At 71.6% G+C, this 57,671-nt stretch carries 48 protein-coding genes and 1 riboswitch (2 of these 49 running past the window's edge); of the genes, 25 read left to right on the top strand and 23 right to left on the bottom strand.

Features of this window, described 5'->3' with window-relative positions:
* On the top strand, nt 1-763 hold the 3' portion of the coding sequence (locus tag OKJ99_RS33330; protein ID WP_326021842.1) for a PHB depolymerase family esterase. 95 nt of this gene lie to the left of the window's left edge; only the last 763 of its 858 coding nucleotides appear in the window; its start codon lies beyond the left edge, outside the window; it ends in the stop codon at nt 761-763.
* A gap of 28 nt (nt 764-791) precedes the next feature.
* Here the strand turns inward: OKJ99_RS33330 and OKJ99_RS33325 are convergent, their stop codons facing one another.
* Nucleotides 792-1,682, bottom strand: coding sequence for an aminoglycoside phosphotransferase family protein (locus tag OKJ99_RS33325; protein WP_326021841.1), 891 nt, complete (start codon nt 1,680-1,682; stop codon nt 792-794).
* A 163-nt stretch (nt 1,683-1,845) separates the two neighbouring features.
* On the opposite strand from OKJ99_RS33325, the gene OKJ99_RS33320 reads away from it, so the two are divergent.
* The 4 genes from OKJ99_RS33320 to OKJ99_RS33305 are packed head-to-tail and all read left to right on the top strand — an operon-like array spanning nt 1,846 to nt 6,237.
* A complete protein-coding gene (locus OKJ99_RS33320; protein ID WP_326021840.1) occupies nt 1,846-3,048 on the top strand; it encodes an NAD(P)/FAD-dependent oxidoreductase in 1,203 nt (400 codons plus the stop codon).
* A 47-nt stretch (nt 3,049-3,095) separates the two neighbouring features.
* Complete coding sequence (locus OKJ99_RS33315) at nt 3,096-4,535, top strand: MBL fold metallo-hydrolase (protein WP_326021838.1); 1,440 nt, start codon at nt 3,096-3,098, stop codon at nt 4,533-4,535.
* Entirely contained in the window at nt 4,532-5,395 is an 864-nt protein-coding gene (locus OKJ99_RS33310; protein ID WP_326021836.1) for a sulfite exporter TauE/SafE family protein, read from the top strand. Before OKJ99_RS33315 ends, OKJ99_RS33310 begins: the two co-directional genes overlap by 4 nt.
* Before the next feature lie 41 nt (nt 5,396-5,436).
* Nucleotides 5,437-6,237: a GntR family transcriptional regulator gene (locus OKJ99_RS33305; RefSeq protein WP_407700816.1), complete on the top strand. Its 801-nt coding sequence runs from the start codon at nt 5,437-5,439 to the stop codon at nt 6,235-6,237.
* An 18-nt stretch (nt 6,238-6,255) separates the two neighbouring features.
* Here the strand turns inward: OKJ99_RS33305 and OKJ99_RS33300 are convergent, their stop codons facing one another.
* From OKJ99_RS33300 to OKJ99_RS33285, 4 genes are all read right to left on the bottom strand, one after another.
* Nucleotides 6,256-8,325, bottom strand: coding sequence for a restriction endonuclease (locus tag OKJ99_RS33300; RefSeq protein ID WP_326021832.1), 2,070 nt, complete (start codon nt 8,323-8,325; stop codon nt 6,256-6,258).
* Between the two features lie 94 nt (nt 8,326-8,419).
* The gene (locus tag OKJ99_RS33295) at nt 8,420-9,031 is read right to left on the bottom strand and encodes a TetR/AcrR family transcriptional regulator (RefSeq protein WP_326021830.1); all 612 of its coding nucleotides are present in this window, start codon (nt 9,029-9,031) and stop codon (nt 8,420-8,422) included.
* Nucleotides 9,032-9,262: 231 nt separating this feature from the next.
* Nucleotides 9,263-10,711, bottom strand: a complete 1,449-nt coding sequence (locus tag OKJ99_RS33290) for a flotillin family protein (RefSeq protein ID WP_326021829.1) — start codon at nt 10,709-10,711, stop codon at nt 9,263-9,265.
* A gap of 82 nt (nt 10,712-10,793) precedes the next feature.
* On the bottom strand, nt 10,794-11,279 hold the full coding sequence (locus tag OKJ99_RS33285) for a hypothetical protein (protein ID WP_326021826.1): 486 nt from the start codon (nt 11,277-11,279) through the stop codon (nt 10,794-10,796).
* Between the two features lie 169 nt (nt 11,280-11,448).
* On the opposite strand from OKJ99_RS33285, the gene OKJ99_RS33280 reads away from it, so the two are divergent.
* The 5 genes from OKJ99_RS33280 to OKJ99_RS33260 all read left to right on the top strand — a co-directional run bounded on the left by OKJ99_RS33280 (nt 11,449) and on the right by OKJ99_RS33260 (nt 15,873).
* A complete protein-coding gene (locus tag OKJ99_RS33280; RefSeq protein WP_326021824.1) occupies nt 11,449-12,513 on the top strand; it encodes a PucR family transcriptional regulator in 1,065 nt (354 codons plus the stop codon).
* A 110-nt stretch (nt 12,514-12,623) separates the two neighbouring features.
* Entirely contained in the window at nt 12,624-13,616 is a 993-nt protein-coding gene (gene dhaK, locus OKJ99_RS33275) for a dihydroxyacetone kinase subunit DhaK (protein ID WP_326021822.1), read from the top strand.
* A 55-nt stretch (nt 13,617-13,671) separates the two neighbouring features.
* Complete coding sequence (dhaL, locus tag OKJ99_RS33270; protein ID WP_326021820.1) at nt 13,672-14,280, top strand: dihydroxyacetone kinase subunit DhaL; 609 nt, start codon at nt 13,672-13,674, stop codon at nt 14,278-14,280.
* On the top strand, nt 14,277-14,690 hold the full coding sequence (dhaM, locus tag OKJ99_RS33265) for a dihydroxyacetone kinase phosphoryl donor subunit DhaM (protein ID WP_326021818.1): 414 nt from the start codon (nt 14,277-14,279) through the stop codon (nt 14,688-14,690). Before dhaL ends, dhaM begins: the two co-directional genes overlap by 4 nt.
* A gap of 172 nt (nt 14,691-14,862) precedes the next feature.
* Nucleotides 14,863-15,873, top strand: a complete 1,011-nt coding sequence (locus OKJ99_RS33260; protein WP_326021816.1) for a fibronectin type III domain-containing protein — start codon at nt 14,863-14,865, stop codon at nt 15,871-15,873.
* Between the two features lie 3 nt (nt 15,874-15,876).
* Here the strand turns inward: OKJ99_RS33260 and OKJ99_RS33255 are convergent, their stop codons facing one another.
* Both OKJ99_RS33255 and OKJ99_RS33250 read right to left on the bottom strand, forming a co-directional pair.
* Nucleotides 15,877-16,404 (bottom strand): PadR family transcriptional regulator, encoded by a 528-nt coding sequence (locus OKJ99_RS33255; RefSeq protein WP_326021814.1) that lies wholly within the window; start codon nt 16,402-16,404, stop codon nt 15,877-15,879.
* A 78-nt stretch (nt 16,405-16,482) separates the two neighbouring features.
* The gene (locus OKJ99_RS33250) at nt 16,483-18,498 is read right to left on the bottom strand and encodes an NADPH-dependent 2,4-dienoyl-CoA reductase (protein WP_326021812.1); all 2,016 of its coding nucleotides are present in this window, start codon (nt 18,496-18,498) and stop codon (nt 16,483-16,485) included.
* A gap of 151 nt (nt 18,499-18,649) precedes the next feature.
* Between OKJ99_RS33250 and OKJ99_RS33245 the strand changes: the two genes are divergently transcribed.
* Nucleotides 18,650-19,108: a MarR family winged helix-turn-helix transcriptional regulator gene (locus OKJ99_RS33245; protein WP_326021811.1), complete on the top strand. Its 459-nt coding sequence runs from the start codon at nt 18,650-18,652 to the stop codon at nt 19,106-19,108.
* Nucleotides 19,109-19,119: 11 nt separating this feature from the next.
* Here the strand turns inward: OKJ99_RS33245 and OKJ99_RS33240 are convergent, their stop codons facing one another.
* Nucleotides 19,120-19,863, bottom strand: coding sequence for a GNAT family N-acetyltransferase (locus tag OKJ99_RS33240; RefSeq protein ID WP_326021809.1), 744 nt, complete (start codon nt 19,861-19,863; stop codon nt 19,120-19,122).
* A gap of 142 nt (nt 19,864-20,005) precedes the next feature.
* Between OKJ99_RS33240 and def the strand changes: the two genes are divergently transcribed.
* Nucleotides 20,006-20,659 carry a peptide deformylase gene (gene def, locus OKJ99_RS33235; RefSeq protein ID WP_326021807.1) on the top strand — a complete coding sequence of 218 codons (654 nt, stop codon included), beginning with the start codon at nt 20,006-20,008 and terminating at the stop codon, nt 20,657-20,659.
* Nucleotides 20,660-20,662: 3 nt separating this feature from the next.
* Here def and OKJ99_RS33230 read toward each other — a convergent pair whose 3' ends face one another.
* Together OKJ99_RS33230 and OKJ99_RS33225 are read right to left on the bottom strand one after the other, a co-directional pair.
* Complete coding sequence (locus OKJ99_RS33230; protein WP_326021805.1) at nt 20,663-21,457, bottom strand: VOC family protein; 795 nt, start codon at nt 21,455-21,457, stop codon at nt 20,663-20,665.
* A 140-nt stretch (nt 21,458-21,597) separates the two neighbouring features.
* On the bottom strand, nt 21,598-22,308 hold the full coding sequence (locus tag OKJ99_RS33225) for a class I SAM-dependent methyltransferase (RefSeq protein WP_326021803.1): 711 nt from the start codon (nt 22,306-22,308) through the stop codon (nt 21,598-21,600).
* 357 nt (nt 22,309-22,665) lie between these two features.
* Here OKJ99_RS33225 and rho point away from each other — a divergent pair, with 357 nt between their 5' ends.
* From rho to OKJ99_RS33190, 7 genes are all read left to right on the top strand, one after another.
* Nucleotides 22,666-23,811 carry a transcription termination factor Rho gene (gene rho, locus OKJ99_RS33220; protein ID WP_326021802.1) on the top strand — a complete coding sequence of 382 codons (1,146 nt, stop codon included), beginning with the start codon at nt 22,666-22,668 and terminating at the stop codon, nt 23,809-23,811.
* Between the two features lie 30 nt (nt 23,812-23,841).
* Nucleotides 23,842-24,333: a GNAT family N-acetyltransferase gene (locus OKJ99_RS33215; protein ID WP_326021801.1), complete on the top strand. Its 492-nt coding sequence runs from the start codon at nt 23,842-23,844 to the stop codon at nt 24,331-24,333.
* A 65-nt stretch (nt 24,334-24,398) separates the two neighbouring features.
* Nucleotides 24,399-24,902, top strand: coding sequence for an inorganic diphosphatase (locus tag OKJ99_RS33210; RefSeq protein WP_326021800.1), 504 nt, complete (start codon nt 24,399-24,401; stop codon nt 24,900-24,902).
* Nucleotides 24,903-24,905: 3 nt separating this feature from the next.
* Nucleotides 24,906-25,121: riboswitch (cobalamin riboswitch) on the top strand.
* A 31-nt stretch (nt 25,122-25,152) separates the two neighbouring features.
* A complete protein-coding gene (gene nicT / locus OKJ99_RS33205) occupies nt 25,153-26,274 on the top strand; it encodes a Nickel transporter NicT (RefSeq protein WP_326021799.1) in 1,122 nt (373 codons plus the stop codon).
* A gap of 148 nt (nt 26,275-26,422) precedes the next feature.
* Nucleotides 26,423-28,429: a translation factor GTPase family protein gene (locus OKJ99_RS33200; RefSeq protein WP_326021797.1), complete on the top strand. Its 2,007-nt coding sequence runs from the start codon at nt 26,423-26,425 to the stop codon at nt 28,427-28,429.
* Between the two features lie 349 nt (nt 28,430-28,778).
* On the top strand, nt 28,779-30,083 hold the full coding sequence (locus OKJ99_RS33195; RefSeq protein WP_326021794.1) for a hypothetical protein: 1,305 nt from the start codon (nt 28,779-28,781) through the stop codon (nt 30,081-30,083).
* Nucleotides 30,084-30,140: 57 nt separating this feature from the next.
* Nucleotides 30,141-30,863 (top strand): dienelactone hydrolase family protein, encoded by a 723-nt coding sequence (locus OKJ99_RS33190; RefSeq protein ID WP_326021793.1) that lies wholly within the window; start codon nt 30,141-30,143, stop codon nt 30,861-30,863.
* A gap of 28 nt (nt 30,864-30,891) precedes the next feature.
* Here the strand turns inward: OKJ99_RS33190 and OKJ99_RS33185 are convergent, their stop codons facing one another.
* The 6 genes from OKJ99_RS33185 to OKJ99_RS33160 all read right to left on the bottom strand — a co-directional run bounded on the left by OKJ99_RS33185 (nt 30,892) and on the right by OKJ99_RS33160 (nt 42,121).
* Nucleotides 30,892-35,313, bottom strand: coding sequence for a CHAT domain-containing protein (locus OKJ99_RS33185; protein ID WP_326021792.1), 4,422 nt, complete (start codon nt 35,311-35,313; stop codon nt 30,892-30,894).
* A gap of 16 nt (nt 35,314-35,329) precedes the next feature.
* The gene (locus tag OKJ99_RS33180; RefSeq protein ID WP_326021790.1) at nt 35,330-35,665 is read right to left on the bottom strand and encodes a hypothetical protein; all 336 of its coding nucleotides are present in this window, start codon (nt 35,663-35,665) and stop codon (nt 35,330-35,332) included.
* Between the two features lie 98 nt (nt 35,666-35,763).
* Nucleotides 35,764-37,725 (bottom strand): M13 family metallopeptidase, encoded by a 1,962-nt coding sequence (locus OKJ99_RS33175; protein WP_326021788.1) that lies wholly within the window; start codon nt 37,723-37,725, stop codon nt 35,764-35,766.
* Nucleotides 37,726-37,903: 178 nt separating this feature from the next.
* Nucleotides 37,904-40,123, bottom strand: a complete 2,220-nt coding sequence (locus tag OKJ99_RS33170; RefSeq protein ID WP_326021786.1) for an NADP-dependent isocitrate dehydrogenase — start codon at nt 40,121-40,123, stop codon at nt 37,904-37,906.
* 192 nt (nt 40,124-40,315) lie between these two features.
* Nucleotides 40,316-41,017, bottom strand: a complete 702-nt coding sequence (locus OKJ99_RS33165) for a hypothetical protein (protein ID WP_326021784.1) — start codon at nt 41,015-41,017, stop codon at nt 40,316-40,318.
* Nucleotides 41,018-41,089: 72 nt separating this feature from the next.
* Entirely contained in the window at nt 41,090-42,121 is a 1,032-nt protein-coding gene (locus tag OKJ99_RS33160; RefSeq protein ID WP_326021782.1) for a PHP domain-containing protein, read from the bottom strand.
* Nucleotides 42,122-42,393: 272 nt separating this feature from the next.
* Between OKJ99_RS33160 and OKJ99_RS33155 the strand changes: the two genes are divergently transcribed.
* From OKJ99_RS33155 to OKJ99_RS33145, 3 genes are all read left to right on the top strand, one after another.
* Nucleotides 42,394-44,301: a glycosyltransferase gene (locus OKJ99_RS33155; protein WP_326022011.1), complete on the top strand. Its 1,908-nt coding sequence runs from the start codon at nt 42,394-42,396 to the stop codon at nt 44,299-44,301.
* Between the two features lie 90 nt (nt 44,302-44,391).
* Nucleotides 44,392-45,420, top strand: a complete 1,029-nt coding sequence (locus tag OKJ99_RS33150; RefSeq protein ID WP_326021781.1) for a UDP-glucuronic acid decarboxylase family protein — start codon at nt 44,392-44,394, stop codon at nt 45,418-45,420.
* 137 nt (nt 45,421-45,557) lie between these two features.
* On the top strand, nt 45,558-46,943 hold the full coding sequence (locus tag OKJ99_RS33145) for an MFS transporter (protein WP_326021779.1): 1,386 nt from the start codon (nt 45,558-45,560) through the stop codon (nt 46,941-46,943).
* A gap of 109 nt (nt 46,944-47,052) precedes the next feature.
* On the opposite strand, the gene OKJ99_RS33140 is transcribed toward OKJ99_RS33145, so the two are convergent.
* The 4 genes from OKJ99_RS33140 to lnt all read right to left on the bottom strand — a co-directional run bounded on the left by OKJ99_RS33140 (nt 47,053) and on the right by lnt (nt 52,136).
* The gene (locus OKJ99_RS33140) at nt 47,053-48,984 is read right to left on the bottom strand and encodes a helix-turn-helix domain-containing protein (protein ID WP_326021777.1); all 1,932 of its coding nucleotides are present in this window, start codon (nt 48,982-48,984) and stop codon (nt 47,053-47,055) included.
* Between the two features lie 139 nt (nt 48,985-49,123).
* Complete coding sequence (locus OKJ99_RS33135; RefSeq protein ID WP_326021775.1) at nt 49,124-49,912, bottom strand: 3-hydroxybutyrate dehydrogenase; 789 nt, start codon at nt 49,910-49,912, stop codon at nt 49,124-49,126.
* Between the two features lie 55 nt (nt 49,913-49,967).
* A complete protein-coding gene (locus OKJ99_RS33130; protein WP_326021774.1) occupies nt 49,968-50,447 on the bottom strand; it encodes an NUDIX hydrolase in 480 nt (159 codons plus the stop codon).
* Between the two features lie 51 nt (nt 50,448-50,498).
* Nucleotides 50,499-52,136, bottom strand: a complete 1,638-nt coding sequence (lnt, locus tag OKJ99_RS33125) for an apolipoprotein N-acyltransferase (RefSeq protein ID WP_326021772.1) — start codon at nt 52,134-52,136, stop codon at nt 50,499-50,501.
* Nucleotides 52,137-52,330: 194 nt separating this feature from the next.
* Here lnt and OKJ99_RS33120 point away from each other — a divergent pair, with 194 nt between their 5' ends.
* Nucleotides 52,331-53,413 carry an O-antigen ligase family protein gene (locus OKJ99_RS33120; protein WP_407700815.1) on the top strand — a complete coding sequence of 361 codons (1,083 nt, stop codon included), beginning with the start codon at nt 52,331-52,333 and terminating at the stop codon, nt 53,411-53,413.
* A 21-nt stretch (nt 53,414-53,434) separates the two neighbouring features.
* Here the strand turns inward: OKJ99_RS33120 and OKJ99_RS33115 are convergent, their stop codons facing one another.
* Both OKJ99_RS33115 and OKJ99_RS33110 read right to left on the bottom strand, forming a co-directional pair.
* Complete coding sequence (locus OKJ99_RS33115; RefSeq protein ID WP_326021771.1) at nt 53,435-53,998, bottom strand: hypothetical protein; 564 nt, start codon at nt 53,996-53,998, stop codon at nt 53,435-53,437.
* A 75-nt stretch (nt 53,999-54,073) separates the two neighbouring features.
* Entirely contained in the window at nt 54,074-54,859 is a 786-nt protein-coding gene (locus OKJ99_RS33110; RefSeq protein WP_326021769.1) for a glutamate racemase, read from the bottom strand.
* A 59-nt stretch (nt 54,860-54,918) separates the two neighbouring features.
* Here OKJ99_RS33110 and OKJ99_RS33105 point away from each other — a divergent pair, with 59 nt between their 5' ends.
* On the top strand, nt 54,919-56,082 hold the full coding sequence (locus OKJ99_RS33105; RefSeq protein ID WP_326021767.1) for a glycosyltransferase: 1,164 nt from the start codon (nt 54,919-54,921) through the stop codon (nt 56,080-56,082).
* 18 nt (nt 56,083-56,100) lie between these two features.
* Here OKJ99_RS33105 and OKJ99_RS33100 read toward each other — a convergent pair whose 3' ends face one another.
* Nucleotides 56,101-57,294, bottom strand: coding sequence for a TerD family protein (locus OKJ99_RS33100; protein ID WP_326021766.1), 1,194 nt, complete (start codon nt 57,292-57,294; stop codon nt 56,101-56,103).
* Nucleotides 57,295-57,560: 266 nt separating this feature from the next.
* On the opposite strand from OKJ99_RS33100, the gene OKJ99_RS33095 reads away from it, so the two are divergent.
* Nucleotides 57,561-57,671 carry the beginning of a DUF6643 family protein gene (locus OKJ99_RS33095; protein WP_326021764.1) on the top strand. The gene runs 333 nt beyond the window's last position, so the window shows 111 of its 444 coding nt (coding positions 1-111); its start codon is at nt 57,561-57,563; its stop codon lies off the right edge, out of view.

Raw genomic sequence — 57,671 nt, 5'->3', positions numbered from 1 at the left:
CCACGACCAACGCCTGTCGTACTGCCTGTACGTGCCGACCGCGCACCGCACGGCGGAGCAGCCCCTGCCGCTCCTGGTGATGCAGCACGGCACCGGCCGCACCGGCCCTCAGTACCGGGACGCGATGGCCGGGTTCGCGGAGGAGCACGGCATCGTGGTGCTCGCCCCGCTGTTCCCGGCGGGACTCGGCAGCGACCCGGACGACCTGCACAACTTCAAGTTCATGGAGTACGAGGGCATCCGCTTCGACCTGGCCCTCCTCGCGATCGTCGAGGAGGCGGCGCAGCGCGTGCGCGTCGACGCCGGACGCTTCGTGCTGCACGGGTTCTCCGGCGGCGGCCAATTCGCCCACCGCTTCCTGCTGCTGCACCCCGAACGGCTGGCCGGGGTGTCGATCGGCGCCCCCGGGCGGGTCACCCTGATCGACCCGGAGCGCGCATGGTGGCTCGGCACGGGCGGCTTCGAGGAGCGCTTCGGCAAGCCCGTGGATCTGGACCGCATCCGCGAGGTGCCGGTGCAGCTGGTGGTCGGCGAAGAGGACACCGAGACCTGGGAGATCAACAACCCCGGCGACTCCAACTGGATGGAGGGCGCGGACGCCGTGGGCCGCACCCGGGTCGAGCGGATCACGGCGCTGTACGAGAACTATCGCTCCCTGGGGATCGACGCGTCCCTCGACATCGTTCCCGGCGTGGCCCACAACGGGATGGGCGTCCTGGACGAGGTCCGCGCGTTCGCGGCGGGCGCGCTCGGGCGGCGCTGAGCCGGCGGCCGCGCCCACCCCCGCCCCCTCAGTAGTCTTCCGCCCGGTCCTCCAGCACCGCGTGGATCTGCCGGGTCGTCGCCGCCGCGATCCCCGGTGACTCGTGGGCGTACGCGGTGTACGCGAGGAGGGCGCCGGTCAGTCCCCAGCCGCGGCCGCGGGCCCAGGTGTCGGCGTCCGGCGCGAGGGCGGTGCGGAAGAGCGCCCGGCCGGGCGGTGCCATCAGCGAGTAGGCCATCATCAGGTCGGTGGCCGGGTCCCCGAACGCCAGGCCGCTGAAGTCGATCACCGCGCTGAGCCGGCCGCCGACGGTGAGCAGATTGCCGGTGTGGAAGTCGCCGTGGACCCACACGGGCGGCCGGTTCCAGGGTTCGGCCGCCAGGGCCGCGTCCCACACCGCGGTCATCGCCTCCGCGTCGAAGGTGTCCGCGGCCCGCGCGATCGCGGCGCGCGTGGCACGGTCGCGGTCGGCCAGGGGCTGCGGGGGCGGGACCGCGGCGGTTCCCGGCGCCGGCCGGTGGACGCGGCCGAAGTCCCACAACGCCAGGAGAAAGCCCGCCAGTTCACCCGCGGCGGCGGTGTCGTCGCCCAGCTTCTCGGTGGTCGCCGTCTCCCCGTCCAGCCAGCGGGAGACCGACCAGGGCCAGGGGTAGCCGAAGCCGGGTCGGCCCTGCGCCACCGGGACGGGCACCGCGAGCGGCAGCCGCGGGGCGAGCCGGGGCAGCCAGGCGAACTCCTTGCCGAGCGCGCCGAGCGGCCCGGGATGCCGGGGCATCCGCACCGCGAGCTCGCCGCCGAGCCGGTGGATGACATGGTCCGAGCCGCCCGGTTCGACGCGCTCCAGCGGCAGGCCGGCCCACTGCGGGAACTGCGCGTCGACGAGTCTGCGGGTCAGTTCGGTGTCGATGGACGGACGCATCCACACACCTTCACGCCTCACGCCGCCCGCCGCACCCCTTTTTCCGCGGCGCCGGAGCGGCCGTAAATGTACGTACAGCTTGCGTCACAACCCGGCAGTCACTTGTACGTCGACGGGTACACGCCCTAACTTAGATGTACGTACATTATCGGGAGGGGTTCCCTTGGTGACCAAGCAGCACCACCGGACGGTGATCGTGGGCGGCGGCTCGGCCGGTATCTCGGTCGCGGCGCGGCTCCGGCGTGCGGGCGAGCGTGACGTCGCGGTCCTCGACCCGAGCGAGCGGCACTACTACCAGCCGCTGTGGACGCTGGTCGGTGGCGGACGGGCGCCGCTGAAGGAGAGCGTGCGGCCGCAGCGGTCCGTGATGCCGAAGGGGGTCCGCTGGATCCGGCGCGCCGCGGTCGCCGTCGATCCGGAGGCCCAGGAGGTGACGCTGGACGACGGCGGTGTCGTGACGTACGACCATCTCGTGGTCTGCGCCGGTATCCAGCTGGACTGGGACGGCGTGCCCGGCCTTGAGGCCGGGCTCGGCCAGAACGGGCTCTCCAGCAACTACCTGCCGCACACCGCGCCCGTGACCTGGCGTTTCATCCGCGAGACCCGCTCGGGCAGCGCCGTGTTCAGCATGCCGTCCGGAGCCATCAAGTGCGGCGGCGCCCCGCAGAAGATCGCCTACCTCGCCGCCGACCACTGGCGCAGGGAAGGCGTCCTCGGCCGAATGGACATCCATCTGGTGCTCCCGGCGGACACCATCTTCGGTGTCCCGGAGTTCGCTCGGGTCCTGGAGGGCGTGGCCCGCCGGTACGGCATCCACGTCCACTACGGCAGCGAGGTCACCGAGGTCCGTCCGGAGGCGCGCGAGGTCGTCGTCACCGACATCGGCACGGGCCTCAAGACGACCCTCCCGTACGACATGGCCCATCTCGTCCCGCCGCAGAGCGCCCCGGACTGGCTCAAGCACGGCCCGCTCGCGGACGCGGCGAGCCCGGCCGGCTACGTCGAGATCGACAAGCACACGATGCGGCACGTCCGGTACCCCAACATCTGGGCCCTCGGCGACGCCGGCTCCTCGCCGAACTCCAAGACCGGCGCGGCCGTGCGCCGGCAGGCACCCGTGGTCGTCGAGAACCTGCTGGCGACCATGCACGGCCAGGAGCCGCTCGCCGTCTACAACGGCTACTCCTCGTGCCCGCTGACCACGGCCCGCGACAAGATGCTGCTCGCCGAGTTCGACTACAGCAGCCGGCCCGCCCCGTCGATCCCGCTCATCGACACCGTCCGCGAGCGCACCGACATGTGGTACCTCAAGCGGCACGGTCTGCCGTTCCTGTACTGGAACCTCATGCTCCGCGGTCTCGCGTGACCCGCACACCTCCCCCGAACAGCAGCTTCATGACCCAGGAGTCCGTCATGCCCCAGGAGCCCGTCACCCAGGACGGCACAGGACCGCTGATATTCGTGCAGTTCTACCTCGACTGCCTCTCGCACGCCTCGTACCTCATCGGCGACCGCACCACGGGCCGCGCCGTCGTGGTCGACCCCCAGCGCGATGTCAACGAATACCTCGCCACCGCCGCACACCACGGCCTCACCATCGAGCGCGTCGTCGAGACACACGTCCACGCCGACTTCCTCTCCGGCCACCTGGAACTGGCCGAGCGCACCGGCGCCCCCATCTCCTACGGCTCCGCCGCCGACGTCGACTTCGACACCGACCCCCTCGCCGACGGCCGACACCTCCGCCTCGGGGAGGTCGACCTGGAGATCCTGCACACACCTGGCCACACCCCGGAGTCGGTCTGCGTCGTCGTACGCGAGCACGCCGGCGACCCCGTCCCCTACGGCGTCCTCACCGGCGACACCCTGTTCATCGGCGACGTCGGCCGCCCGGATCTGGTCAACGCGCGCGGCCGGTCCGCCCAGGACATGGCCCGCGCCCTGTACCGCTCCACCCGCGAGCGCCTGCTCCCCCTCCCCGACGAGACCCGCGTCTTCCCGGCGCACGGGGCCGGCTCGGCCTGCGGCAAGAACCTGTCGACCGCGCTGAGTTGCACGCTCGGCACCCAGCGCCGCACCAACTACGCCCTGGCCGACATGTCCGAGGACGCCTTCGTCGAGGTCGTGACCTCCGGCCAGTCCGCGGCGCCCGCCTACTTCTCCTTCACGTCCGCGCGCAACCGCGAGGCCCGCCCGGTGCTCGACGAGGACTCCCCCGTCCCCACCCTCACCCCGGACGCCGCCTTGCAGGCCGTCGCCGACGGCGCGACCGTCCTCGACACACGGGCCCCGGGCCCCTTCGCCGCCGGCCACCTGCCCGGTTCGGTCGATGTCCCGCTCGGCGGCCGGTTCGCCGAACTCTGCGGCGAGGTGCTCCCGGCCGGGACGGACCTCGTCCTGTGCGGCGACCCCGCCTCCGCGCGCGAGGCCCGCAACCGTCTCGCCCGCATCGGCTACGACCGGGTCCTCGGCGCCCTGCCCGCCGACACCCTGCGGGCCGAGCACATGACGTCGACGCCACGCGTGGAAGCGACGGCCCTCGCGGCCCGCCTCGCCGACAGCACCCGGCCCTTCACCCTGCTGGACGTACGCGCCCCCGGCGAGATCCACGACACCGGCACCCTCCCCGGCGCCCGCACCATTCCGCTGCCCGAACTCGTCGCACGCATCAGCGAGTTGACGCCGCATCAGCACCAGCCGGTCATCGTGGTGTGCGCCAGTGGCAACCGCTCGTCCGTGGCCGCCTCCGTGCTCCGGGCCCACGGCTTCGACGCCGACGACCTGCGCGGTGGCTTCGCCGCATGGCACGGCCCCGTCGAGCGCCCGGCGGGCGCGGGCGGCGTCCCCGCGTGAACATCCTGATCCTCGCCGTGCTCTGCGGCGCCGTCGTCGGCCTGGCCCTCGGCGGGCTCGGCGGCGGCGGTGGCGTGCTCGCGGTCCCCGCCCTCGTCTACCTCCTGGGCGTCGCCCCCGCCGACGCGGGCACCGCCAGCCTGCTCATCGTCACGATCACCTCCGCCACCGCCCTCGCCCGCCACGTGGGCACCGGAACCGTCCGCTGGCGGACCGGCCTCCTGTTCGCCGCGGTCGGCGCAGTGCCGACCGTCGGGGCGTCGATGCTCGCGCACCGCCTCCCGCAGAACCTGCTGACCGGCGCGTTCGCCGTGCTGGCCGGGGTGGCCGCCGCGGTGATGCTGCGCGGCACCCGTGCCTGTGACGACGCGGCGCCCGCGAGCCCCGACCCACCGGCGCGGGCGGCAGCGGGGCCCGCCCCCGGCCCCGTACAAGTACGAGAGGCGACACAGACGGCACAGACGGCCACCTCTACCACCGAAGTCGGCCGGGGCGGCCCCCTGCGGACCGCCGGGGCCGGGGCCGGGCTCGGCGCGGTGACCGGGCTGCTCGGGGTGGGCGGCGGGTTCCTCGCCGTGCCCACCCTGGTGTCCGTGCTGCGGCTGCCGATGCGGACGGCCGTCGGCACCAGCCTCGTCGTCACCCTGCTCAACTCGCTGGTGTCCCTCACCACCCGTCTGACGACCGAGGGCGTCTCCATCGATCCCGCGGTGCTCGGCCCCTTCGTCGGCGCCGCGATCCTCGGGGCGTGGGACGCCAGGCGCCTGGCGGCCAAGCTGTCGGGACCGGCACTGCAGCGCACGTTCGCGGTCCTGCTGCTCGCGACGGCGGCTTTCATGCTGGTGGACGCCGTCGTGTGAGTGCGCCCGAAGGTTTGCACCGCCTCCGCAAATCGACGAGCATGCATCCCGTGCCCACCAGCAGCTCGCAGTCCGGCCCCCGTCCGCTCACCCGGTCCAAGGGCACGCCGCTGTGGTCCCAGCTCCGCGCCGACCTGCTGCGGCGCCTTGAGGACGGCGAGTTCCGGGACGTCTTCCCCGGCGAGCACGACCTCGTCGCCGAATACCAGGTCAGCCGGCACACCGTCCGCGAGGCGCTGCGCACCCTGCGCGCGGAGGGCCTGGTCACGGCGCAGCGGGGCAGGGTGTCCCGGTTCGCGGCGAGCCGGCCGCTGGAGCAGAAGGTCGGCGAGGCGTACAGCCTCTTCCGCTCCGTCGAGGAGGTGGGCGCGGTCCAGCGCAGCACCGTCCGCCGCCTCGACCAGCGTGCCGACGGTGTCATCGCCGCCCGTCTCGGCCTGGAGGAGTCCACTCCCCTGGTGCACCTGGAACGTCTGCGCCTCGCCGACGGTGAGCCGCTCGCCGTCGACCGCGTCTGGCTCCCCGCGGACATCGCCCGCCCGCTCCTGTCCGTCGACTTCACGCACACCTCGCTCTACGACGAGCTGGAGCGCCACTGCCGTACGCACATCAGCGGCGGCTGGGAGCGCATCCGGGCCGTCGTGCCCACCCGCGCGGAGCGCAAGCTGCTCGACTGCCCCGAGTCCACCGCCTTGTTCGCGATCGACCGGCTCGGCCACGACGCCGCGCATCGCCAGGTCGAGTGGCGCCAGACCCTGGTCCGCGCGGACCGCTTCGCCGTGGCCGCGGCGTTCTCCGCCGACGACGGCTACCGATTGGGCGGGCCCGTGCCCACGCCCTGACAGGCCGTTCCGGAGGGGCTACTCCACCTCGATGCCGAAGTCCTGGACCAGTTCCTCCAGGCCTCCGGTGTACCCCTTGCCGCCCAGGACGAAGTCCCAGTCCCCGCCCGGCCGGTGCCGGAAGGAGCCGAGGACGAGGGCCGTCTCGCCGGGGCGGCCCTCGGAGACCTCCAGGTGTCCCAGCTCCGCGAGGCCCGGGTCGAGCAGTCGGATGCGGGCCTGGGTGAATCCCGCAAGATCGGCGTCGGGGTCGACCTCCGGGTCGATGGCGGCCACGAGCACCAACCGGTCGGCCGCGCTGGGCAGTTGGTCGAAGGCCACGCAGATCGCCGCCTTGTCCGGGGCGTTGGCCGGCAGGGCTCGCACCGAACCGTCCGGTGTCCGGGGGTTGTTGTAGAAGACGAAGTGCGCGTCGCCGAGAACGCGGGAGCCTCGGCAGACGAGGGCGCACACGTCCAGGGCGACCTCGCCCGCCCACGACATGCCCAGGACGTTGTAGTCGTCGGGCAGGGCGGGTTCCCGCTCCGGCGTCGGCTGCCGCGCCGCGTCACCACGGCGACCGGTGGTACCACCGCCCAACTGGCCGCTCAGGCCGTGCCGGTGGAGCAGATCGACGAGTTCCGCACCCGCGATCAGCTCCAGCGGCTTGCCGTTGGCGAACGTGTGGGAGCCCGGGCCGAAGCGCGATGTGGTCACGAGGACACCCTTGTTGGCGCCCGCGTCCTGCACCGTCCCGTACAGGTCGCGTACGGCGGTGGGTGGCACCGTGTTGCGGTACCGCTTCACCTGGACGACGATGTCGCCGCCCCGGATCGGCGTCGGGTCCAGGGCCCTGACGTCCACTCCCCCGTCGTTCGACCGCTGTGTCGTCACCGCCTGCATGCCCATGGCCTCGAAGAGCCGGGCGACGAGCGACTCGAACGCGATGGGGTCCATCTCGTACAGGTCCGGTTCCGTGTCGTCGCCGTGGGCCACGACGCGGCTGCCGACATCCCCGGGCCGCCGGCTCGGCCGGACCACGGCGGCCTGGTCGGGACGTGCGGAGAGCTGCCCGCGGAGCGCGTCGACCAGGCAACCGCACGCGTCGACCTGTGCCAGGTGCAGGCCACGGAACGCGGTGCGGGTGGCCATCACCGTGGCCAGGACGAGGTGCTCGGGCCGGCCCGTCGTCGGGTCGTGGCCGTCGACGAAACCGTTCAGGGCCACCGATTCCAGGGCCCCCGACTCGTCCGCGGCGAAGAGCTCGTGCACCGCCAGCAGTACGCACTGCGCGAGCACCTCCCGGTACAGCGCACGGCGCTGCCCGACAGGGCGGGCGGTCTCCCTGTACTCGTCGGCACCGGCCATGTACCGCACGGACTTGCCCGCGGGCACGATGTCGTACGCGGGCAGCTCCCAGTCCAGGACCAACTGCCGCGCGGCCGGGTCGTAGGCCGCCGTCACCTGGCGCGGAAACCCCTCGGGCCACGCCGACGACGCGTAGAGCGCGGCCGAGAAGTACTCGACGACGGAATCCGGGTCACGGCGCCGCACACCGTCGGCCACCGCTTCGACCGCGGCGTTGTGCCGCCGGATCTCCGCCAGGTGCGCGTCACTGCGCTGCTGGTGTTCGCGCTGGTACGCGGCCAACTGCCGCTGCCGGTGCGCCTCTGCGGCCTGGGCGGACTGCCAGTCCCGTTCGAACCGGGCCCGCGCCTCGGCCTGCGCATGGGCCCGCCGCCCCGCGGTCCAGCCGCCCTGCGCCTGGTACTGCTGCGGGTTCGGCATGGGCAACGGGTGCGCCAGTGGCCCCGGCGAGAACGGTTGGACCTCCTCGGTCCGCAGTAAGGAGGACGCGCGGAACACCGGTGCCCGACTGCCTGCCGCGAGGAGTCCCTGCAACGCGGCGACCTGCGCCTCCAACGCCTCCGTGCGGCGCCGCACCTCTGCCTGTTGATACTCGCGCCGACTCTGCGCGGCACGCCTCTGGTAAGCGCGCATCTCCTGCGCTTCGTGCCTGCTCCGTCGGGCTTCGATCTCGCGCTGGCGTTGCTGCTGCCGCTGCATCTCGGCCCAGACGCCGACCGTTCCCCTCGTGCGACGACTCATGTGCGAGCGCCCCTCCCCCAAGTGCCCTGATTCTCCCCACAACCAGGTATAGCCGCACTACTTCAGCGGGACACCACCCGTGCGCCGACCTGCCTCAGCCACGAGCCGCCCGACGCACGGAACGCGGCCGGTACTCCACCACCGTCAGCGCCAACGACACGTACCGCTCGACGAGTTCGTCGGGGGTCACCTCGCCGTCGGTGCGGTACCACTGGGCGATGGCGTTGCACATGGCGATCACGGCGCGGCGGGCGTCGTCCGGGTGGGGGGTCAGGAACACGCCGTCGGCGATGCCCCGTTCGATGACCTCGCGGAACTGCTGGGTACCGCGCTCCTCGTTCTTGCGGTAGCGGGCGAGGTGTTCGGGTTCGAGGCTGCGGCCCTCGGTCTGCACGATGCTGCTCTTGACCGGGTGCTCGATTCGGAACTGGACCGTCGCGGTGACGAGTGCCTCCAGTTGCTCCGCGGGGTCGCCCCCGGCCGCTTCGAGGGCCGTCCCGCAGGCGTCGAAGTAGGCGTCGAGGCCCTCTTCGAGGATGGCGACGAGCAGGTCCTGCTTGCCCTTGTAGTAGTAGTACAGCGCGGACAGGCTGACTCCGGCGCGCTTGGCGATGTCGCGGATCGAGGTGGCCCCGTAGCCCTGCTCGGAGAACTCCTCGCGGGCGGCCTCGATGATGGCCTTGTGACCTGCGGGTCGAGTGGACACGATGCTCCGATCTGCTGGGCCGCTCAGTCCGCCCCGCCACTGAACATCCGTACAGCCGGCGACGGCGCCGTCATCGTAGCGCCGTGTGTCCTCGCCGCCGAGCCCGTCGTGGAAGTCGGCCGACAGGCGCTTCCTGTTCCCGCCGCTCTCGGTGGTCCCGCTTGCTGCCTAACGAACGTTAAGCCGTGACCGTGCCTCGGCGACCCGCCCCCGTGCGGGCCGCCGAGCGGTTCAGTCGGTGATCTCGATGTGCCCGTTCACCGATTCCGCCCCGGCCGGTTCGGCGGTCTTCGGGGCGGGCACCGTCGCGCCCTTTCCGCCGGTGATGTTCTTCAGCAGCGCGGCGACATCGACGCCGGTGGTGGAGTTCAGCAGTTCCACGCCCTGGGCCACGTTGTCGGCGACCGTACGGGACAGCTGGCTCGCCCCGTCCGTGGAGATCACTGTCATCTTGTCGACGGCGCTCAGCGGTTCCGACGCCTTGGCGACGACCTGCGGCAGCACCTCGACGAGCATCTGCAGCACGGCCGCGTCGCCGTACTGCGCGAACGCGTCGGCCTTCTTCCGCATGGCCTCCGCCTCGGCGGCGCCCTTCGCGCCGATCGCCGCCGCCTCGGACTCACCCTCGATGCGGACCGCGTCCGCGAGCGCGGCACGGTGCGCCTTCTCGCCCTCACCGGTCAGGCGGGAGCGCTCGGCGTCCGCCTCGGCCTGCTTGACGAGCCCGATCCGGCGGGCCTCTGCCTCCTGCTCGGCCTGGTAGCGGGCGGCGTCGGCGGGCTTGCGGACCTTGGTGTCCAACTCCCGGTCGGTCAGGGCGGCTTGGCGCTGGGCGACCTTCTCCTGCTCGGTCAGCACCTCCTGCTGCCGGGCCGCGTCGGCGAGCGGGCCCGCCGCGTTCGCCTGCGCGGAGGCCTGGTCGGTCTCCGCCTTGATCTCGGCCTGCTTCAGCGCGAACGTGCGCTGCGCGATCGCGATCTCCTCCTCGGCCTTCAGCCGCGCCTGCTCGGCGGCGCGGCGCGCGACGGCCTCGGCGATGTCGGCCTCCTGCTTGGCGCGGGCGGCCTCGGGCCGGCCCAGGTCCTCCAGGTAGGAGCCCTCGGTGGAGATGTCCTGGATCTGGAAGGCGTCCAGGACCAGGCCCTGCCCGGACAGCGACGCCTCCGCCTCCTCGGCGACCTGCCCGGCGAACGCGGCCCGGTCGCGGATGACGTCCTCCACCGACATCCGTCCGACGATGGAGCGCAGCGCACCGGACAGCACTTCCTGGGTGAAGCCGACGATGCCGTCCTGCTGCATCAGGAAGCGCTGGGCGGCGGCCCTGATCGAGTCCTCGGTGCCGCCGACCTTGACGATCGCGACGCCTTCGAGGTTCGCCTTCACCCCGCGCAGGGTGACCGCGCCGCGCACGGCGACCGGGATGTGCCGCGAGGACAGGTCGAGGGTGAACTTCTGCTGCACGAACGGGACGACGAAGACACCGCCGCCGACCACGACCTTCTGGCCGCTGTTGTCGGTGATGACGTGGCCGGTCTCCGGGTCGGTGGACCTCTTGCCGCGCCGCCCGGTGACGATGAACGCCTGACTGGGACCCGCGACCTTGTAGCGGGTGATGACGACGAGCGCCAGCAGGACCAGGAGTACGACGACTCCGGCCACGGCGATGGTGACAGGGCTCATGATGGGTTCCCCCTCTGCCCCCTCGCCTCCCGGGAGACGGCAGTCGGTTGGTGGTGGTTCGTGATGTGCGTACGAACGATGGTCAGCGGTCGACGGTGCGGACCTCGACCGAGGTCGGCGACAGGATGTCCGCCACCCACACCTCGGCGCCGCGGGCGACCGCGATCGCGCTCTTCGCCGAGAACTTCGTCGGCTGGCCCGCGAGTTGGAGCAGCACCTCGCCGTATCCGTCGACCGGGATGGCGGTGACCACGGTGCCCGCGCTGCCGACGAGGTCGTCGCCGCGGGGCGTCACCGCGGTCTGGTCCCGCATCAGCGCGCGGGTCAGCTTCCACGTCAGCCAGCCGGCGCCGCCCCCCGCGACGGCACCGACGGCGGTGGCGGGCCCGGCACCGAGGTCGGTGGTGCCGAGCACGATCGCGCCGCCGAACCCGAGCATCGACACGAAGCCCGCGATCACGGGCAGCGACAGCAGTCCGTCGAAGAGCCCCTCCAGCACCCCGTCCAGCACCAGGGACAGGACGAGCAGCACCACTCCCGCGATGCCGAGTCCGAGAAACCACGTCATGCCACTGGCCTCCCTGGTCGTCCCTGTTCCGCGTGCTTGCCCCGGATGTTGTCATCGGCAACCACCTGAAGTCGCTTCCGGATCCCGGCAATCTTTACGCGATTTTGATGCCTACTTGCGCATACGTTAAAAAGTGCGGGGAGTACACGGCACCGCGATGGGGGTGGGCATGGCGTCGCAGCAGGACGTCCCCGACGAGTATCTGGACGGGTACGTCCAGGCGGTGGCCGACGCCTCCGCCACCGGACGCCGGCTGACCCGGGACGAACTCGACGCGCGCCGCGCGCTGGGCGAGCGCGCCGCGGAGGCCGGCCTCGGGCTGCGCGCCCTGGTCGCCGCCCACCTGGCGCGGACGCACACCGGCAACATAGGCACCAGGGTGACGGTCGACGCCGTCGTCGCGGCGGGCGCCCAGGCCATCGACGCGTTCGCCGAAGGCTACGAGCGCGCGCAGCGGCAGACCATGCGCCGGGAGGAAGCGGCGCGCCGCGAGTTCATCGACGACCTGCTCTACGGCCGCAGCGACCTGGGCAAACTCGCCGAGCGCGCCGAACGTTTCGGGCTGCGCCTGTCCGGCGAGCACGCCATAGCGGTGGCCCGCGGCGACAGCGCGTACGAGGAGGGCGACACCGTCGCGCGGGAGGTCGAGCGCGCGGTGATCGCCCGCTTCGGCAACCGGAACATCCTGCTGACCACCAAGGAAGGGCGGCTCGTCTGCATCGCCCCCGGCTACCAGTACGAGGTGCTCGCCTACTTCGCCAAGCAGGCCTACGCCGCCGCCGACGGCGGGGGCCAGGTCGCCATCGGCCGCCCGCAGTCCGGTCCCGGCGGTGTCGTCCAGTCCTACGAGGAAGCGCTGGGGGCACTCGACCTGGCCACCCGCCTCGGCCTCGACACGCCGGTGCTGCGCTCGGCCGACCTCCTCGTCTACCCCGTCCTCACCCGCGACCGGCAGGCCATGACCGACCTGGTCCACCACACGCTGGGGCCGCTGCACCAGGCGCGGGGCGGCGCCCAGCCGCTGATCGACACACTCATGGCGTACTTCGACGCCGGCTGCGTGTCGGCCGAGGCCGCCCGCCAACTGTCGCTCAGCGTCCGGGCCTTCACATACCGCCTCGCCCGCATCCACCAGCTCACCGGCATCGACCCGGCGATCCCGGCCGACCGCTACACGTTGCAGACCGCGGTGATCGGCGCCCGCCTCCTCGACTGGCCGGCGGACTCCGCCTGACGCTCGACAGTCGGTCGCAACACGTGCCCAACACGGCCGCTGCGTCGATACTGGCGAGGGACCGAAAGACGTCGACGAGCGCCACCTGCTAACGCCACCCGGAGGTACCAGTGAAAATGCTGATCAACGTAGCCGAGACGGTCGTCGCCGACGCCCTGCGCGGGATGGCCGCCGCCCACCCCGAACTGAACGTGGACGTCGAGAACCGGGTGATCGCGCGCCGGGACGCGCCGGTGGCCGGGAAGGTGGCGTTGGTGTCGGGCGGCGGATCCGGGCACGAGCCGCTGCACGGTGGGTTCGTCGGTCCCGGGATGCTCGCCGCGGCCTGTCCCGGTGAGGTGTTCACCTCGCCCGTGCCGGATCAGATGGTGCGGGCCGCCGCCGCGGTGGACAGCGGCGCCGGTGTGCTGTTCATCGTCAAGAACTACACCGGTGACGTGCTGAACTTCGACATGGCCGCCGAGCTCGCCGAGGACGAGGGTGTTCAGGTCGCCAAGGTGCTCGTGAACGACGACGTCGCCGTCACCGACAGCCTGTACACCGCCGGGCGGCGCGGCACCGGGGCGACCCTGTTCGTGGAGAAGATCGCCGGTGCCGCCGCCGAGGAGGGGCAGCCGCTGGAGCGCGTCGAGGCGATCGCCCGGCAGGTCAATGAGAACGCCCGGAGTTTCGGCGTCGCGCTGAGCGCCTGCAGCACGCCGGCCAAGGGTGCGCCCACCTTCGATCTGCCGTCCGGCGAGCTGGAGTTGGGGATCGGGATCCACGGTGAGCCGGGCCGGGAGCGGCGCCCCATGATGACGTCCGGGGAGATCGCGGACTTCTCCGTGAACGCCGTCCTTGAGGACCTCAACCCGAGCAGTCCCGTGCTGGTGCTGGTCAACGGGATGGGCGCCACCCCGCTGCTTGAGCTGTACGGGTTCAACGCCGAAGTGCAGCGGGTCCTCGGGGAGCGCGGCGTACCCGTCGCCCGCACACTCGTCGGGAACTACGTCACCGCGCTCGACATGGCCGGGGCCTCCGTCACGATCTGCCAGGCCGACGAGGAGTTGCTGCGCCTGTGGGACGCGCCCGTCAGCACGGCCGGTCTGCGCTGGGGCATGTGACACACCTGCCTGGGCATCCGACCACGTCAACGAACCTGAAAAGCAAGGAGATCACGTGCTCGACGCCGACTTCTTCCGGCGCTGGCTGACGGTGGCCGCCGCGGCCGTGGACCGCGAGGCCGACCGGCTCACCGAACTCGACTCACCGATCGGCGACGCGGACCACGGCAGCAATCTGCAGCGCGGCTTCAACGCCGTGCGCGCGACCCTCGACAAGGACGCGCCGGACACGCCCGGGGCCGTACTCACCCTGGCCGGACGACAGTTGATCTCGACGGTGGGCGGCGCTTCGGGGCCTCTCTACGGGACGCTGCTGCGCCGCACCGGCAAGGCGCTGGGCGAGGCGGCCGAGGTCAGTGAGGCGGACTTCGCGCAGGCGCTGAAGGCCGGGGTCGACGCCGTCGCCGCGCTCGGCGGGGCCGCTCCCGGCGACAAGACGATGCTCGACGCCCTCGTTCCGGCGGTGGAGGCGCTCGGCGACGGAGACTTCGCCGCGGCGCGGTCGGCGGCCGAGCACGGAGCGGAGGCCACCATCCCGCTCCAGGCCCGCAAGGGCCGGGCGAGTTACCTCGGTGAGCGCAGCATCGGGCACCAGGATCCGGGCGCCACGTCGTCGGCGCTGCTGATCGCCGCGCTGGCCGAGGCGGCGGGGGCCGAGTCATGAGCGCCCCCGACAAGCCCGTCGGCATCGTGCTGGTCTCGCACAGCAAGGACGTCGCCGAGTCCGTGGCGCGGCTCGCGGCCGGGCTCTCCGGGGGCGGCGACACCGCGCCCGTCGCGGCGGCGGGCGGCACGGAGGACGGCGGCCTCGGCACCAGCTCCGAGCTGATCTCCGCGGCCGCCGCCGAGGTCGACCGTGGTGCGGGTGTCGCGGTCCTCGTCGACCTCGGCAGCGCCGTGCTGACCGTGAAGGCGCTGCTGGCCGAGGGCGATGAACTCCCGGACACCACACGCCTGGTGGACGCGCCCTTCGTGGAGGGCGCGATCGCCGCGGTCGTCACGGCCTCGGCCGGAGCGGACCTGGACGCGGTCGCCGCGGCGGCCTCGGAGGCGTACACGTACCGGAAGGAATGAGGGATTGAGGGAATGAGGGAGCGGGGAGACACCTCCCGCCCTCGCCTCTCTCGCTTCCCTCGCCTCCCCCAACGAACCTTTGGTACAGACCTGTTGGCGCGAACCACTTGAGGAATGCCCGCCTCTCGTGCCATACAGGTCTGTACCAATCCGTTCGAACGGAAGGCCCTCCGTGCGACGCCACCCCCCACGCACCCGGCTCGCCCGCGCGGCCTGCGCCGCCGCGCTCGTACCCACGCTCGCCTCCTGCGGCCTCCTTTCCGACAGCGCGAAGGCCGACGGGCCCGCCCTGTCGGCGCCGGCCGGGGTCACCGCACAGGCCGGAAGCGCCACCTCCGTGCACGTCATGTGGAACCGCCCCGCGAGCACGGCGGAGGTCAAGGAGTACGAGGTGTACCGCGGCGCCAAGCGCGTGAAGCGGCTGCCCGCGGAGCGGCACATGGTCGATGTCACCGGGCTCACCCCGACGTCCCGCTACGTGTTCACGGTGCGCGCCCGCGGCACGGACGGCTCCCTCGGGCCCGCCAGTACCCGCGTCACCGTCACCACCCCGGCCGCCGTCAAGGAGGACCGCGCGGCACCGAGCCGGCCGACCGGGCTGCGCGGGGAGGCGGACGGGAGCAGGGCCGTGTCGCTGGCATGGCGGAAGGCGACGGACGACCGGGGCGCCGCCTCGTACGACATCTACCAGGGCGCCATGAAGATCCACAGCGTCGGCGGCAGGGAGACGCGGGCGCTGGTCACGGGGCTGCGGCCCGGCACCGCGTACGCGTTCAGCGTGCGGGCCCGGGACGCCGCGGACAACACCTCGGCCGCGAGCGGGACCCTCCGACTGACGACCGCGCGGGGCAAGGGTGAGGAGGGGCCCGGTACCGCCCCGGCGGAGTTCGAGGCGTCGACGCGGCACACGAAGGGCGCGTACTACATCGACCTGGCGTGGACGCCGCCGCGGACCGGCGGCGAGGTCCCGGCGTACCAGGTGTACCTGGACGGCCGGGAGGCGACGACGGTGATGTGGGGCGAGAGCGCGCCGGCCGGCTCGGCGACGTACAGCTTCTACATCGGCAAGAAGCCGCACGTGAAGCACCGGGTGAAGCTCCGCGCGCAATTGCCGGACGGGACGTGGGGTGCCTTCTCGACGGAGCGGTCCGTGGTCACGGGGAAGGCGGCGGAGAAGGGCTGAGGGTCAGTCCAGCTCCGTCAGGGTGCACTCAAGCCAGTCCACCCAGAACCGTTCGAGATCGATGCCCGCGCGCAGCACCGCGTGCTGCAAGCGGTCCGCCTCGCTGTTCTTCTCCGGCGGGAAGTCCCGCTTCTCGATGTCCTGGTACGTCGCCAACTGCTCGCGGTGCAGGGCGAGATGGCGTGCCAGATCCTCGGCGATGCCCTCCGTGCCGACCACGGCGGCCGAGCGCAGGCGCAGCGGCAGCGGGTCGCGCAGCGGCCTCGGGTCCTGGGGGGTGGCGGTCCAGCGGGCCAGTTCGGCGCGGCCCTGCGGCAGGACCTCGTACTCCTTCTTCTGCCCGCGTGCGGGTGCCTGGGTGGGCAGCGCGCGGATCAGTCCCTCACGTTCGAGTTTCCCGAGCTCCCGGTAGATCTGCTGGTGCGTGGCCGACCAGAAGTAGCCGATGGACTTGTCGAACCTGCGGGTCAGTTCGAGGCCCGACGACGGCTTCTCCAGGAGCGCCGTGAGGATCGCGTGCGGGAGTGACATGTCGTAAGGGTAGGTGAGTTCCGATCGGTGAAGGGGAGTCACGTGTCCGGCGGGCCCGGTCACGTGACTCCCCGGTCTCTACAGGGCCGCCGCGACCTCGGTGCCCTGCTTGATGGCGCGCTTGGCGTCCAGCTCGGCCGCGAGGTCGGCGCCGCCGATCAGGTGCGGGGTGCGACCGGCGGTCACCAGGTCGTCGAACAGCGTGCGCTGGGGCTCCTGGCCCGCGCACAGGACGACGGTGTCGACGGGGATGAGGGTCTGCTCGCCCTCGACGGTGATGTGCAGGCCCGCGTCGTCGATCAGGTCGTACGTGGCGCCCGCGACCATGGTGACTCCGCGGTGGCGCAGTTCGGTGCGGTGGATCCAGCCGGTCGTCTTGCCGAGGCCCGCGCCGACTTTGGTGGCCTTGCGCTGGACGAGGTGCACCTGGCGGGGCGGGGTGGGGCGCTCGGGCCTGGTGAGGCCGCCGCGGTCGCCGTAGTCCATGTCGACGCCCCACTGCCGGAAGTACGTGGCCGGGTCGAGGCTGGCCTTCTCGCCGCCGTCGGTGAGGTACTCGGCGACGTCGAAGCCGATGCCGCCGGCGCCGATGATCGCGACGCGGTCGCCGACGGGCGCGCCGCCGCGCAGGACGTCGAGGTAGCCGACGACCTTCGGGTGGTCGACGCCGTCGATGGCGGGGGTGCGCGGGGCGACGCCGGTGGCGACGACGACCTCGTCGTAGGAGTCGAGGTCGCCCGCGGCGACGCGGGTCTCCAACTTGACCTTCACGTCGTGCAGTTCGAGCTGCGTGCGGAAGTAGCGCAGCGTCTCGTCGAACTCCTCCTTGCCGGGGACCCGGCGGGCGACGTTGAGCTGCCCGCCGATCTCGGCGGCGGCGTCGAACAGGGTCACCTCGTGGCCGCGCTCGGCGGCGCTCACGGCGCAGGCGAGTCCGGCGGGGCCCGCGCCGACGACGGCGACGCGCTTGCGGATCCGGGTCGGCGAGAGGACCAGCTCGGTCTCGTGGCAGGCGCGCGGGTTCACCAGGCAGGAGGTGATCTGGAGGCTGAAGATGTGGTCGAGGCAGGCCTGGTTGCAGCCGATGCAGGTGTTGATGGCGTCGGAGCGGTCGGCGGCGGCCTTGTTCACGAACTCCGGGTCGGCGAGCATCGGGCGCGCCATGGAGACCATGTCGGCGGCGCCGTCGGCGAGCAACTCCTCGGCGAGTTCCGGGGTGTTGATGCGGTTGGTGGTCACCAGCGGGACGTTCACCTCGCCCATGACCTTCTTGGTGACGAAGGTGTACGCGCCGCGCGGCACGGACGTGGCGATGGTGGGGATGCGGGCCTCGTGCCAGCCGATGCCGGTGTTGATGATGGTGGCTCCGGCCGCCTCGATCTCCTTGGCGAGGTGCACGACCTCGTCGAGGGTCGAGCCGCCGGGGATCAGGTCCAGCATGGACAGGCGGTAGATGAGGATGAAGTCGGGGCCGACCCGCTCGCGCACGCGCCGCACGATCTCTACGGCGAACCGGATCCGGTTCTCGTACGAACCGCCCCAGCGGTCCTCGCGGTGGTTGGTGGCGGAGACGATGAACTCGTTGATGAGGTAGCCCTCGGAGCCCATCACCTCGACGCCGTCGTAGCCGGCGGACTTGGCGAGCTCGGCGGCGCGCGCGTAGTCCTCGATGGTCCGCTCGACCTCTTCGTCGGTGAGGGCGCGCGGGACGTGGGCGCTGATCGGCGCCTGCACGGCGCTCGGCGCGACGAGGCCCGCGTGGTGCGCGTACCGGCCGAAGTGCAGGATCTGCATGGCGATCTTGCCGCCCGCCGCGTGCACGGCGTCGGTGACCTCGCGGTGCTGCGCGGCCTCCGCCTCGTCCGTCATCTTGGCGCCGCCGTCGAAGGTGCAGCCCTCGGCGTTGGGCGCGATGCCGCCGGTGACCATGAGGCCCACGCCGCCGCGGGCGCGGGTCGCGTAGAACTCGGCCATGCGCGCGAACCCGTTCGGCGCCTCCTCCAGGCCCACGTGCATCGAGCCCATGAGGACGCGGTTGGGGAGCGTCGTGAAACCGAGGTCGAGCGGGGCGAGCAGGTGCGGATAGCGGCTCATGGGGCCCTCCGTGAGCGGTGAACGGTCGAAACAGTTGTAGAGGACACCGCAGGGGTTTTGCAACAAGTTGCATAAGAGATACGCGCCACGTCCGACCGCCTCCGGGCGTGCGGGGTTGTAGAGTGCAACGAGTATCCCGAAAGGAACCGCCGTGGCACAGCCAGATCACGCGGCCGACCGCGAGGCAGCCGTGGAGACCATTCAGCGCGAGCTGACCTCGTTCGCCCGGCGCGCGCGGGCCACCGCCGCGCGGATGCACCCGGAGCTCTCGCTCGTCTCGTACTCGCTGCTCGCCCACCTCGACGAGCGGGGCGGCTGCCGCGCCACGGACCTGGCGGCACACTATGCCCTCGACAAGTCGACGGTCAGCCGCCAGGTGGCCGCCCTGCAGCGGGCAGGACTCGTGATCCGCCGCGTCGACCCCGACGACCACCGGGTGCAGGTCCTGCATCCGACCGAGGCCGGGGCCGACGTCCTGCGCCAGGTGACCGTCAACCGCCGCCAGATCTTCGGCGACCGCCTGGCGGACTGGCCGGAGGAGGACCTGGAGCGGTTCGCCGACTACCTGGTGCGCTACAACCACGCGTCCCAGGAGGAGCCCGGCTCGTAGGCCACCACGCCTCAGCGCGGCGCGCGCACCGTCCGGAAGCGGGTCGTGTTGCGCAGGTGGAAGCCCAGGGACTCGTACAGGCGGATCGCGTTCTTGTTGCCCGCGCCGGTGTGCAGGAACGGGGTCTCGCCGCGCTCCTGGACGACGGCCGCGACGGCCTTCACCAGGCGGCCCGCGAGGCCCTTGCCCCGGTGGTCCGGGTCGGTGCACACCGCGCTGATCTCGGTGTATCCGGGCAGGTGCAGACGCTCCCCCGCCATCGCGACGAGCGCGCCGCCGTGGCGTATCCCCAGGTACGTGCCGAGTTCGACGGTGCGGGGCGTGAACGGGCCCGGCTGGGTGCGGGCCACCAGGTCGAGCATCTCCGGCACGTCGTCGTCGCTGAGCAGGACGGCCTCCGGGTCGGGAGTCGCGTCCACCGCGTCACCGACCATGCGCACGCCCGCGACATCCATCGTCGTCTCCCAGCCGTCCGGCAGCTCGATGTCGGTGCCGAGCAGCGGCAGGGTTCCGTCGGGGGCGGCGAAGGCGGCGAGGTCCGCCCAGTCCGAGGGCCCCGGGTCAGGGGGCAGCGCGGTCCACGGCGTGACGGCGGTGGGATAGCGCAGGGCCCGGCCGCTCCGCTCGGCGAAGTGCGCGTGCGGGCCGGTGAGCGCGGCGTACGCGGGGTGGTCGAGGGGGTCGAACCCGCCGTCGGTGTGCGGGGCGGGACCCGTGGTGCCCTCGTGCGCTGCGTACGTCTGCGTCTGCGTCATCCGTCGGAACCTTCGAACCTTCTCCTGTGCCACTGCCGCCCCATCCGTCAGGGACAGCCACAGGATCAGAACCGTCGGTGCGGCCGAGGCATTCCCCCGCCCCCCATTGTCGACGCGCGACCACGCTTGGCATCCTGGCGCGATGCCGTTCACGTCACTGACCGATCACGTCGAGTCCCTGCTGGCCGGAGCCGCCGAGGAGCCGCTGCCGATCGTCGCGGCGGGCGACCCGGTCCTGCGCCGCCCCGCCGAGCCCGTCGACGGACAGCTCCCGGACGAGCTGCTCGCCCGGCTGATCGCCGCGATGCGGGTCACGATGCATGCCGCGCCCGGCGTGGGCCTGGCCGCGCCGCAGATCGGGGTGCCGCTGCGGCTCGCCGTCATCGAGGACGCGGCGGCCGTGAGCGAGGAGCTACGGGCGGCGCGGGGGCGGGTGCCGCAGCCGTTCCGGGTGCTGGTCAATCCGTCGTACGAGGGTGTGGGCGAGCGCCAAGTGGGGCTCTACGAAGGGTGCTTGAGCGTGCCGGGCTACCAGGCCGTGGTCGCCAGGCACGAGCGCGTGCGGCTGCGCGCCCTCGACGGGCAAGGGCTCGCGGTGGACGAGGAGTTCACGGGCTGGCCCGCGCGGATCGTGCAGCACGAGACGGACCATCTGAACGGCACGCTCTATCTCGACCGGGCCGAACTGCGGTCCCTGTCGTCGACGCAGAGCAGTGTCAGGGTGAGGCGCTGGGCACAACCGACACCCCAACTCGCTTCCCAGGAGCTGGGGTTCACGCTTCCGTCGTCCGACTGACCGTCAGGACGTCTTCGGCATCTCGCCCTTGGCCGCCGTCACGTCGATGACGGAGAACGCGGCGCCCTGCGGGTCCCCGACCGCCGCGAACCGGCCGAAGGGGGTGTCGAAGGGCCCGAAGTGCAGCTTGCCGCCCAGGCGTTGGACGGTGGAGACGGCCGCGTCGCAGTCCTCGACGACGAAGTACACATTGACGTACGACGGCACGTGGGGCGGGAAGTCGTCCGTCATCAGCATGCGGCCCATGGTCGGCTCGCCGTTCAGCTCCCAGACGTTGAAGTCGACCTGGTCGTCCTCCATCTTCTTCACGTCGTAGCCGAAGACGGCCGGGAAGAAGGAGTCGGTCCGCGCGGCGTTGCGGGTGTTGACCTCGGCCCAGCAGAACGCGCCGGGCTCGTTGACCTTCTCGAAGCCCTGGTGGGTGTCGGGCTGCCAGACGCTGAAGACGACCCCCGCGGGGTCCTGGGCGGTGATCATCGTGCCGAACGAGGCGACCTGCATCGGGTCCATCATGAGGCTGCCGCCCGCGTCCTTGATCCGCTCGGCGACCGACGCGATGTCCGCGGTGGCGAGGTACAGGTTCCAGGCGGGGTGCACGCCCTCCGCGCCGGGCATCTGCGGCACGAGCGCCGCCACGTGCTTGCCGTCGGGCGTCCTGGCCTGCGTGTAGTTGCCGAACTCGGCGCTGCCCTCGTCGTAGGTCCAGCCGAACAGCTCCGCGTAGAAGCTCTTCGCGGCCTCCAGGTCGGGGAACATGGCGTCGGCCCAGACCGGCGCGCCTTCAGGACGAGCTGACATGACGCGACACCCTTCCGTCGGTCGCCGGGCACGACGCGGCCCGGCAGGTACGGGACCACGCTAGGCGCGGCGGGCGCGCGGCGCGATCCGGCGGCCCCCAACCGGCAGGCTCGGCTCCGCGGCGCTCCTGCCGAGCCCCGTCAGCGGCGCGTGGCCACGACCAGCCTGCACCGCGGGCTGCCGTCCGGCCGCTCGCCGAGCTCGGGCAGCGCGTACAGCGCCACATCGAATCCGGCGCGGTCCAACCCCCGCCGTACGTCGCCGAGCCGGAACGGCCGGTAGTACATGACGAACGGGGGCCGCCACACCGCGTTGCGCACCCGCATCGCCCCGTCGAAGCCGAGCATCGCCCAGTAGCCCACCGATCCGGGCCCCGCGGGCGCGGGCAGCGGGAACGCGAACTGCCCGCCGGGGCGCAGTACTTGGCACACCTCGGAGAACAGTCGCGGCCACTCGCGGGGCAGGAAGTGCCCGAACGCCCCGAAGCTCACCACCAGGTCGAAGACCTCGCCGAAGGGCAGCGCGAGCGCGTCCGCGCGGACGCGGTCGGCCGTCGGCTCATCGCGCCCCGCGACGTCCAGCATGCCGCCGCTGAAGTCCACGCCCACGGCACGGCCGACCCCCGCCTCGCGCAGTACGCGCAGGCCGGCGCCGGTGCCGCAGCACAGGTCGAGCCCTGTGTCGTACGGGCCGAGCCCGGCGAGCGCGCCGCCCACCGCGTCCAGCACGACATCCGGGGTGCGGAACGGTGTGTGGTCGAATTTCGGCGCCAGCAGGTCGTACCCCCGCTCGACCGATGACAGTGCCTGAACGGCCAGCTCGCGGAGGGTGGGGCCCTGATCGGTGAACATGGCGGATCAGCATAGGGCGCCACGGCTCCGAAGTCGGGGCTTGCCGCGCGGCGGGGTTCGGGTGGTACGGTCAAGGCGGTACATGTGCTCGCCCACTTTGAGGCGCCGGTACCGAATCTCCTTCTTCATCTCTTTCCTCCGCGCTCCTGGATCGACGGTTCCCCGTCACCGAACAGCGCACGTCATCCCTGGTCAGCGGCTTCTGGCGGGCTCTTCACCCGTCGCCGTACCCACCAGGTTCTCCCCGGCCGCGGGGCGCGCTCAGCCGCCCCTGCCACTCGCCGGATCCCACCCCTTCCCTGCCCTTGTACGCCTGCCGCGTCCGCGGCTCGGCCCGCGAAAGGACCTGTGATCGCCATGACCACGGCCACCACCACGAGCACCACCCCCGCACCACCCCAAGAACCCGTCCGCACCGCCGGCGTCCTCGACATCGGCGGGAACGGGACCGGTTTCCTGCGGGCGGCCGACCTGGAGCCCACGTCGCACGACGTCCAGGTCCCCGCCCACCTCATCCGCCAACTCGGCCTGCGCAAGGGCGACTTCGTCGAGGGTACGTGCGGCAGGCCGCGCAGCCTCGCACACGTCGATACCGTCGGCGGCGCCCCCGCGGACGCGACCCGCCGCCGCCCGCACTTCGCCGACCTCACCCCGCTCCACCCCAGCGAGCGGTTCCGTCTCGAACACCCGGCGGCGGGGCTCGCCGGACGGGTCGTCGACCTGTTCACGCCCATCGGCAAGGGCCAGCGCGGCCTGATCGTCGCCCCGCCGAAGACCGGCAAGACGGTGCTGCTCCAGCAGCTCGCCGCCGCGTTCGCCGCGAACCACCCCGAGGTCCACCTCATGGTGGTGCTCGTCGACGAGCGCCCCGAGGAGGTCACCGACATGCGCCGCTCCGTGCACGGCGAGGTGTACGCCTCGACGTTCGACCGCCCGGCGAAGGCGCACATCGCGCTCGCCGAACTCGCCGTGGAGCGCGCCAAGCGCCTCACCGAACAGGGCCGCGACGTGGTGATCCTCCTGGACTCCCTCACTCGGCTGTGCCGGGCGCACAACAACGCCGCCTCCACCAGCGGCCGCACCCTGTCGGGCGGTGTCGACGCGGCCGCCCTGCACGGCCCGAAGCGCTTCTTCGGCGCGGCCCGCGCCACCGAGGAGGCCGGTTCGCTGACGATCCTCGCGACCACCCTCGTCGACACCGGATCCCGCGCCGACGACTACTACTTCGAGGAGCTCAAGAGCACCGGCAACATGGAGCTGCGCCTGGACCGCACGCTGGCGCAGCGCCGCGTGCACCCGGCCGTCGAACTCATCCCCTCCGGCACCCGCCGCGAGGAACTCCTGCTCCCCGCAGCCGAGTTGTCCGTCGCCCGCGGCCTGCGGCGCGCCCTGCAGAGCCGGGACCCGGCCGCCTCCTACGAGGCCCTGCTCGACAAGCTGCGCGAGACCCCGGACAACGCCACGTTCCTGCGCCAGGCCCGGTCCACGGTGCCCGCAGCCTGACCCCGCCCCCGAATGCGTAATACTCGACATATGAACGCGAGCATTACGCGCCGTGGAAGGGGTCCCTCGATCGCCATCCGGCGGGCCACCGCCCAGGACGCCCGGCGCCTCACCCGTCTCGTGCGCGGCTCCAGCGCCTACCGGGACCCCTACGCCTCCATGGTCGCGGGCTACCGGGTGGGCCCCGACTACGTAGAGGCGCACCACGTCTACGTAGCCGTGGATCAGGCCGACGAGCGGGTGCTCGGCTTCTACGCGCTGCTCACCGAGCCGCCGGAGCTGGACCTGATGTTCGTCGCGGACGAGGCGCAGGGCCGGGGCATCGGGCGGCTGCTCGTCGACCACATGCGGGCGCAGGCCCTGGCAGCGGGCCTCGACCATGTCCGCGTCGTCGCGCACCCGCCCGCCGAGGGCTTCTACCGCGGCATGGGCGCGCACCGCACCGGAACGGTGCCCGCGCGCCCGCCGGCCGTCGCCTGGGACCGACCCGAACTCGAATTCCCCATTCCCCCGGCCGTCTGAGGGGTTCCGCCCTTGCCCGGTACGGCGCACACTCGTGGGCGTCGGAATGCGGCAAGGAGGCCACATTGGGCAGCAGTCAGGCACGCGCCGAGGCGTTCGACGTGATCGTGGAGATCCCGCAGGGCTCACGGAACAAGTACGAGATGGACCACGATCTCGGCCGGATCCGGCTCGACCGGATGCTGTTCACGTCGACGCAGTACCCCGCGGACTACGGCTACGTCGAGGGCACGCTCGGCGGTGACGGCGATCCGCTGGACGCGCTCGTCCTGACCGGCGACGCGACGTTCCCCGGCTGCGTCATCGAGTGCCGGGCGATCGGCATGTTCGTGATGAGCGACGAGAAGGGCCCGGACGAGAAGGTCCTGTGCGTCCCCGCGCACGATCCACGGCACGACGCGGTCCGCGACATCGAGGACATCGCCGAGTTCGACCGCCTGGAGATCACCCACTTCTTCGAGGTCTACAAGGAACTGGAACCCGGAAAGTCGGTGGACGGCTCCCACTGGGAGGGCCGGGAGAAGGCGTACGAGGAGATCCAACGGGCCCGTGAGCGGGCTTTGGGGTAGGTAGTAGGGTGGTCGGGCCGTGGTGCTCGGGAAGACCGGTGACGGCCCCTCAGGGGCCCATTCCGGAGCGGCCCTCGCCACTGTGATCGGGTTTCGGACAGCGCCGTCCGGAGCGCGCCGTTCCACCCTGTACGCCACTGGCGGCCGCCGGCCGCTGGGAAGGCCGGAGCGGCGGGCGCGCCCGTAAGCCAGGAGACCGGCCGCGGCATCTCACGAAGTGATCCACGAGGTGCTGGAGCGTGATCGACGCATGACCCTGCCCGGGAACTCCCAGAATTCCCCTGCCCTGAACTCCCCTCCCCCTGCTTTCCGTTGGCGCCGCGAGGACACGCTGCGCACGGCCGGCCTGATCGCGGTGATCGCCGCGCTGCACGTCGTCGCGTTCGGCGTGCTCTTCCTGCTCGTCGTCCCCGAGCACTATGAAGTCGACAACAAGGCCTTCGGTATCGGCCTCGGCATCACGGCGTACACGCTCGGCATGCGGCACGCCTTCGACGCCGACCACATCGCCGCCATCGACAACACCACCCGCAAGCTGATGGCGGACGGCAAGCGGCCCCTCTCGGTGGGCTTCTGGTTCGCACTCGGCCACTCCAGCGTGGTGGTCGCGATGGCGGCGCTCGTCGCGGGCGGCGCGGCGCTCGCCGGCACCCTGATGAACGACGGCTCCCGCACCCACCAGGTGCTCGGCGTCGTCGGCACGACCGTCTCCGGTACGTTCCTGTACCTCATCGCGGCGCTCAACCTCGTGGCCCTGATGGGCATCCTGAAGGTCTTCAAGGCGATGCGCGCGGGCTCCTACGACGAGCGCAAGCTCGAGGAGCACCTGGACTCCCGCGGGTTCATGAACCGGATCCTCGGCCGCTTCACCAAGTCCATCACCCGCCCGGGGCAGATGTTCCCGCTGGGCTTCCTCTTCGGTCTCGGCTTCGACACCGCGACCGAGGTCACGCTGATGGTCATGGCGGGCAGCGGCGCCGCCGCGGGCCTGCCGTGGTACGCGATCCTGTGCCTGCCGCTGCTGTTCGCCGCGGGCATGAGCCTGTTCGACACGCTCGACGGCACGTTCATGAACTTCGCCTACCAGTGGGCGTTCTCCAACCCGGTGCGCAAGGTGTTCTACAACCTCACCATCACCGGTCTGTCGATCGCGGTCGCGTTCTTCATCGGCACGATCGAACTCGTCGGCGTCCTGCACGACAAGCTCGACCTGAGCGACGCCGCCACCGGCTGGATCGCCGGTCTCGACCTCGACAACGTCGGGTACGTGATCGTGGGCCTGTTCGTGGCCGTCTGGGCGGCGGCGATCGCCTACTGGCGGCTTGCGAGGGTCGAGCAACGGTGGTCGGCGCGGGTCGCCGACGGCGCGTAAATCGGTTGCCGGGGCGCGCGGCCGACTGCTGCACTGAGCTCCATGCGGCAGTAGGCCGCGCGCCCCGACCGTGAGGACCGATCCATGCGCACTGCAGACATGTTCCTTCAGAAGGCCCCTGCCCTCTCCCCCAAGGACATGACTGCCAGTGCACACATTGAATCTGGGCATTCTCGCGCACGTCGACGCCGGTAAGACCAGCCTGACCGAGCGGCTCCTGCACACCGCAGGGGTGATCGACGAGCTCGGCCGGGTCGACGACGGAAGCACCCGCACCGACTCCCTCGACCTGGAGCGCCGACGCGGCATCACCATCAAGTCGGCCGTGGCGTCGTTCCCGCTCGGCGACACGAGCGTCAACCTCGTGGACACGCCTGGCCACCCCGACTTCATCGCCGAGGTCGAGCGGGTGCTCGGGGTGCTCGACGGGGCGGTGCTCGTCGTCTCTGCCGTGGAGGGCGTGCAGGCGCAGACCCGCGTCCTGATGCGGACGCTGCGCCGACTGCGCATCCCCACCGTGGTGTTCGTGAACAAGGTCGACCGCGCGGGCGCCCGCGAGGCCTCACTCCTCGACGACCTGCGGCGCAAACTCGCGCCCGCCATGGTCCCGATGAACACGGTGACGCGCGGCCTCGGCGGCCGGGACGCGCTCTGTGTCCCCTACGCCGCCCAGGACGCCGCCCATCGCGCCCGCCTGGTCGACGTGCTCTCCGCCCGCGACGACGCGCTGTTGGAGGCGTACGTCAAGGACGAGGAGTCGGTCACGTACGGCTGGCTGCGCGACGCGCTCGCCGAGCGGACGGCGCGCACCGAGGCGCATCCCGTGTACTTCGGCTCGGCGATGACCGGGGCGGGGGTCGACGCCCTCGTGGACGGCGTCACGCGGCTGCTGCCTCCCGCCGAGGAACTGCCCCAACTACCGCTGTCCGCCCGCGTGTTCAAGGTGGAGCGCGGCCCGGCCGGCGAGAAGATCACGTATGCCCGCGTGTTCACCGGGGCGCTGCGGGTGCGCGAGCGGATCGCGCTGCCCGGTGGCGGGGAGGACCGGGTGACGTCGGTGCGCGTCTTCGCGGACGGGGCGGACACACCGCGTACGGAAGCGGGTCCCGGACAGGTGGCCCGCCTGTGGGGGCTCGGCGGGGTACGCGTCGGGGACGACCTCGGCGAGCCCCAGGTGCCCGTCAAGGAGCACCACTTCGCGCCGCCGACCCTGGAGACCGTCGTCGACCCGGACCGGCCGGGGCTGCGCGGCGCCCTGCTCGCCGCGCTCACCCAGCTCGCCGAGCAGGACCCGCTGATCGGCCTGCGGCAGGACGACATCCGCCAGGAGGTCTTCCTGTCGCTCTACGGCGAGGTGCAGAAGGAGGTCGTGCAGGCCACGCTCGCCGAGGAGTTCGGGCTCGCCGTGACGTTCCGGGAGTCGACGCCGCTGTGCGTCGAGCGACCGACGGGCTCCGGTGCGGCGGCCGAGGCCATGAAGGACGAAGGCAACCCGTTCCTGGCGACCATCGGCCTGCGGATCGACCCGGCGCCCATCGGCTCGGGCATCGCGTTCCGGCTCGGCATCGAGCTCGGCTCCCTCCCCCTGGCCTTCATCAAGGCCATCGAGGAGACCGTGCACGGGACGCTGCGCCAGGGACTGCTCGGCTGGCAGGTCACCGACTGCACGGTGACGCTGACCCGCTCCGGCTACGCCCCGCGGCAGAGCCACGCGCACGCCGTCTTCGACAAGTCGATGTCGAGCACGGCGGGCGACTTCCGCGGGCTGACCCCGCTGGTCCTGATGAGCGCACTCGCGCGCGCGGGCACGGCGGTCTGCGAGCCGATGCACGGCTTCCGCCTGGACATCCCGGCCGATCTGTACGGGGCGGTACTGCCGGTGCTCACCCGGCTGCGGGCCGTGCCGACGGGGCAGCGCACGGACGGCGGGGCGTGGACCACGGTCGACGGGCTGATCCCCGCGGCACAAGTACGCGCCCTGGAGCGGCAACTGCCGTCCCTCACCCGGGGCGAGGGCGTCCTGGAGGCCTCCTTCGACCACTACGCCCCGGTCCGCGAGGACACGCCGCGCCGCTCCCGCACGGACCACGACCCGCTGCACCGCAAGGAGTACCTGCTCCGGGTCGTACGCGGGGCGGGGGCGCGCACGGCGTGAAGGTTGTGGGTCGATCCGGGGACGGTTGAATCCGGGCCGTTCGGCCCTCCGTAAGGGCCCCTTGGCCCCATCCGCCGCGGGGCCGCGCCCTGAGATGCTGCGGTATCGAGCCTCCCGTGCCCTCGCCCTCCCGCCGCGGCGCACGGTCGAGGCCGAGGACGGGCCCGCCGTTCGCAGAAGGGGGAGCCGCGAATGGCGGGCCCGTCCGTGCCTCCGCCCGGGACGGGCCACCCTGGTCTCGCACACGCGTCCGCCGCGCCGTTGTGGCAACTCGCGCGCAAAACGGCCCAATCGGAGCGATAAAGTAGCTCGTCAACCCACCCGTGCCCGATCACCCAGGAGTGCTTTCGTGTCCGTTGCCATCGACTCGTCCGACGCCGCCACCCCGTCCGGCGACGCCGCCCCCGCGGAGCCCGTGCCCGCGCCGGCCGTCGCGCCGGACGACAGCGCCGCCGCACCCGCGAACGAGGAGACGGCCGAGCCCGGGGACACCGCGAACATGTGGACCCCGCCGACCACCGACACCCCGGAAGCCGCCGCCCCGGCCCCCGAAAGCGCGTCCGACAGCTTCTGGACGCCGCCCACGGAGGTTCCCTTCGCGGAGAGCTCCGTGGCCGACGACGAGGCGGCGGCCGACGACGACCCCGCCCCCGGCGACGTACCGGAGGCCGTCACCCGCGACGCCCACGAGTTCGGCGTCTACGCCCGCACCGGGGGCTGGACCTTCGCCCTGAAGGTGGCCCGCAGCGTGCGGCCCGGCGGGCAGCCCGCAGGGGAGTCCGCCAAGGTCTCCGCCCGGAAGTTCGCTGAACTCGCCGGCTGCTCCCCCGACCGCGTCATGCGGTTCTACAAGGCGTGGGACAGCGCGGCGGACGACGGCCTGGTCCCCCAGTTCGAGGCCCTCACGCCCGGTACGGACGTCGAACTCCCGGACGCCGACGTCTGGTTGTCGTACTACGTGTCGCGCAACAGCGCGACCTCGGTGCGCGGCCAGGCGATCACCGAGGCCGCCGAGGCCGAGGGCATCCGCCCGACGAAGGCCCTGGAGGTCGCGGAGAACCCGACCGCACTGCGGGCCGCGATCCTCGCCGACCCCGGCACCGCGGAGGCCGCCCGCAAGGCGCTGATGGACCGCCTCGACGAGGACCCGGTGCTGCGCACGGGCATGGCCCGCGACATCGTGCGCACGGACGACCTGAAGAAGGCCGTCGCCGAGGAGACCAAGACCGGCGGCCAGCTGGAGTACGTGCGCAGGATCGCGGAGGAGGGACAGGTCAAGACCCCCGCGGGCCAGAAGATCGAGGCCTCGCCCGCGCTGCGCGAGGAGGCCGAGCGGCACCTGTCCCTCATCGACGAGCTGGACGAGGACGAGGAGGCGGGCGAGTGGGCCCGCGAGGCGTACGACACCGTGCGCACGCTCGTCGCCGAGACCGTCGAGAAGGATCCCGAGCTGCGGGTGCAGGAGCGGCGCGCGAAGTTCTACAGCAGTCTGCAGAAGGCCACGAAGGCGTTCGAGGAGCTGACGTTCGACGACGTCGCCGCCGAGGAGATCGACGACATCGTGGAGGACGACATGCTGCAGCGCCTTGAGGAGCTGCAGTCGGCGATCACCATGTGCATCACGGCACTGCAGTCGGCGCAGAAGAAGGACTGACTCCGGTCGGTCCCGTCGATGCCGCCGCGGCACGGTCCGCGGTGGCATCGTGTGGCCATGGCACAAACCCCACATACCCCCAGGCCCACGGGCCGCCCGGCCCACCAGAACGTGACGTTCGACAGCCACGGCAGCACGGCGCACGGCTATCTGGCGCTGCCGGCCTCGGGGCACGGACCCGGCGTCATCGTCATCCAGGAGTGGTGGGGCCTGACCGACCACATCGCCGACGTCGCCGACCGCCTCGCCGCGGAGGGCTTCGTGGCGCTCGCCCCCGACCTGTACGGCGGGAACGTGGCGCACGACTCCGAGGAAGCGTTCCGCATGATGCGGGACCTGCCCGTGGAACGCGGCGTCGCACTGCTCTCCGGCGCGGTCGACTGCCTGCTGGCCCTCCCCCAGGTCACCTCCGACACGGTCGGCGCGGTCGGTTTCTGCATGGGCGGCGGCTTCGTCCTGTACCTGGCCGCGGCGGACCAGCGGGTGAGCGCGGCCGTCCCGTTCTACGGCGTGATCCAGGGCGAGGTCCCGGACTTCTCCCGCCTGAAGGCGCAGATCCTGGGCCACTACGGAGAGCGCGACGAGGCGATCCCCCCGGCCACCCTCGACGGCCTGCGCGCCGCGATCAGCTCCCAGTCGGGCGTGACTGCCGACTTCCGCATGTACCCGGCGGACCACGCCTTCTTCAACGACGGCCGCCCGGAGGTGTACGACGCGCGGTCGTCGGCGCGGGCGTGGGCGGCCACGGTCGAATTCCTGAAGGGGACGCTCGCCGCGTAGGCGCTCGTCTCCTCGGTGATTCCGCCGCTCAGGAACGCGGTGCGACGGGGCAGCCGAGCCGTGCGCGGATGTCCGCCACGGAGATGTCCTCGACCAGCGGGTCCGCCGGTGGTGCGGGCTCCCCCGCGTCGAGGTTCGTCCGGTGTTGGTGGACCACGGTCCGCAGGTCGGTGACGACACGGGTGACCGGGTCGCCGACGCCCGTCAGCGGCAGGGTGTGGGCGACGTCGCCCCAGACGCTGATCGTGCAGCACCCGTGGAGGGCCTCCGTGTCCTGGATGTTCACCGGCGGGAGGGTCCAACCGTCCGCGGCCTGCAGTTCGTCGCGCAGCTCCGACACCCGATGGAGGATGAGGGCGCCACCGTCCGGGTCGAAGTGCTCGACCATGTCCGAGGAGATGAGAACGCGCAGCGGCGCACCGCGCTGCTCGGCCTGCCAGGACAGACGGCGGAAGGCCTCGACCGACTGGGCCGCTGATTCGTCGGTCTCCGCGTCGGCCCCGTCCGCCTCGGCGAGCTGCGCCAGTTCGCCGAGCAGCTGACTCTCCAACACGGCAGAGGGGAGGGCTCTGGCCAGGGCGCACGCCGCCATGAGGCTCCATCTCGCGTCGGCTGACGCGTGCGGCCGTTGTGCGGTGGCGAGCTGCCGCAGGACGAGCGCGGCGTTGTATGGCTGATCGGCCGCCAGCCAGTGGCAGACGCTCAGGCGCAGCCGCTCCTCCGCGGCCGTGCCATCTCCTGTCCCCTGGGCCACCGAGCCGAGAAGTTCGTGCGCGCGTGCCGCCGTCGCGTGGTCCGTGACGGCCTCGGCGAGCGCGAGGGCCTCCGTCAGGTGGGAGCGTGCCTCCAGGAACCTCTCGTCGGCCAGGAGCCGGCCGCCCAGAGCGGTCAGCCGCAAGGGCAGCGCGGTCCGGTCGTCGGACGCCCGGCACAGTTCGAGCAGCCGCTCCAGTACGGTGCCATGTTCGAGAGCCGCGTCCGGTGCCGTCGCGGCCTCGTCGGCGAACAGGTCCCACGCCCGCATCTCTCGCTGCGGGTCGTCGTTCGCCCGGGCGAGCAGTGCCGCTTCACGGGCCTTGTCGAGAACCGCCGCCGCGTCGTGGTCGGAGAGCTGTCGTTCCGCCTCGGCTGCCGTGAGCAGCAGGTCGATCCGCAGCCACGGATTGCGCTGCGCGAGGTTCAGGGCGTGCGCCTCCCGGCGGCTCTGCGCCGCTCCCTCCGTGTCGCCCAGCGCCCAATAGGTGTTGGCGAGCTGGTCGAGCGACCGGAATTCCAGCAGCTCGTCGCCCATCTCGCGGCAGCGTTCCCGGGCCAGTCGGTAGTGGTCGATCGCGCTGTCGTGCGCGTTCCGGGAGGAGGCGACCGCCCCGAGGCAGAATTGGACGCTCGCTTCGACGTGGGCCGACCGCAGCCGCTGATTGAGCCGGATCACCTGCTGGACCAGCTGCTCGGCCTCGTCGGGGTCGGGCGGATCAAGCTCCAGCAGACGGACGGCCAGCTCAAGGATGGTGACCGCCTGATGGAGCGGCATCTCGTAGTGCTCGTACGCCGCGATCACGGCACGGAACTCGGTGCGCACGGACTCCGGGTCGTCGCCGATGATGCTCCGCGTCACTGCCTGGTTGAACCGGACGGTGGTCGCCGTCTGGCCCCGATCCCGCACGCGCCGGGCGGCGTTCATGGCTTCCTCGAACAACGCCGGCACCACGTCCAGCTCCGACGCCACACCTCGGTTGGCCACGTGGAGGGCGAGCGCGCACAGGGCGACGACCAGCGTCTCGTCGGAGCCGTGCTGCCTCGCCAGCTCGACGGCCTCTTCCGCGTGCCGGCGGCCGAGGTCCTGATTGCGCCGGCTGGCCGCCACGGCGGACTGGGCGAGGATCTGCGCCCGATCGCGCGGGTTGTCCGGGGGACACAGCTCCAGGGCCTGACCCACGTACAGATCGGCGTCGGCGGCGTGCCCCAGCTCGTTCTCCGCGACGCCCAGCATCAGGTACAGCCGGTGGTCGCTGCTCTGCCCGAGCATTTCCCGGCACAGCGCGGCCGCCTGGCTGAACCGCCGCCAGGCCAGCTCCACCAGGGCAAGGCCCAGCGTGGCGTTCACGGCGTGCGGCAGCTTGTGGCCCGCCAGCGCGAGTCTGCGCGTCTCCTTCAGGATGTCGTGGTCCAGCAGCCGGGCGTCGGGGACTTCCAGGAAGTCGTCACCCAGGAGCCTGACCAGCGCCTTCGCGCAGCGCGCCACCCGGCGTCGTTGCTGCCTCGGGTCGGGCAGGGCGAGCTGGGAGCCCAGCAGCAGGGGGACCTGGAAGCGGAGTGAGCCGTCCTCACCTCGGACGCTCTCCAGCAGGCCCAGACCCGCGAGTCGCCCGGCGCGCTCCCCTGCCTCGGCGGGCGTGGTGCGGGTCAGCAGGGCGTGCGTGCCGGCAGGAACCGGCGTGCGGATCGGCGCCGCGGCCTCCAGTTGCACGCGGGCCTCGGTTTCGATCCGGCCGAGGAGCATCGGCGCCAGGATGCTGCGCTCCAGGAAATCGTCCCGCTTGCCACGGAAGAGCTCGAGGAGAGCCTGCTCCTCCACCGGCGCCACGCCGAAGGAGCGGTCGTGGTCGAGGACGTGGCCGCGCGCCGCACGCAGCAGCCACGTCAGCAGTCGGGGATTGTCCCCCGACATGCGCCTGGCCCAGCCGACCACCGATGGGTCCAACGCCCGTCCCTCGCCGTTCAGCCGGTCGACAAGCCGGTCCACCTCGAATGGGCGCAGGTTCACCAGGTGCTTCGTCTCCAGGTGCCGTATGCAGTCGAGGGCGGGCAGATACCGGGTGGTGATCACCAGCCGGTGTGTCTGCCTCGACGTGTGGACGGCCTCGACGAGGTCGGTGAGTGCCGCTGCCGCCTCCGGACGGGTGGAGGGACGGCCGTCGACCAGCTCTATGCCGTCGCGTGACAAGCGGTCCGGCAGGTAGTTCAACTCGAACTCGTCCAGCACGATGAGCAGTTGTGGCGCCCGGTCCAGGAAGGAGCGCAGCACGTGGCGCAACGAAAGCTCCGGCCTGACGTCCCCGAGGGTCGGTGCGAGCAGGGGATCGTCCCTGATGGCGGACAGCAGCCGCGCTCCGTCGAGATCTCCTCGCAGCCACAGGCAGTGCACGGTGCTGTCGTCGCACAGGCGCTGCACCAGCCGGTTCGCCAGCGCGGTCTTTCCGATGCCGCCCAGTCCGTGCAGGACGAGCCCGTCCGACTTCTGCTGCGCGTCCCAGAAATCCAGCAGCCGCCGGGCCCACTGGACCTCCCGGCGCCGGCCCACGAACGACAACCGGTCCAGCGGTTCCCCGGCCCTTTCCTCGTTCCCGCGTCGGCCGGTGAACCGGTCTCGCTGGGCCGTTCGGGGCGGGGCCACCAGGGGGCCGGGCACCTCACCGCGTACGAACATTCTGAGCAGGTGCCAGTACGGCACGGAATCCCGGACCAACTGCCGGTACGTCCCGGCCAGGGCGACGGCCGGGGACAGTCCCTCGGCCAGCTGCTGGTAGAAGGTCGCGGCGGCCAACGTCGCGACGGCGTCCGGGACCGGACGGCCCCAGCCGAGGACGAGCGGGGCGGTCGACGATGCCAGGGACTCGGCGAGCGAGGCGACCGCACCGTCCTCCGCCGACTCGGCGCTGCGGCAGCCCGACAGGAAGACCAGCGACGGCGGCCTGCCGAAGAAGGCCTCGTGCAGGTCGCCTGCGCCGACGGCCACCTGCTCCCCGTGCGTGCCCTCCGTGAGGAAGCGGGGCACGCCGTCGGTCAGCACGGCGTGCCCCGTCAGGTGGACGACGTCGACATCACCCCGGTCGTGTGCCAGCACCCGATGGCGCAGCTCTGACAGCTCGCCGCTGTCCTCCACCTCGAGATCGACCCGGAAGCGCCGGGTGTGGTCCCAGATCCGCGCCTCCTCGTCGTCGCAGTCCAGCACCCCGCCGGACTGCTCCGGGTCACAGGCCATGAAGACGATGCGCAGCGGGCGCTTGCGGGTGGTGAGTACGGGAGCGGTGCCCGGCACCTTGCGGACCGGGGCGACGGGGTTGGCCGACGCGACCAGGAATTCCCTGCCGTCATGCAGCAATTCCCACGGCAGGTGCGCGAATCCCGACCCGGTCTCCAGGGCGAGCACCCGGACGTCACAGGCGCCCCGCGTCTCGTCGAGGTACGAGGAGAGCCGGCGCTGCGGGGTGTCCAGGAACTCGAAGAGTTTTCTGCCGTAGTTCACCAACAGCCGGCGTGCGTCGTCCGGGTCCTCGGGGAGCCGGGCGTAGTAGTGGCTCTTCGCCCGCTGGAGCATGTCCGTGATCGTGGACAGTTCGACGGGGGCCGTGTCGGGCTCGCGCTGCGGGCCGTAGTCGTAGCTCAGCCGGGCCCGGTCCGCGTCGAGCCGACCGATGGAGATGACGAGGGTGCCGTCGCGGTGTTCCATGACGAGGTGCCGCCGGTCAGTCGTCCAGCTCGTCCACCGGCGCCAGTCGGCGGGCCAATGTCTCTTCGTCCAGTGTTTCGAGTGCCAGCCGACGACCGTCGACGAGCATCAGCATCTGGTGCGGGCAGTCCGGCCGCCCCTGCCACCGGCGCCGCCATTTCATGATCTGCTCGACCAGGGCCGCCGATCCGGCGGTGATGCTCACGATCGCTGCGACGGTGAGGAGCACCGGTTCCTTCTGAGTCGGATCGCCCCGGACCAGCTCCACCTTGTCGTCCATGCCATCGAGCGCGGCGAGTTCACGCGCGGCCGACTCGAAACCGTTGCCCTCGACGAGAAACTGGATCGTCATGGGATCCCCCAACCGCTCCCCCAAGCGCCTCATTCCTGGGCATATCTTGCCGCAGAGGGCCGGACGGCGTCCACCGTCCGGCCCTGCGTGGGGTCACGTCACCAGATCCGCACCCGCTCGGCCGGCTCCACCCACAACCCGTCCCCGACCACCGTCGAAAACGCCTCATGGAACTCATCCAGGTTCCGCACGATGTTCGCCCGGAACTCCGGCGGCGAATGCGGGTCGATGGTGAGGTACTGCTGCTCCTGCTCCGCGCGCCGCTTGGTGCGCCAGCAGTACGCCCAGTTCATGAACAGCCGCTGCGTACCGGTGAGTTCGCCCTCGGTCGGCACGGGGGCGTCGCCGAGCGCGATCTTGTACGCGGTGTGCCCGATGGTGAGCCCACCGAGGTCACCGATGTTCTCGCCGACGGTCAGCGACCCGTTGACGAACTCGCCCGGCAGATTGCGCGGCGAGAAGCCGTCGTACTGCTTGATGAGCGCCTTCGACTTGCTCTCGAAGGCGGACTTGTCGTCGGCGGTCCACCAGTCGTTGAGGTTGCCCGCGCCGTCGTACTGCGCGCCCTGGTCGTCGAAGCCGTGCCCGATCTCGTGGCCGATGACGGCGCCGATGCCGCCGTAGTTCTCGGCGGCGTCGGCGTCCGGCGAGAAGAACGGCTTCTGCAGGATGCCGGCCGGGAAGCAGATCTCGTTCGTGCCCGGGTTGTAGTAGGCGTTCACGGTCTGCGGCAGCATGAACCACTCATCGCGGTCGACCGGCGCGCCGATCTTCGCCAGCTGCCGGTCGTGCTCGAAGGCGTCGGCGGCGTACGCGTTGGCAAGCAGGTCGTCGGGGACGACGGCGAGCCCGGAGTAGTCACGGAACTCGTCCGGGTAGCCGATCTTCGGCCGGAACGTGGCGAGCTTCTCGTACGCCCGCTCCTTCGTCTCGTCCGTCATCCAGTCGAGGCGGGAGATGGACTGGCGGTACGCCTCAAGGAGGTTGGCGACCAGCTCGTCCATGAGCGCCTTCGAGCGCGGCGGGAAGTGCCGGGCCACGTACTCCTTGCCGACGGACTCGCCGATGGCGCCCTCGACGAAGGCGACGCCGCGCTTCCAGCGGGCGCGCAGCTCCGGCGTGCCGTTCAGCGTGTGTCCGTAGAACTCGAAGTTGACGCGCACGAACGGCGTCGACAGGTACGGCGCGGCGGAGCGCAGCACGCGCGCGAGCAGCCAGTCGCGCCACTGCTCGATCGGCACCTCGGTGAGGACCGCGGAGAGGTGGGTGAGGTAGGAGGGCTGGCGCACGCACGACTCGGCGAGGGTCTCGTCCTTGCCGCCGAGCCCGGTGACGTAGCCCTGCCAGTCGAACGCCGGGGCGAGCTCGGTGAGTTCGTCGAAGGTGGTGAGGTTGTACGTCTTCTGTACGTCGCGGGTCTCGGCGCGCTCCCAGTGGCCCTCGGCGAGCCGGGTCTCCAGGGCGAGGACGGTGCGCGCGGCGGCGGCCGGGTCGGTGTGCTCGCCGAGCGTGAACAGCTCGGTCAGGTACGCCTCGTACTTCTCGCGGATCTCCGCGAACTTCTCTTCGCGGTAGTACGACTCGTCGGGCAGACCGAGACCGCCCTGGAGGATGTTGAAGAGGTAGCGGTCGGAGTTCCGGTCGTCGCTGTCGATGTAGGCACCGAACAGGCCGGAGCCGCCCTTGCGCTCGAAGCGGCCGAGGAAGCCGGCGAGCTGCCGCACGTCGCTGAGGCCCGCCACTTCGTCGATCAGCGGTCGCAGCGGGTCGAGACCGCGGGCCTCGACGGCCTCCTCGTCCATGAACGACGCGTACAGGTCGGCGATCTTGCGCGCGTCGTCCGCGTCCAGGCTCGTGGGGCCGCCGGCCGCGATCTCCTGAATGATCTCCTTGACCCGCTGCTCGGCCACGTCCACGAGCTCCACGAAGGGGCCCCAGCTGGAGCGGTCGTCGGGGATGGGCTCGGTCTCCAGCCACTGGCCGTTGACATGCCCGAAGAGGTCGTCCTGCGGTCGGATCGCCGGGTCCATGCCCGGGCGTGCGTCATCCAGAGTGCTCATCGCTGCACCCTACCCAGGTCAGGGCGTAGGAGGAGCGTCAAATACGGCGCCTTCCGCGCAGCGAGAACAGCACTGCCCCCGGACGGCACGGGCCGTCCGGGGGCAGTGTTCGCGCAGCGCTGATCAGACGCGCATCAGACACGCATCAGACGCGCATCGGACTCGGACCGGACTCGCATCAGGCGAGCGAGGCCAGCGCCTCGTTCAGCGTCTGCGACGGGCGCATGACCTTGTCGGCCTTGGCCGGATCGGGCTTGAAGTAGCCGCCGATGTCGGCCGGGGAGCCCTGCACGGCGATCAGCTCGTCGACGATCTTCTGCTCGCTCGCGGCGAGCTTCTCCGCGAACGGGGCGAAGGCCTTGGCGAGCTCCGCGTCCTCGGTCTGCTTGGCCAGCTCCTGGGCCCAGTACAGGGCGACGTAGAAGTGGCTGCCGCGGTTGTCGATGCCGCCGAGGCGACGGGTCGGCGACTTGTCCTCGTTGAGGAAGGTGCCGGTGGCGCGGTCCAGGGTCTCGCCGAGGACCTTCGCACGGGCGTTGTCCGTGGTGGTGGCGAGGTGCTCGAAGGAGACGGCCAGCGCGAGGAACTCACCGAGGGAGTCCCAGCGCAGGTAGTTCTCCTTGACCAGCTGCTGGACGTGCTTCGGGGCGGAGCCGCCGGCGCCCGTCTCGAAGAGGCCGCCGCCGTTCATCAGCGGGACGACCGACAGCATCTTGGCGCTGGTGCCCAGCTCCAGGATCGGGAACAGGTCGGTCAGGTAGTCGCGCAGCACGTTGCCGGTGACCGAGATGGTGTTCAGGCCCTGGCGGATGCGCTCGACGGAGAGCTTGGTGGCGTCCTCCGGGTTGAGGATCCGGATGTCCAGGCCCTCGGGGCCGAACTCCGGCAGGTACTGCTCGACCTTCTTGATCAGCTGCGCGTCGTGGGCGCGGCCCTCGTCCAGCCAGAACACGGCCGGGTCGCCGGTGGCGCGGGCGCGCGTGACGGCGAGCTTGACCCAGTCCTTGATCGGGGCGTCCTTGGTCTGGCAGGCGCGGAAGATGTCGCCCTCGGAGACGGCCTGCTCCAGGACGGCCTCGCCGGCCTGGTTGACCACGCGGACGGTGCCGGTGGTGGGGATCTCGAAGGTCTTGTCGTGCGAGCCGTACTCCTCGGCCTTCTGCGCCATGAGGCCGACGTTCGGGACGGTGCCCATGGTCGACGGGTCGAAGGCGCCGTTGGCGCGGCAGTCCTCGATGACGGCCTGGTAGACACCGGCGTACGAGGAGTCCGGGATCACCGCGAGGGTGTCCTGCTCCTGGTCGTCCTTGTTCCACATGTGGCCGGACGTGCGGATCATCGCGGGCATGGAGGCGTCGATGATGACGTCGGACGGCACGTGCAGGTTGGTGATGCCGCGGTTCGAGTCGACCATGGCCAGGTCGGGACCGGCGGCCAGCTCGGCGTCGAAGGACGCCTTGATCTCGGCGCCGTTCGCGAGGGTCTCGAGGCCCTTGTAGATGCCGCCGAGACCGTCGTTCGGGGAGAGGCCCGCGGCGGCCAGGTCGGCGCCGAAGCGGGCGAAGGTCTCCGGGAAGAAGGCGCGCACGACGTGACCGAAGATGATCGGGTCGGAGACCTTCATCATGGTGGCCTTCAGGTGCGCGGAGAACAGCACACCCTCTTCCTTGGCACGGGCGATCTGCGCGGTGAGGAACTCGCGCAGCGGCGCGACGTGCAGCACGGAGGCGTCGACGACCTCGCCGGCGAGGACCGGTACGGACTCGCGCAGCACGGTGGTGGTGCCGTTGTCGGCGACGAGCTCGATCTTCAGCTTGTCGTCGGCCGGGATGACGGTGGACTTCTCGGTCGAGCGGAAGTCGTTCTCACCCATGGTCGCGACGTTCGTCTTCGACTCGGCGGTCCAGGCGCCCATGCGGTGCGGGTGGGCCTTGGCGTAGTTCTTCACCGAGGCGGGGGCGCGGCGGTCGGAGTTGCCCTCGCGCAGCACCGGGTTGACGGCGGAGCCCTTGACCTTGTCGTAGCGGGCGCCGACCTCGCGCTCCTCGTCGGTCTTCGGCTCGTCCGGGTAGGCCGGGAGCGCGTAGCCCTGCTCCTGCAGCTCGGCGACGGCGGCCTTGAGCTGCGGGATGGACGCCGAGATGTTCGGCAGCTTGATGATGTTGGCCTGCGGCGTCTTGGCCAGCTCGCCGAGCTCGGCGAGGGCGTCCGGGACGCGCTGCTCCTCGGTCAGGTACTCCGGGAACTGGGCGAGGATGCGCCCGGCCAGGGAGATGTCACGGGTCTCGACGCCGACACCGGCGGTGGACGCGTAGGCCTCGATGACCGGCAGGAAGGAATACGTCGCGAGGGCCGGGGCCTCGTCTGTGTGCGTGTAAATAATGGTCGAGTCAGTCACCGGATGCTCCGCTTCCACGTCTTCCGCGTCGTCTGCAGTCTTGCTCTCTGATTGCTCGACATCAAGATATCTCGTCCTCGACCAGGATTCGAAAGGGGTTCGCTCGCCAAGATCTTTCCGGCCCCGCGGCGGGGCCGGGGATGTTCCGTGTTCTGGTGGTTCACCGTTCTGGTGGCTCACTGTTCTGGTGGTTCACTCCGGGACGCAGACCGTGAGCCACTCCGCGCCCCAGGGCCGGTAGCCGTGCCGCCCCCGCAGCCCGGCCACGATCGCCGGGACGTGCCCGGCTCCATAGACGACGGCCACCCGCAGCGGTTCCGCGTGGTGCTCGGCGTGGATCCCGTCGAGCGCGTCGAGCAGCCGCAGGTCACGGTGGTCGGACATGGCGTGACCGATCGGATGGTCGGCCAGCATCTCCGCCCGCGCCGTCGTCGGCAGATCGTCGACCGCCAGGTCCTCGTCGAGGAAGGCGCGCGGCCCGCGCAGCGCGAAGACCAGCCCCATCACGGGGGCCGCGAGCAACATCAGCAGATAGGTCCACCGCGGCAGCGTCTTGAGGTCCGCGACCGCCTCGGCCGCGGTCACGTCCGGGCGCAGGACCGGCACGGACTCGGGGAGCAGCAGGTCGCCGCGCTGCAACTGCAGGCCGTTACGGCTCCGGCGCGGGGCGAACCGGTAGGCGAGCGTCAGCGTGCTCACCACGGCCGACTTCCCGCGGATGCCCTCCATGACGACGAGGTCGCAGGTCCGCAGCCGGAGCCGGACCTGGGCATAGAACGCCGGCGACGCGACGTGCAGCATCGGGAAGACGACGAACTCCATCGGCGTCCCGCGCCGCCGCAGAGTGATCACCGCGGAACGTATGGCGTACCCGGTCACTTCGATGATCTGCACGACGCCCCCCGTTGCCGCCCGACATCTGGGGACACGAGGGCTCCCGTGCGCACGGTTCCGCCATTCAAGCCCCTACGCGGGGGTCGAGCGACCTCCGGTCCAGGCGAGCAACTCCTCCGCCGACCAGGTGGTCACCACCCGCTCCGCAGGAACCCCACACTCCTCGGCACGGGCGCAGCCGAAGAGTTGCCAGTCGAGCTGGCCGGGGGCGTGGGCGTCGGTGTCGATGGCGAAGAGGGTGCCGGCCGCCACCGCCTTGCGCAGCAGGCGGCGGGGCGGGTCGAGCCGTTCGGGACGGCTGTTGATCTCGACCGCGGTGCCGGCGGCCGCGCACGCCGCGAACACCTCGTCGGCGTCGAACTGCGACTCGGGGCGGCCCTTGCCGGTGACCAGGCGACCGGTGCAGTGGCCCAGGATGTCGGCGTGCGGGTTGCCGACGGCGGCGACCAGGCGGCGGGTCATCGCGGCGGCGGCCATCCGCAGCTTGGAGTGGACCGAGACGACGACCACGTCCAGACGGTCGAGCAGCTCGGGTTCCTGGTCGAGCGAGCCGTCGTCGAGGATGTCGCACTCGATGCCGGTGAGCAGCCGGAACGGCGCCCAGTGCGCGTTGAGTTCGGCCACCACGTCCAGTTGCTCGCGCAGCCGCTGCGGTGAGAGGCCGCGGGCCACCGTGAGGCGCGGCGAGTGGTCCGTGAGCACCGCCCACTCGTGGCCGATGTCCCGGGCGGCGCGGCCCATCTCCTCGATCGGGCTGCCGCCGTCCGACCAGTCGGAGTGCAGATGACAGTCGCCGCGCAACAGGGACCGCAGCGCGACGCCCTCGTCACCCTCCAAGGGCACCGTGCGCGCCAGCTCGTCCTCCAGGTGCGTCAGGTAGTCGGGGACCTGCCCGGCGGCCGCCTCCCGGATCACCGCGGCGGTCTTGGGGCCGATGCCCTTGAGCGACTCCAGGGAGCCGGCCGCGATGTGCCGCGCGACCTCCGCGTCCCCCAGGTCGGTGATCACACCTGCGGCGGTACGGAACGCGCGCACCCGGTAGGTGGGCGCGCCGTCCCGCTCCAGCAGGAACGCGATCCGTTCCAGCGCCCGTACGGGCTCCATCGCCACCTCCGGCCGCTCCGCTTACATGTCCATCGTGCCGCACTCGGCACGGAACTGTTTCCTGGACGGCCAGACGGCCAGACGGCCAGACGGCCAGACGGCCAGACGGCCAGACGGCCAGACGGTCAAGGGTCAGGGGCGCGAGAGAACCTGCGCACGGGACGATCGTTCACCACGGCGGGTACCGGCTCCGGCCAACGCGGGCGGACCTTCGTGGAGAGAGAGCCTTCGTGCGGTGGTTGCAGCCAGGGCCGACGAGCGCGTTGCTGCTCGTGCTCGCCGGATCGTTTCTCACGGCGGTGCTGTTCGTACGGTGCCGCGCGGCGCGGCCTGGGCGGGCGTCGGCCTCGGGCCCGGTCGTCTGGGGTGGGGTCGCTGCTGGTGGTGCGGTGGCGGGCGTCGCCTCTTGCGCGGCGGGTGTCGCGCTGGTGTGGCCGTTGGCCATGGGCGCTCTCTCTATCAGTGCTTATGCGCTTCTTCGCCGCGCGACGCCCCGGCTGCACACGGCCGGCCACCTCATGGCAGTGACCGGGCCGGTCGTGCGGCTCGCGCTGGTGGGATGGTGGGCGGCGATTGCGGTACCTCTTGTTTTGCGCGCTGCGTGGCCGGTGGTGGCTGTCGCGGCCGTATGGGTGGTGCTGGGCCTGCTACGGCTTCCCTCCGCGCTCCTCGACGCGCACCTGACCCAGGAGGTGTTGTGCCGGCGGTCATGGCGGCGCCCCACCCGACTTTCTGGCGCCGAGACGGTGCACGGTCCCCGGATCTGCGTACACGTGCCGTGCCACGCCGAGCCCCCGGACGTCGTGATGGCCACGTTGGACGCCCTGGCGACCCAGCGGTACCAAGATTTCGAAGTACTGGTGATCGACAACAACACGGCGGATCCCGCGCTGTGGCGCCCCGTCCAGGATCACTGCGACCGGCTGGGGCCGCGCTTTCGATTCCTGCACGTGATGGGGCTGACCGGTGCCAAGGCCGGGGCACTCAACCTCGCGCTGGAACAGACCGATTCGCGTGTTGAGGTGATCGCGGTGGTCGACGCCGACTACCAGGTGCGGCCCGATTTCCTCTCCCGCCTTGCCGTTCCCTTCGCCGACGGCCGCACCGGGTTCGTCCAGGCCCGTCACGACTACCGTGGCTGGTCCGCAAGTGGCTGGCTGACTGGCTGCTATTACGAGTACCGGCTGATGTACTCGACTTATCTTGTCGCTCGCAATGCCTACGACTCCGCGCTCATCGCGGGCACGCTGTGCCTGGTCCGGCACACGGCCCTACGGGAGGTCGGCGGTTGGGCGGAGTGGTGCGGCTCGGAGGACTCGGAGCTGGCCCTGCGCATCACCGCGGCCGGCTGGAGGTCGCAGTACACCGACACGGCATTCGGATACGGTCTGATCCCCGAGACGTTCGTCGGTTACCGGCGCCAGCGCGCCCGCTGGGTCTCCGGCCCGGCTCAGGAACTGCGGCACTACTGGCGCCTGTTCCTGCCCCGTCCGTGGGCGGCGCCCTCACGGTTGGACGCCCGGCAGAAGATGCTGCATGCCCATCATGGTGCCCGCGAGGCCCTGCGCTCGCTCCACATGGCCGCGTCGCTGCCCCTCGCACTCGCGGCCGTGGCTTTCGCCAGGAAAGAATCGGAACTACAGGTCGACGGTGCCGCGTTGGGGGCCACCTTGCTGTTCGCCGTCGCCTCGCTCACACAACGCTGGAACGTCTTCCGCTATGTGGTGGGCGCTTCGCGTATCGCCGTCCTCCGTGCGTGGGCCGCTCAGGCAGCTCTGGACCACGTCTGCTGGACGGCGGGCTTCGCCTTCTGGCGAGGACGGCGCCCATGGCTGCGTACAAGCAAGTTCACCAACCGGCCGTGCGGGCTCGGCGCTCTGGCCGGGGCCCTGCCGGAGTTGCTCATGACTCTCCTCTGGCTCGCCATGGCACTGGGCGCGCTTCTCTCCGCCCGATCCCCGCTCGGACTCCTCATCGGCTGCGGGCTCCTGTTGCCGGCCGGACGTGCTCTGGCCGCACCGGCGGCGGCGCTCTACGCGGACCGCTGTCTGGCACACGCAGCAAGACACCCCGATACCGCAGAGCCGCGCCCTCGACGGCGAGCCGGGGTGCCTGCGGCAGTATCCAGCGATAGCCCAGCGCGGCAGGACAACCACGCGCACGCACGATCGTCCGATTGAAGATCAACAGACTAGCGCCCTCCGTGGGAACCCCCTTCTCCGTGGGACGACTTACGACTTCCATCTCCCCAGATCCAAGGAGCCCATTCCGTGCTCACTTCCGTTCCGCCGCTCCAGGTGCCCGAGTATCAACGTCTGCGCATCGTCATCACCGGAGGAGCCGGTTTCATCGGCTCACACCTCTGCGACCGACTCTTGGCTGATGGCCATTCAGTGCTCTGCTTCGACGACCTGAGTACGGGGCGGATGGACAATCTGGCAGCGTGCCTGCCCCATCCACGGTTCTCGTTCGTCCGACATGACGTGGCCGAGGAGTTCGACTGCGAGGGTCCCGTTGCGGCGGTCGCACATCTGGCTTGCCCTGCGAGCCCGCAGGACTATCTGCACCGCCCGATCGAAACCCTCCGGACCGGCTCGCTCGGAACGCTCAACGCCCTGTCGCTGGCCAAGCGTAAGGGCGCTCGCCTGCTCTACGCCTCCACCAGCGAGTCCTACGGCGACCCAGAGATCCACCCCCAACCCGAGGGGTACTGGGGGCATGTGAACCCGGTCGGCCCCCGAGCCGTGTACGACGAATCCAAGCGATTCGGTGAAGCGGCTGCGGCAGCGTACCGCCGAAAGCACGGAGTCAGCACCGGGATCGTGAGGATCTTCAACACCTACGGTCCCCGAATGCGAGCGCAGGATGGCCGGGTGGTGCCCGCGTTCATCACCCGGGCACTCGTCGACGAAGCCCTGCTGCTGCATGGCGACGGCGCGCAGACCCGTTCCTTCTGCCACGTGGATGACCTTGTTGAGGGACTGGTCTCCATGCTCGAGTGCGACCACGCAGGTCCGATCAATCTCGGCAATCCCGAGGAGGTGACCATGCTGGAACTCGCCTCCCTGGTCCAGGAACTCACCGGCAGCCGGGCCGGGATGACGCGTGGCCCCGCCCTCGAGGATGACCCCAGCCGCCGTATGCCCGACATCACACTTGCCGGGACCGCTCTCGCATGGAGGCCGACCATCTCGTTGGCGGAAGGTCTGGCGCGCACCATCGCGTGGTTCACCAACTGCCAGCAGCTCTCGGGCACCGCAGGCCGCGATCCGGAGGTCGCTGCACCGGGCGCGCACTGAGGCTTGTCAGCACGGGAGCCAGCACCACCACACCCGGGGCCAAAAGTATGGTGCCCCACCACATGTGCCACTGACCTGCGTGTTCCTACCTTGTGGCAGCACGCAGACGTCCCCCTCCCTACCTGGAAGTGGTGCACATGGCCTCCGCAGCAACCGCTCCGCCAACACCCGGAAACCTCAAGCGCATTGTCGCGGCGAGTCTCATAGGCACCACCATCGAGTGGTACGACTTCTTCCTCTACGGCAGCGCCGCGGCGCTGGTGTTCAACAAGCTCTTCTTCCCCGACTCCGATCCCCTGGTCGGCACCCTCCTCTCCTTCCTGACGTACGCAGTCGGATTCGCCGCCCGTCCTCTGGGCGCACTCGTCTTCGGGCACTACGGCGACCGGCTCGGGCGCAAGAAGCTCCTGGTGGTCAGCCTGCTCATGATGGGCGGCGCCACCTTCGCCATCGGCCTGCTCCCGACCCACGCGACCGTCGGCACGGCCGCGCCCGTACTGCTCACCGTGCTCCGTCTCGTCCAGGGCTTCGCCCTCGGCGGCGAGTGGGGCGGCGCGGTGCTCCTCGTGTCCGAGCACGGAGATGCCCGGCGCCGCGGCTTCTGGGCCTCCTGGCCGCAGACGGGCGCGCCCGCGGGACAGCTCCTCGCGACCGGCGTGCTCTCCGCCCTGACCGCCCTGATCTCGGATGCCGCGTTCACCGACTGGGGCTGGCGAATCCCGTTCCTCCTCTCCGGCGTGCTCGTGCTCGTGGGTCTGTGGATACGTCTCTCTGTCGATGAATCCCCCGTCTTCAAGGAGGCGTTGGCCCGCGCCGAGGCCCGCAAGGCGGTCTCCGACACCGTGGAGAAGATGCCGCTGGTAGCGGTCCTGCGGCACCACTGGCGCGATGTCCTGGTCGCCATCGGCGCCCGCATGGCCGAGAACATCAGCTACTACGTCATCACCGCCTTCATCCTCGTGTACGCCACCACGTCGGCCGGCGTCTCGAAGCAGACCGCGCTGAACGCCGTGCTCATCGCGTCCGCCGTGCACTTCGCCGTGATCCCCGCCTGGGGCGCCCTCTCCGACCGGGTCGGCCGCAGGCCGGTGTATCTGCTGGGCGCGGCGGGCGTCGGCCTGTGGATGTTCCCGTTCTTCTCCCTCATCGACTCGGCGAGCTTCGGTGGCCTGCTCCTGGCCGTGACCGTCGGCCTGGTGCTGCACGGCGCCATGTACGCCCCGCAAGCCGCGTTCTTCACCGAGATGTTCGCGACGCGGATGCGCTACTCCGGGGCGTCGATCGGTGCACAGTTCGCCTCGGTGGCGGCGGGCGCGCCCGCACCGCTCATCGCGACGGCCCTGCTGTCCTCGTACGGCTCCTCGACGCCGATCTCCCTGTACGTCATCGCGGCCGCGCTCCTGACGCTGATCGCCGTGGGCGTGGCGAAGGAGACCCGTCACCGGGACCTGGCCGACCTGGACGCCGTGGGCTCGGACGACGTAGCGCGCAGCGACCGCCCGGTGAAGCTCCACGGCGCCTGACACGTGCAGCGCCTTACCCCCGCCGGCCCCGTGGTTGCGGACTCGGGACTCGCCCCGGACCCCGCGCCTCAATCGCCGGCGGGGCTTGAGGTGACCGGCGCGGACGGGGTCAGGCTATGTCCGGGGCCGCCAACCGGTGCAGCCGCAGGGCCAGTTGGATCTCCAGTGCGCGCTCCGGTGTCTGCCAGTCCTCGCCGAGGAGCCGGCCCACCCGCTCCAGACGCTGCGCGACCGTGTTCACGTGCACGTGCAGCGCGTCCTTCGTGCGGGCCGGGCTCATGCCGGACGCGAAGTAGGCATCCAGGGTGCGCAGCAGGTCGGTGCCTCTTCGCTCGTCGTAGGTGACGACCTCGCCGATCGTGCGGGCGACGAACCCCGCGACGTCCCGGCTGTCGGCGAGCAGTAGCCCGAGGAACCCGAAGTCCTCGGCCGCCGCGCCCTGCCCGGACCTGCCGAGCAGCCGCAGCGCGTCGAGACAGCGCTGCGCCTCCACGTACGCGGCAGCCACTCGCTCCGTCCACCCGGCCAGGTCGGCGACGGGGGCCGAGGCGCCCACGGTGACGCTCTCGTGGATCGCCTCGGAGAGCCGGCCCGCGACATGGGACGCCAGCTCCGACGCGGCGGTGGTGTCCGCCGGGAGCAGCAGGACGGTGCCGCCGTCCCGCGCGGCGGCCAGGCCGTGCCGGGTCGCCGCGAGGTGGTTGGCCGCGGACCACAGGCGGCGGCGCGCGGCCGCCTCCTGCTCGGCGTCACCGGTGCTCTCCAGGCGGGCGGCGAGCACCACATGGGTCGCGTCGAGGTCGGCGTGCAGCCGCTCGGCTCTCTCGCGCAGGAGCCGCGGGTCGCGGTCGCGCCCGTCGAGGAGGTCGTCCAGCAGCTCGCCCCTGACCCGCTGTTCGGCCTCGGCCGCGGAGCGCCGGGCGAGCAGCAGCAGCGAGGTGACCATGGCGGCGCGCTCCAGGGTGCGCTGGTCGACCGGGTCGAGGCCCGGGTGGCCGCGCAGCACGAGGGCGCCGAGCAGCTCGCCGCCGGCGGCGACGGCCGCGACCCAGTCGTCCCGGTGTCGCACCGCGTGCCCGTCGGCGCGGGACGCTTCGAGGGCGCGGCCGGGTGCCGCCTCCGCGTCGGTGAACTCCACGGTGCCGTCGAGGACTTGGGAGACGGCCGCGGCCACGTCGTGCACTCCGCCGCCGCGCAGCACCAGCTCGGCGAGCCGGTCGTGCACGTCGGACGCGCGCTCGATGACGCCGCTGCGGTCGCGGATGATCTCGTTGGCGCGCTCCAGTTCGTTCAGCGCCTGCCGGGTCTCGGTGAGCAGGTTCGCGGTGTCGATGGCCGCGGCGGCGAGCGCCGCGAAGGAGCCGAGGAGCGCGATCTCCTCGCGCTCGAAGACCCGTGCGCGCCGGTCGGAGGCGAACAGCACCCCGATCACCTGCGCTCCCAGCATGAGCGGCACGCCGAGGATGGCGACGAGCCCTTCGTCCCCCACCCCCGCGTCGATGGTGTGGGTGTGCTGGAAGCGCACGTCGTGCCCGTAGTCGTCGGTGACGTACGGCCGCGCGGTCTGCGCGACGAGGCCGCCGAGACCCTCCCCCATGCCGAGGCGCAGCTGCTGGAAGCGGGCCGCGACCGAGCCCTCGGTGACCCGCATGTAGGTGTCGCCCCTGGCCGGGTCGTTCAGCGTGAGGTAGGCGACGTCGGTGCCGAGCAGCGAGCGGGCCCGCTGGACGATGGCCTGCAGCACCGCGTCCAGGTCGCGCAGGCCCGCGAGGTCGTGCGCGGTCTCGAACAGTGCGGACAGCTCCGCCTCGCGGCGCCGCCTGCCCTCCATCTCCGCGCGCACCCGCAGCGCGAGCGCCTTGGCCGCTTCGAGTGCCGCTATCCGCTCGGGCGTCGCGCCCTCGGCCCGGGCCAGCAGCACGGGCTGTTCGTAGGCATCGGCGGAGGCGCCCCTGGCGAGCAGTTCCAGGAACGGGGCCTGCGGGTCCTCGGTGGTCACCGGGCCGGAGGCGGTGGCTGAGTGCGGTTGGTGGCGCGACATGCGGACAAGGATTACCCGTCGAGCGGTCGGGCCTGCTAGCCCTGTGGACAACTCGGGTCGTCGCGGAATCTCGCTCACCCGGTCGAGGGACCGCGCTTCATGCGAAACCACCCGAAACCCGACGAATGGTGGGGCTGGATCAGTGGGCGGACCAGCCGCCGTCGAGAACGAGGGACGTGCCGGTCATGAACGAAGCCTGCGGCGTGCACAGATACGCGACGGCCTCGGCGACCTCGGAAGGTTCGATCAGCCGCTTGATCGCGCTGTCCTGCAGCATCACCTCGGCGAGCACCCGCTCCTCGGGGATGCCATGCGCGGCGGCCTGGTCGGCGACCTGCTGCTCGACGAGCGGCGTGCGCACATAGCCGGGGTTCACGCAGTTCGAGGTGACGCCGTGCGCCGCCCCTTCCAGCGCGGCCGTCTTCGACAGGCCTTCGAGCCCGTGCTTCGCGGCCACATACGCGGACTTGTACGCGGAGGCCCGCAGCCCGTGCACCGACGACACGTTCACGACGCGGCCCCAGCCCTGCCCGTACATGTGCGGCAGCGCGCCACGCAGCAGCCGGAACGGGGCCTCCAGCATCACGGTCAGCACAGTGTGGAAGACCTCGGGCGGGAACTCCTCGATGGGCCGGACCAGTTGGATCCCGGCGTTGTTCACGAGGACGTCGGTGCCGGCCGCCGCCGCCTCCGCGGCGTCGAGGTCGGTCAGGTCCAGGACGTACGGCTCGATGCCTGCGGCCTCCCCGGCCAGCGCCTCGAGCCCCGCCGCGTCCCGGTCCACCGCTCTCACCTTGGCGCCCGCCGCGGCGAGGCGCAGGGCACAGGCCCGGCCGATGCCACTGGCGGCGCCGGTGACGAGTGCGGTGCGCCCGCCGAGATCCAGCTCGGGGGCGGTGGGTGCGGTCAGCGGGGTGCGCGGCGTCATGACTGGCACCCTAGGCAGCTGATCAGCGCCGCCCGATGTGGGCGGCACCCATACTTCAGCGCTCGCTCATGGTCTCGAACCATGTGGGTCCCTCCGACTGGGCCTGCTTGATCCGGAACAGCGAGAACTCCTCGAGCGGCGGCAGCGCGTCCAGGGCGAACCAGGCGACGTCCAGCGACTCGTCGTCGTTGACGCGTGCCTCGCCGCCGGTGGCCCGGCAGCGGAAGGACGTGTCCATGAACTGGCACTGGTCGCCGTTGGGATACGTGATCGGTTGCAGCGCCTGCACCAGCACGACCCGCTCGACGACGCACTCGACGCCGGTCTCCTCGAACACCTCGCGCGCGGCGACGTCCGCGGGCTGCTCGCCCGGCTCGGGGATCCCGCCGATGATCGACCACTTGCCGGAGTCCGCGCGCCGCCCCAGCAGCACCCTGCCCTCGTCGTCGAAGACGATGGCACTGACCCCCGGCAGAAGCAGCAGCTGGTGGCCCGCGGAGGCCCGGATCGTACGGATGAATTCAGGAGTCGCCATGCCGGCGAGCCTACCTGTACGCCCCAACGAACCGGCAGGCCACAAGCCCCGTCAGGCGTCCGCGCGACGCCCCGCGCGGGCCCGCACGACGGCCCAGCCGAGGCCCCCGACGCCGATCGCGACGAGCAGCGCCTCGGGCCACACGCCCGCGCGCGTGGCGAGCGTCTGCGAGGTCCGCTTGGGGACATCGGCGAGCAGTGTGGCGGGCTCGAACATGCCGGTCTGCTGCGCGATCGTGCCATCGGCCCGGATCACGGCGCTGACCCCACTGGTGACCGGGACCATCACGGCCCTGCCGTGCTCGACGGCCCGCACCCGATCCATGGCGAGCTGCTGGTACGTCATCTGGCTGCGCTCGAACGTCGCGTTGTTGCTCGGCACGGACAGGATCTGCGCGCCCTCGCGGACCTGGTCGCGCACCGTGTCGTCGAACGCTGCCTCGTAGCAGGTGACGTTGCCGATCTTGGTGCCCGCCATGTCGAAGACGACGGGCTTCTTGCCAGGTACGAACTCGCCCGCCCGGTCGACGTCCTTGCTGAAGATCCGGAAGAAGCTGCGGTACGGCATGTACTCGCCGAACGGCTGCAAATGCCGCTTGTCGTACACGGCGCCGGGCCCGGTCTTGGGGTCCCACTGGATGAGCCGGTTGCGGGGCGTGCCGTCCTGCGCGGTCACCACGGCGCCCACCGAGATGGGCACCCCGACGGCCTGCGCCGCCTTGGTGATCTCGTCGTAGGCGTCCTGGTTGACGTACGGGTCGATGTCCGAGGAGTTCTCCGGCCACAGCACCAGGTCGGGACGCTTCACCTGGCCGGACTTGATCTTCGCGGCGAGCTTCATGGTCTCGCGCACGTGGTAGTCGAGCACAGCGCGGCGCTGGGCGTTGAAGTCGAGGCCCATGCGCGGCACATTGCCCTGGATGAGCGCCACGCGCGCGGTGCCCGCCTCGGCGCTTGTCGCCACGAAGGGCATCGCGACCGCTCCGGCGACGATGGGGGCGACGGTGAACACGGCCGCGGCGACCATGCCCTTGTCCTTCAAGAAGGACAAGCCCTTCAGGGGCGGTGCGTCCTCGGACGACGCCCGACGCACCTTCCTGAAGCGCAGGGCGAGGGAGGCGAGCCCGAAGCCGCACAGGACCACACCGAAGCCGAGCAGCGGGGTGCCGCCCAGCGAGGCGAGCGGCAGGAACACCCCACTGGGCTGCCCGAACGCGACCTTCCCCCACGGGAACCCATTGAACGGGGCACGCGCGCGCAGCGCCTCGGACGCGATCCAGACCCCGCCGGCCCACAGCGGCCACAGCGGAAGCCGCGACACGTAGGCGATGCCCATGCCCGCGAGCGAGACCAGCAGTGCCTCCGCGGCGGCGAGCGCCAGCCACGGCAGTGGCCCCACATCGACGCCGGTCCAGGAAAGCAGCGGCACCAAGTAGGCGAGCCCGAAGGCCAGGCCGAGTCCGAAGCCCGCCCTCAGCCGCCGCCCGTACACGGCCACGCCGAACAGCGCGAAGGAGATCGGCGCGAGCCACGGCAGCTCGCGCGGCGGAAAGCTCACATACAGGAGCAGCCCGGCGATCACCGCGAACGCGAGGGGCGCCGACCGCCGCAGGTGGGAGCGGACCCTCGACAGTGCCGACTGCTCTGCGGGCTCGTCCGACGGGGCTACGGGAGGTGCGGTGGCGGTCACCCGGGGAGTGTACGGCGCGTCACTGTCACGCCGACATGCCGGTCGACGCGCCCCCGCGTCGGCCGCGCGGAGGATCGTTCCTGTGCAACACCGGTCCGCTGCGGCCCACCAGCCGTTACCGTGTGGCCCGGATCCCGACAACGCGGCCGCATCCGGCCACGCGTCCGGGGTCCGGCTACGTCGGGGGGCGACGGGTGGATGCAACGGGGTGGTCGACGGATGCGGCGACGGACAGCGCACTGCGGGGGCACCGCGGCGCCTCGGACGCCGCGGGGGTCGCGGTTCTCGGGTGTTGCGCGGCATGGTCGCTGATCAGCGCCACCGCGCGCGCGGGCAGACCGGAAGGCGTGCTCCTGGCTGTGCTCGCCGTGATCGCGGGGTACGCGTGCGGGCGCATCGGCGGGGCGCTCGTCCCGGTCGCCGCGTCCTGTGCGGTCGGCCTCGGTGGCCTGTGCCTCGCGCTCACCGCCCCGTACGCGGCCCCCGCGCCGGATGTCGTGACGCCGCTGGGCCGGGTCGGCGCGACCGCGGCGCTGCTCGCCCTGTCGGCGGGGGCGCTGTGCTGCGCGGCCTGGTCGGCGCGGCAGCGTCCGCTGCGGGTCGTGCTGCACCTCCTGGCGGCGTGCAGCGTGGTGGTGGCCGCCGTCGTCGACTCGCCGGCCGGGATCACGGTGTGCGCGGGCGTCGTCCTGTGCTCACTCGCGGCGGCCCGCGTGCGCAGCCGGGCACTCGGTCTGACGGGGCTCGGTCTCGTCACCGCGGTGGTGGCCGGACTCGGTGTGGCGCTCGCCAAGAGCGCCCTGCCTGCCGGCCCGACGGCCTCCCTGGAGACGTGGCTCTCGCACCGGCGGATCCTGCTGTGGCGCGATGCCGTGCACCTCGCCGAGGCGCACCCCGCCCTGGGCACGGGCCCGGGGCGCTTCGAGGACCTCAGCCCGACGCTCGCGCAGTCCCCGCTCTCCGACGGCAAGCCGCACTCCGCGGTCCTCCAGATGGCGGCCGAGCAGGGGCTCATCGGCGTGCTGCTGCTCGCGACGGCCTTCTGCTGGCTGCTGTACGTCCTGTGGCGCTCCGCGCGCTCGACGCGGGTGGTGCTGGCGGCGGGCGCGGCCCTGACGGCGGTCGCCGCGATGGCGACGGTCGGCAACGCGCTCAGCTTCACGACGGTGACGGTGGGCGTGGGCCTGCTCGCCGGGATCTCCACGGCGGAACCGCTCACGGACGGGCCACCCGACGAGGCGGCCGCCCCGGAATTCCTCCGGGACGGCCGCGGCTGAGTCTGTCGGTTGGGACCTGGCTCAGAGGACCGGGCCCGCGGCGGTCGGCTTCAGGCGGTCGCGGATGTGCCGCACCGCGCTCTCCGCGTCGTCGACGGTCACCGTGAAGATGCGGCCGTCACCGAGGCGGAGCACCACGCCCTCGCCGCGCCGCACCACGACGGCCGTGCCGATCTCCGGGCGCCAGCGGTAGCCCCAGCCGCCCCACTGCCGGGGCGTGACGCGCGGCGCGACGTCCGCCTCGACCACATGGGCGAGCGGGATGCGGCGGCGCGGCAGACCGGCGTGGCCGCAGCGCACTTCGAGGTGGTCCTTGTCGACCTTCACCGCGACGTGCAGGAAGGCGAGGGTGCCGAACAGGATGAGCAGGCCCACGGCGATCAGGCCGACCACGGACATCGCCAGGGCGAGTATGCCGGTGGCCCAGGAGTTGTCCACGGCCAGTTCGATGCCCAGGGCCAGGCAGGCGAGCCCGCCACAGGCCAGGAACCACTGCACACGATTGTGTGCGCGGCCGGTCCAGATGTCGGTCGCGGGGGCGGAAGAGTGCCGCCCCGAGTGCTCGTCGGGGGCGTGTTCCCTCATGGAACCGAGCCTACTCATGTTCCGCGGGTCCGGCACCGGCTTGCGCTGTCCTGTGGGCCGGGCCGGAGCAGGCGCTCAGCCCGCGTGGCTCAGCGCCTGCAGGTCACGGCCCTCCGCATAGGCGAGTGCCTCCTTGGGCAGCGCGTCCTCCCGGCCACCCAGCAGGACGGTGAGCCGGCCGCGCGCACCCGGCCCGGCCTGCGCGTCCTCGCCGATCCGGCGCAGCGCCTGCGCGGCGACGGCGCCCGCGCTGCTGTGCAGGACCAGGGGGTCGGCGTCGGGCTGCTGCACCGCGGCACGGATACGCTCCGCGACCAGCTCGTAATGGGTGCAGCCCAGGACGACGGCCCTTACATCACGGGGAGTGAGGGCGGCCGCGGCCTCGATGGCCCGGTCGATGCCCTCCTCGTCGGCCCACTGCACCGCGTCGGCGAGGCCGGGGCAGGGCACCTCGGTGACCTGGGCGCCGCCCCCGAAGTCCCGGATCAGCGCCTGCTGGTAGGGGCTTCCGGTCGTCGCGGGTGTGGCCCAGATGGCGACGGGGCCGCCGCCCGCGGCGGCGGGCTTGATCGCGGGGACGGTGCCGATGACCGGGATTCGGGGCTCGAGCCGGGCGCGTACCGCGGGCAGCGCGTGCACGGAGGCGGTGTTGCAGGCGATGATCAGCGCGTCCGGGCCGTGCGCCGCGGCGGCCTCGGCGACGGCGAGCGCCCGCTCCGTCACGTCCTCGGGCGTGCGCGGCCCCCACGGCATGGTCTCCGGGGCGGAGGAGAGCACGAGGTCGGCGTCCGGGCGCAGGCCCCGTACCGCGGCGGCGGCCGCGAGCAGTCCGATTCCGGAGTCCATCAGCGCGATCTTCACCCGGAAACCATAGACGATCGGTCCGACAATGCCCGTGCCGGTGGGGCAGACTGCGGCGGATGGACGTCGTTGTGTGGATCACCGCGGCTTCGCTCGCGGCGTGGCTGTGGCTGCTGCTGGGCCAGGGCTTCTTCTGGCGTACGGACCTGCGTCTGCCGCCGCGCGCCGAGCCCGGAAGCTGGCCGGATGTGTGCGTCGTGGTGCCGGCCCGCGACGAGGCGGCGGTGCTGCCGGACAGCCTGCCGTCCCTGCTCGCCCAGGACTATCCGGGGCGGGCGGAGATCTTCCTGGTGGACGACGGCAGTTCGGACGGCACGGGCGAGACGGCGCGCACCCTCGCGGACCGGTTCGGCGGGCTTCCGCTCACGGTCGACTCACCGGGCGAGCCGCCCGCGGGCTGGACGGGGAAGCTGTGGGCGGTGCGGCACGGCATCGGCCTGGCACGCGCGCGTGACCCCGAGTTCCTGCTGCTGACCGACGCCGACATCGCGCATGAGCCGGACAGCCTGCGGGAGTTGGTGGCTGCGGCGCGCACGGGCGGCTTCGACCTGGTGTCGCAGATGGCGCGGCTGCGGGTGGAGAGCGTGTGGGAGCGGCTGGTCGTGCCCGCGTTCGTGTACTTCTTCGCGCAGCTGTACCCGTTCCGTTGGATCGCGCGGCAGGGCGCGCGCACGGCCGCGGCGGCGGGCGGCTGCGTCCTGCTGCGCACCGAGGCGGCCGAGCGGGCGCGGATCCCGGACTCGATCCGGCAGGCGGTCATCGACGACGTGTCGCTCGCGCGGGCCGTGAAGCGGTCGGGCGGGCGCATCTGGCTCGGCCTGGCCGAGCGCGTCGACAGCGTGCGGCCGTATCCGCGCCTCGCGGATCTGTGGCGCATGGTGTCCCGCAGCGCGTACGCACAGTTGCGGCACAACCCGCTGGTGCTGCTCGCCACCGTGCTGGGGCTCGCCCTGATCTACCTGGTGCCGCCCGCCGCGCTGATCACGGGCCTGGTCGCGGACAGCGCGCCGACCGCGGTGCTCGGCGCGCTCGCCTGGGCGGTGCTGGCGGGAACGTACATCCCCATGCTGCGTTACTACCGGCAGACGCTGTGGCTGGCGCCGTTTCTGCCGTTCACCGCGCTGCTGTACCTCCTGATGACGGTCGATTCCGCTGTGCAGCACTACAGGGGGCAGGGCGCGGCCTGGAAGGGGCGCACGTACGCCGCGCCCGATCGTGGGTGAACGCCTCGCCGCGGCACGCTACTTGCGGCCCCGCGTCCAGTTCATGCCCCACCCGTAGGCGCGGTCCACGGTGCGCTGCGGGCTGACGCCGCGGTCCGCGACGAGATAGCGGGCCTCGCGCTGCACGGTCAGGTCGCCGCCGTGGTTCGTGAGCAGGGCGAGCGCGCACACCGTGGAGGGCACCGTGCACTCGTCCAGGGAGAAGTCGATCGGTGCGCCGTGCGCCGGTTGCAGCGTGACCGTCGCATGGAGGTCGGCGAAACTGCGCGCGCCTTCGTAGATGGTCACGAAGACGAGGATGCGGCGGAACGCGTCCGTGTGGTCGAGGTTGATGGTGAGGTTCTCGCCGGCGGCGAGGCCTCCGCTGCGGTCGTCGCCGTCGAGGTGGATGTACGGGGCTTGGCTCAGCGCCCCGAAGGCGTTGCCGAGCGCCTGCACCACCCCCTTGCGGCCGTCGGTCAGTTCGTACAGGGCGCACAGGTCGAGATCGAGGCCCCGGGCCCGCCTGCTCCCCCGGCCGCCGAACTGCTTGCGCACCTCCCAGTTGAGGTTCACGCGCAGGGCGCCGGACGTACCGCCCTGCTTCGCCAGGGAGACGGTGGGAGCGGCCTTCGTCAGCGTCACTTTGGTCAGTCGCACGGGCTCCGCGCGCGTGGGCGGTGCCGAGGCGGCGGCGGGCGGCGGCGCCTGCCGCGGTTCGTCCACCGTGATGCCGTAGTCCCTCGCGAGGCCTGCCAGGCCGCTGTCGTAGCCCTGGCCCACGGCCCGGAATTTCCAGGCTCCCTGACGGCGGTACAGTTCTCCGAGGACGAATGCGGTCTCCACCGTCGCGTCCGCGCTTTCGTAGCGGGCGAGTTCGGTCCCGTCCGCCGCGTCGACGACGCGGACGTACAGGCCCGGCACCTGCCCGAACGCCCCGCCGTCCGCGGATGCCGCGAGGACCACCCGCTCGATGGCGGGCTCCACGCGCGCAAGGTCGACGAAGAGGGTGTCCGTGACGGCGCCGCCGCTGGTGGACCTGCCCTCGTGCCGCACCGCCCCGGACGCGTGCGCCGGTTGGTTGTAGAACACGAAGTCCGCGTCGGAGCGGGCCTTTCCGGAAGCGAGCAGGAGCGCCGAGGCGTCGACGTCGGGCACACCGGGGCCCGAACGCCGACCCAATTCGACGCGTACGGCCGAAGCCGCCACCCCGACATTCGCCCCTTTAGCCATTGTCATGTCCGCCCCAAACGGCTGCCCTCGGCTTACCGGCCAACATATTCCCTGGAGCCTTCCGGCCCCCAGAGGCCCGCTCGAAGATCACTGGCCAACCGCCGGTAACCCCCCGGAATCTCGGGCACTACAGGAAATCTGCCCCGGGCGACGACCGTTTTCCCCAAGTTCGCTCGCATTGAGGACGCGCGGTCACGCACGACACGCAAAAGAACCCTCTTATCGGTCTACCCCAACGACCACATCGTGGGCTTAACTTATGTGTCATGACCTCCCCCCGCTCCACATATGGCGGCGGTTACTACTCCGCGCCGTCCTTCCCGGATACTCCGATCTACGACTCACTCGTCGCGGAACGGGGTACGCCGCAGATCGCC

The sequence above is a fragment of the Streptomyces endophyticus genome, assembly GCF_035798155.1.
Lineage (GTDB): Bacteria > Actinomycetota > Actinomycetes > Streptomycetales > Streptomycetaceae > Streptomyces > Streptomyces endophyticus.
Note: the sequence above shows the minus strand (reverse complement) of the source record. Positions and strands in the feature narration are given on the sequence as shown.

Coding starts and splice junctions, on each gene's coding strand:
- OKJ99_RS33325 (WP_326021841.1), bottom strand. CDS start 1,682: ATGCGTCCGTCCATCGACACCGAACTGACCCGCAGACTCGTCGACGCG.
- OKJ99_RS33315 (WP_326021838.1), top strand. CDS start 3,096: ATGCCCCAGGAGCCCGTCACCCAGGACGGCACAGGACCGCTGATATTC.
- OKJ99_RS33305 (WP_407700816.1), top strand. CDS start 5,437: ATGCATCCCGTGCCCACCAGCAGCTCGCAGTCCGGCCCCCGTCCGCTC.
- OKJ99_RS33300 (WP_326021832.1), bottom strand. CDS start 8,325: ATGAGTCGTCGCACGAGGGGAACGGTCGGCGTCTGGGCCGAGATGCAG.
- OKJ99_RS33290 (WP_326021829.1), bottom strand. CDS start 10,711: ATGAGCCCTGTCACCATCGCCGTGGCCGGAGTCGTCGTACTCCTGGTC.
- OKJ99_RS33285 (WP_326021826.1), bottom strand. CDS start 11,279: ATGACGTGGTTTCTCGGACTCGGCATCGCGGGAGTGGTGCTGCTCGTC.
- OKJ99_RS33280 (WP_326021824.1), top strand. CDS start 11,449: ATGGCGTCGCAGCAGGACGTCCCCGACGAGTATCTGGACGGGTACGTC.
- dhaM (WP_326021818.1), top strand. CDS start 14,277: ATGAGCGCCCCCGACAAGCCCGTCGGCATCGTGCTGGTCTCGCACAGC.
- OKJ99_RS33255 (WP_326021814.1), bottom strand. CDS start 16,404: ATGTCACTCCCGCACGCGATCCTCACGGCGCTCCTGGAGAAGCCGTCG.
- OKJ99_RS33250 (WP_326021812.1), bottom strand. CDS start 18,498: ATGAGCCGCTATCCGCACCTGCTCGCCCCGCTCGACCTCGGTTTCACG.
- OKJ99_RS33240 (WP_326021809.1), bottom strand. CDS start 19,863: ATGACGCAGACGCAGACGTACGCAGCGCACGAGGGCACCACGGGTCCC.
- def (WP_326021807.1), top strand. CDS start 20,006: ATGCCGTTCACGTCACTGACCGATCACGTCGAGTCCCTGCTGGCCGGA.
- OKJ99_RS33230 (WP_326021805.1), bottom strand. CDS start 21,457: ATGTCAGCTCGTCCTGAAGGCGCGCCGGTCTGGGCCGACGCCATGTTC.
- OKJ99_RS33225 (WP_326021803.1), bottom strand. CDS start 22,308: ATGTTCACCGATCAGGGCCCCACCCTCCGCGAGCTGGCCGTTCAGGCA.
- rho (WP_326021802.1), top strand. CDS start 22,666: ATGACCACGGCCACCACCACGAGCACCACCCCCGCACCACCCCAAGAA.
- OKJ99_RS33215 (WP_326021801.1), top strand. CDS start 23,842: ATGAACGCGAGCATTACGCGCCGTGGAAGGGGTCCCTCGATCGCCATC.
- nicT (WP_326021799.1), top strand. CDS start 25,153: ATGACCCTGCCCGGGAACTCCCAGAATTCCCCTGCCCTGAACTCCCCT.
- OKJ99_RS33190 (WP_326021793.1), top strand. CDS start 30,141: ATGGCACAAACCCCACATACCCCCAGGCCCACGGGCCGCCCGGCCCAC.
- OKJ99_RS33185 (WP_326021792.1), bottom strand. CDS start 35,313: ATGGAACACCGCGACGGCACCCTCGTCATCTCCATCGGTCGGCTCGAC.
- OKJ99_RS33180 (WP_326021790.1), bottom strand. CDS start 35,665: ATGACGATCCAGTTTCTCGTCGAGGGCAACGGTTTCGAGTCGGCCGCG.
- OKJ99_RS33175 (WP_326021788.1), bottom strand. CDS start 37,725: ATGAGCACTCTGGATGACGCACGCCCGGGCATGGACCCGGCGATCCGA.
- OKJ99_RS33160 (WP_326021782.1), bottom strand. CDS start 42,121: ATGGAGCCCGTACGGGCGCTGGAACGGATCGCGTTCCTGCTGGAGCGG.
- OKJ99_RS33145 (WP_326021779.1), top strand. CDS start 45,558: ATGGCCTCCGCAGCAACCGCTCCGCCAACACCCGGAAACCTCAAGCGC.
- OKJ99_RS33140 (WP_326021777.1), bottom strand. CDS start 48,984: ATGTCGCGCCACCAACCGCACTCAGCCACCGCCTCCGGCCCGGTGACC.
- OKJ99_RS33135 (WP_326021775.1), bottom strand. CDS start 49,912: ATGACGCCGCGCACCCCGCTGACCGCACCCACCGCCCCCGAGCTGGAT.
- OKJ99_RS33130 (WP_326021774.1), bottom strand. CDS start 50,447: ATGGCGACTCCTGAATTCATCCGTACGATCCGGGCCTCCGCGGGCCAC.
- OKJ99_RS33115 (WP_326021771.1), bottom strand. CDS start 53,998: ATGAGGGAACACGCCCCCGACGAGCACTCGGGGCGGCACTCTTCCGCC.
- OKJ99_RS33105 (WP_326021767.1), top strand. CDS start 54,919: ATGGACGTCGTTGTGTGGATCACCGCGGCTTCGCTCGCGGCGTGGCTG.
- OKJ99_RS33100 (WP_326021766.1), bottom strand. CDS start 57,294: ATGGCTAAAGGGGCGAATGTCGGGGTGGCGGCTTCGGCCGTACGCGTC.